We start from the raw sequence: 56,372 nt of genomic DNA, 5'->3' as shown, positions 1-56,372 counted from the left end.
TGGAGGCGCTGCTGCAGGCCGTCCGTCGTCATGCGATAGATCTTCGGACGCTGCCGCTGAGAGAGCTGATCGATCAGTTTTTGATCTGCGTGGAAGAGCGGCTTAAAAACCGTCCCCTCGAACAAACTGCGAACGATCTTGTTCTGGCAGCGACCCTTCTTCAAATGCGCTCGGCTCTTCTGCTTCGGGAAGATACTGAAGAGCACCTTGCCGCCCACTCAGCAGCCGAGCAGATCCAATGCGCCCTGCTTCGAAAGAACACGCTTTTGCAAGCCGTGGAGTGTTTTGAAACTCGGGCGGTGCTGGGCGAAAGTGTTTTTGGACGCGGGAAACTGCCCCCCTCGCCTTCTGCTGCTGAGACAGCGTCTTCAATCCTCACCCGGGATCTGCTGGACGCGCTTTTGTCAGCGTCTCGTCGGAGGGCAAGGCTGCGGCCGCCAGAGAGTATCTTCCAGCCTTCTTTTGTACCGCGTGTTTCTGTTCAGGACGCTTTGGCATGGTGGCAGCGGAAAATTCGGGACCATCCGGAGAGCACGTGGGACCTCGTCGAGGGCGTGAAGCATTTTTCTCTTGGGGCGAGCCCTCAAAACCTAATGCAGCGCAAGGCCACTTGGGCTGCTCATTTTTTAGCAGTTTTGGAGCTGGAAAAACAAGGCGAAATATATGTCCAGAAGCAAGAACCATCGATCGCAATCGTAATATCCACGTTGATATTCCACACCGGAAAAACATCTAAGAGATGATTAAAACTTTTCTATTCGGCCTATTAAGAAACATATTTTTTATTCGCACGCTCACTAGTTCAAGGCCTCGAGTCGACCTGTTGTCGCTAAAGTTCCCATCTTGGATGATCTGTGCGGGAACTCTAGCGGCACATTCGTTCCCGAGAACTTTAGCGATCTTTGGGAACTCTAGAGACGGTATGGGAACTCTAGCGGCCGATATCGGGAACATTAGCGACCTAAGACTCGCAAAAAATGCCTTATCCCGAGAACTTTAGCGGCACATACTAATATCCAATTCCTAATATCTTTTCCTAGTAGCCAAAGTGTCGCTAAAGTTCCCGGAGACAAACTCAATCAACGGTGTAAAACTTGCTTCATGGGAACTATCCATGACCTTATCGAGAACGAAGGCCGCCAAGGCGCTCTCTCCTTCGATTATGACCGTCGCATTATCAAAATCGCGGCGGAATATATGGCAATGGAAGAAAGCTCTATTGGCTTTCTCTACAGCGGCTTCACTCACGTAGGCTTACCACATAAAAGGCTTTCTGATGACGCCGCATGGCAAGTTACGACCGACAGAGTGACGATGGTTGTAGAACCTGGTCGAAAGGCGTCACCCTCAGGCCAGCCAGTTTATGTCGGAGTTCCATACGGATCTAAAGCGCGCCTAATCATGCTCTATTTACAAACTGAGGCGCTAAAAACTAACAATCGAGAGGTTGAATTAGGCCGGAGCCTCCGAGATTGGCTTAAACGAATGGGTATTCCACAAGGCGGAAAATCCATTGCCGACGTACGCGAACAAGCTGAACGCATCTCTAGATGCCGAATTAACTTCGAATTTCATGGTGGGAACTCTAGCGGCCTAATCAATCAAAACATTGTCGACACAGCGATGTTTTTCGATGATAATCCGCAAAATAAGACACAATTTTTAGAACGTGTGAAGTTATCAGAAGTGTTTTTTGAACAACTAATTCGCCACCCCGTTCCAATTGAGGAAGCTGCGATTAGATCTTTAAATGGACACTCTCAAGCCCTCGATATTTATTGCTGGCTAGCTTATCGACTACATGTTTTACACCGCCCTACCCCTATATCTTGGATTGCTATTAAAGCCCAATTTGGGACGGGTGTCGTTCGTATGGGCCACTTTAAAGCGAAATTCATCGATAATTTAAAATTAGCTCAAGCTGTATACCCAGATGCTAAGACTGATGTGACATCAGCTGGACTAACCTTGTACCCCTCAAAGCCGCCAATATCTCCAAAAACGCCTAAGTCTTCTCAAATTCGACAGCAAGAAAGTCGCTAAAGTTCCCACTGAAAATATGGAAGGATCGAATCCTTTACCTGCAGCATGGGCTTTGAGGTTTTTAGCCATGATTTGAAAAGGACTCTAAGCTATTCAGATGGGAGTAAAAAGCAGTCTTGATCCAAAACAGTGGCGGCAGAAGGTATTCCCGATCGGCGCGCACTGAAATGGCGTCAACAAAGTCTATAGAGTCGGGAACGGAGAGGTGGACCCGTCCGTTCGGACAGTTTTGCGGGCTTGATAAGCTATACCCGGTTGTTGTTATGCCGCCCTTCTGACGGCGCTGCTGTTGGCCATCTGGTCCGGGGTTAACCCCGGACCAGATGGCGTCGGCACGTCATAATACGCCTCATCGGGCGTACGTCCAGCCAGCGCCGAGTGCGGACGCTGCCCGTTATAATGGGTGATCCATCCGGCAAGCCCGGCCCGTAGCTCCGATCCGGTCTCGAACGCATGCAAATAGACGCATTCATATTTCAGCGACCGCCACAGACGCTCGATGAACACGTTATCCAGCCAGCGACCGCGCCCGTCCATGCTGATGCGGATCTGACGCTCTTCCAGGAGCCCGGTGAAACGGGGCGTCGTAAACTGCGACCCTTGGTCAGTATTGAAAATTTCCGGAGCGCCATAGCGCGTGAGGGCATCCTGTAGCGCCTCGATGCAGAACTCCGCATCCATCGTGTTCGACAGACGCCAGGACAGCACCTTGCGCGTGAACCAGTCCATGATCGCCACGAGATAGAGAAATCCCCGTTTCATGGGGATATACGTGATATCGGAACACCAGACCTGGTTAGGCCGCTCAATGACCAGATCCCGCAGCAGATACGGATATTTCCGATGCTCCGGATGAGGCACACTCGTGCGCGGCTTCTGGTAGACCGCCCGCAGGCCCATGATCGCCATGAGCCGCCGGACCCGCTTGCGGCCGACTTCATATCCCAGGCGGCGCAGATACCATGTCATCTGCCGTGAGCCATAATATGGCGTTTCCAGGAACTGGGCGTCGATCAGCCGCATCAACGCCAGATTGGCCTCGCTCTGTGGCACTGGCCGATAGTAGACGCCAGACCGGTTCAGATGCAGCAGCAGGCATTGCCGGACAATGGAAAGGCGCGGTCGCTGTGGGTCAATCATCTGCCGCCTCTGATCACGCCCAACCGAGCAGAGGCATCGCGTAAAAAATCCCGTTCCACGAGAAGCTCGCCTATCTTCGCGTGCAGTTTCTCCACATCAGCAGGGCTGACCGGGGGCTCGGCCACCGGCTTCCCGGAGAAGGTCGCCGCCATCCCCTCGATCGCCTGCCGTTTCCACTGGGCGATCATCGTCTGATGCACACCATGTTTCGACGCCAGTTCCGCCAGCGTCAGTTCCCCACGGATCGCTTCCAGGGCAACCCGTGACTTGAACTCTGCCGCATACCTCTTGCGCGTAACCTTGCCCATAAAACCCGTCCTCTCTCAGGTCGGATTATAGCTTATCGTCCTGTCCGAAAAATGGGGACCACCTCTCGGATTCGTACTGGGTATGGACGTCAATCACTGGTTCCACTTCTGGCATTCCGATGTGACGTGCGTTGGTAAAGCTCGCGATACTATCAAGACCTTGCCACGTGAAGCCAACGTCCGGTGCTCGGCTAACTATAGCACCAAGTGCGAGCGATGGTATGACTTGTTGTATTTGCCCGACAACTAACCTTGAGCCGAGAGCAAGCCTGCTGCAGATCCACTAATTGGCGCACATCGGCATAAGAAAAACGCGCATATAGCCGATAAGCCTGTCGAAAAACCCTATTTTCCACGTTCTCGCCGCTTACGCCAACCCGACAGGGTTTGTTGCCACTTCTCCTTAAGATTTTGCTCAGAACACATGGCGGCGCGTCACAGTTGCAGCCTGCCTGTTGGAAAACATCCGTTTTCCTATGGGGATTGGGCCATGCCGTGGCGGCATCGTGAATCTCTACCGCAAATGGCTAGTTTTCAGTCACTGTATAAAGCCATTTGTGGGCAGCTTGGGGGGGGTAAAAAGAAGGTCTGGTTTGGAAGAGTCCAGACACATTTTCTGCCGTTCGTTCGGTTATGTGTAACAACCGCTAGGCATCCATTTTTGTCACTTCAGTTGCACCCATTTTTGTTACTTCAGTTGCACCGACAGTTCCGAAAGCAGCCGTTCAACCTGTTGCAAACTGGTGGCGATGTAAGAGCGCATCACTGACTTTCATTGCCATTTGTGCTTAAACATTTACCATGGAAGCTAATAATACGCGCAATCAACACTTTCTCGCACAAGTGGATCAAAGGCTCAACGCATTGAACCCACATGCCCACAAAGACAATCAACGCATATATTCTTTTAAGATCGCCAAACGTGAAAGCTACCTCCTCAAGTTAGAAAATTCAAAGGGCAACTTCATCGAAAAAAATTTGTCTGTGTTCGATCTGTTCAGCTTTGATGTTCTTGATGACAACAAATTACGATACAATTTTGAGTCACTATTCCAAAGGTATGAAGGGTATATCGAAACCCACACAAAGTCTCTGCTCGCTAAATTAAATGCGGGGGATCATGATGTAAAATCCGAGATTATCGATTTGTTCGCGGCTAAGCTTATCAATTTTGTGCGTAATCCATTTTGTATCCAAAAGGTACTAAACACTTTTCCAGGTGTTTCTAGCTATGATCCTACCGATCGGGTATTGCTCGCTAGCTATCGACGAATAGTAAATGGGAAGAAGCCGCAACAAGAATACTTGTGTCGTACCCTAGGCATTAGCGACCTGCAATATATTGAATGGCTACGTTTACTATTTATGTTGCTGACACCAATGTACACAGGACATACCAATTTCTTTGAAGACATAATCAAGAACCTACTGGAGGATCGGAAGAATTATATCGCAGCTTTTGTTTGCGAATACGAAAATGCGTACTGCCTTCTTTCTGATAGAGGATTTAGTCAACCGTTCGAAAACGGCGCACACATGGCATTCTCGTTTAATCTTTGCTCCACGGCGTTCGTCCATTATTTCGTTTGTGATCCCGTCGTTCTTTTAAAGGATAAAGCACATCCGGAACTTCTTGCATACGCCCTTGCTGCCCGTGAGAAAGTATGGCCACCACAAATAAATGTTACGTTTCGCCGCAACGACCTCAACATGCTTGCGCAGTATAATCGTCGGGTGGTCGAGCAGTGTTACGAGCGGGTATTTTGCGCAGCAAAAAATGGTCTGATTTTATTTGAACCACGATTAGCAACAACGTGAGAGGTCATAGTGTGACTTAGTCTAAATCGCTAGCTACTCATGCAACGGTCATGACCTTTTGAAATGAGGGCGCAATCGTTAATGTCCCCTTCCTCTCATTTTCCGATCCAGAGCGGACCATCGGCTTTCGGCCAAAATGGCAACCGGAGTTTGCACTGATCATGTCAGCCCTGTCGAAAGAGATCTTGGCGACTGCATGTCCGACAGACGGCTACTGCCACCTGTCTGCTCCTACGTCATTGAGCGGACAGACATATCGGGGGACAGCGAAGTGTCCGCCATTGATGGATGGGCTTCGATAAGCGGACGTCTTGAACAGGGAACATTGAGCATCTGTGAACTCGGAGCACAAATTCTGTCTATTTTCTTATCGCAAACACGTTTCCAGTTCCCAAGAACTGGCCATTCTGATCCAAATACCCATCAGAGATCTGGCAGACTTTATCCTCCAAAAATGCATCGAAGATACCTGTAATCTCACATGGCGAGAAATGAAAAAGCTGCTTCTTGCTCTGCGTATCTGATGCGACCAACAAGCCGTCTGGCAAATAGTCGCTCCCAGAAAGAACGCCTATGACCCGTGCGTGCAGCATTTTGTCGGAAATTGTTTTCGGCTTTTCTCTCCCCAACTTCCGCACTGTCATATCATAGTTGTTGTATATCCCGCTTGCAGTGCGACTTACGAACTGTTCACGCCATTCCGCATCCTTCTTACGCATAATCTCGTGAACCTCCAGAGGAGTTGCGCAAAAACGATCCGTTACCAGCCGGCATTCTATCAACCGTCTCATGCATATTGCGGCAACTCCTACCGCCCTTTCTAGCATATGATAGGGGTTGTAGTCGGTTTCCTCCTCAGCAAGTGCTTCGCCAAGGTGCGTAATAATTCTGCGGCGCTGCTCGGCTAGCTCGTTCTTCCATGTGTAAGGCTGCCACTCGGAAGAGCTCACTTGGCCCAACTTACGCGCTTCATTGATTCGCTTTTCTATTTCTTCGTTAGATACCAACTATTATATTCCTTTAATATTCCGAAAATAATCAGAATTTAGAAAATTTCTCGGAAGGAATTACATTAACAATTAAGATATTTAACCATTTCAGTCTTTAGATAAAGCCTATCAGAATAAATAGTCCGCTTTCGGGATTAATACGGCGTGTTCGTATGTTTCATAAGAGGCGACTACAGCCTATCTGCTACCATTCACTGAGCAGACAGGTTGTTTAGCGGGAAAGCCAAACGTCTTTTAACTGCAGATAAGCAGTACGAAGCGCCAAACCGGCTCGCTACACTGTTGGAATAGTGCCGCCATCCAGAACGTAATCCACGCCAACGATATATCCGCTGCGGTCAGATGCCAAAAACGCAACAAGTTCTGCCACCTCATCAGGACGGCCCGGGCGACCAACAGGGATCCCGCCAATCATGTCCATGACGTACTGACGTGCAGCATCCTCGGATATATGCCTGTTTTGCTGGATTTCCGTGATCATCCCATGCGCACCAGACGTCTCGATAAAACCCGGCGACACCATGTTTACCCTTACGCCGCCTGCTGCAACCGTCCTCGAAAGGCCCTTACTGTAAGTTCGTAGTGCGCCTTTTGCAGAAGCATAGGCCAGTGTCGACTGTGATGGCGGCATGATATGGGCGATTGAGCCTATGTGAATGACCACGCCGTGCTTTCTTTCGAGCATCCCCGGAATGAAGGCACGGTCAAGACGGACTGGCGCCATCAGATTGATATCAAGTACCTGCTGCCAGAACGCATCTGTCAGTGTCTCGAAGCCGCCGGGAGGCGTAGCCGTGGCTCCAAGATTATTGATGAGAATATCAAGTCCGCCCCATTTGTTCTCAATTTCCTTCACAACCGCATCAACGCCCGCGGTTGTCCCGAGATCAGCCGCGACAAACATGGAGGGTTCGAAAAACCCTCTGTTTTCGATGCTTTCTATGTGATTCCCTTCCTTCGGTTCTGGTTGAGGGAATGGCGCTATGAAACAGCTTGGTTTCTTTGATGTTGAAGAGAGGCTTGCTCGGTTGAGTGGACTTGGCGATCAACTCGAAGCGTTTTCCCGGACTGTGGATTTTGAGGTCTTCCGCCCTGATCTGGACAAGGCTCTGGCGTATTCGGATGGGAGCAAAGGCGGGCGTCCGCCGTTTGATCCGGTGCTGATGTTCAAAATCCTGGTGATCCAGACGCTGAACAATTTGTCTGATGAGCGGACAGAGTATCTGATCAACGATCGCCTGTCGTTCATGCGTTTCCTTGGCCTGGGGCTGTCGGACCGTGTGCCGGATGCCAAAACGGTCTGGCTGTTCCGTGAACGCCTGATCCAGGCGGGGGCCATTGAAAGACTGTTTGACCGATTTGACGCGACCCTACGGAACGCGGGCTATCTGCCGATGTCGGGTCAGATCCTGGATGCAACATTGGTAGCCGCTCCAAAGCAGCGCAATACCAACACTGAGAAAGCCGACCTCCGGGCAGGGCGTATTCCTGAAGACTGGCAGGACAAGCCATCCAAATTGTCCCACAAGGATCGCCATGCGCGCTGGACACTGAAGTTCACCAAAGCAAAGCGGCAGGATGATGGGACGATCCCGTCAACGGATCTTGCCATTCCGTTCTTTGGCTACAAATCGCATGTTTCCATCGATCGAAAATTCAGGCTGATCCGCAAATGGAAAACGACGGATGCCGCCGCCAGCGATGGGGCACGATTGAGAGAAGGCCTGCTAGATAAAACCAATACGGCCTCAACCGTTTGGGCAGATACAGCCTATCGCTCAAAAGCCAATGAGGACTTCATGGACAAAGAGGGTTTCGTCTCAAAGGTTCACAGGAAAAAGCCGCACCTCAAACCCATGCCCCGCCATATCCAGCGATCCAATGCAGGCAAGTCCGTGATCCGATCCTGCGTTGAGCATGTCTTTGCGGATCAGAAATCACAGACAGGGTTGTTCGTCCGAACCGTCGGCATCACCCGAGCCACCACGAGGATCGGACTGGCCAATATCGTCTACAACATGCGCCGCTTCATCTTCCTGGAACGGATCAGCACTACAGCATAGCAATCCAGAGAAGGAGGCCTTCTCTCTACTCAAAACGCAGAGCGAAAGCGACCCAAAGAACCGTCAATCAAATCGCCAAAAGCCCAAAATCAGAACCAAGACACATCAACCAACGGTTCTTCGATCCCTCCACATGAGATCGGCATCCCGGGAGGCCGAGGGCGCGCGCGCCGTTGTTGCAACCTGTGCACCTGATGCGGCAAACCGATGGGCAATCGCCGCGCCAATTCCCTTCGTGCCGCCTGTGACCAGCACTCGCTTCTTATCGAACTCGTTTTTCATCTTGCGTGATAACTCCGGATTACGTCTGAAGGAGAGAAGAAAGACGATGCGATGTCGCGCTGGTGACAGCGGTTACTGTCTGCAGTAATCAGATCCTGCAGACATTTTCTCAACCGCGTCTCTGCGGAAGCAGGATGGGGAATGATCGTTGACGATGCCAACCGCCTGCATCCAGGCATAGACGATGGTCGGGCCAACGAACTTGAATCCTCGCTTTTTCAATGTTTTCGAGATAGTCTGGGATAACTCAGTTTCCGTATCGGACCCTGTTCCTTCCAATGGTCTGCCGTCTGTGAACGACCAGCAGAAGGCGGAGAGATCGTCCCCGGCCTCCTGCATCTCATTGAAAATCTGTGCGCCAAGGATGGTCGCCTCGATTTTGGCACGTGCGCGGATAATACCGGCATTTCCCATCAGTCGTTCGACATCTTTTGCGGTGAAGGCGGCCACTTTTCGGGGATCGAAGTCCACAAAGGCATCCCGGAACGCCGCACGTTTTCGCAGCACGATCTCCCAGGAGAGTCCTGCCTGAAAGCCTTCGAGCATCAGCATTTCCCAGAGCCTGCGCGGATCACGCTCTGGCACGCCCCATTCGGTATCATGGTAATCCTGCATCAGGGGGCTCGAACTGGCCCAGGCACAACGACATTTATGATCCATTAAGCGTCTCTTGTATGGAATTACAGGTCAACGATGCGGGTATCGGCGATGGTCCCGGCAAAACCGTTCCCGAACAGGCCGGCAGGCGTCTGGAAGCCGGGGCGGACTTCTCCCCCAAGCACGCGGCGCGCGGCTTCGACTGCGGCCAGAGGCGTGAAGGTGTAGCCGTTCACCGTATCAAGAACCGAACGGACTGTGATGCCATTCGCTCCCGTTACCTCGGCCGCTGCCTGATAGCGGTGTGCTTTCCGTTCCTGCGCGTCGGGGCCATCGGGAAGAAGTGCGAGGTCGCCGCCCGGAAAAGCATTGCCCGAGATATGCACGAATGTCTCGATATCCGGAATATGGGTTGCCCGTCCGATCGTGATGAGATCTGGAAGTGTCACCGGAAAACATGACACCGCACCATGGCCGAAATCAAAAGGCCTCTGATCAGGTGCCGGACATGCGACAAGATGGCCCTCTTTGCAGATCAGCGTCTCCGGCGTTACATTTTCCGCAGCAGTGATTGCCGAGCCACGTGACATGGTGCCGGAGACATTCAGCGCAATGGCGATTTTTTGGGGGGCCTGCACGCGTTCCGCCGTATGTCCGGCGAGGCATCCCAGCATGGCAACACTGCCGCCGCTGCCCGGAAGCAGTATGACGCCTGCGGCACCGGCAATCGTATCCAGTTGCGCGGCAAGGCGGTAGCTGTCCAGTTCCGCCGCGATATCAAGGTAATGAACCCCACAGCGAATAGCACTCCGCATCAGTGGCTCAGCCGTGCGTCGATAAGGGCCTGCACAGTTCAGCAGCACCGTCACATCTGACAGGGCCAGATCGATGGCGGTGTTCTGTTCGAGACTGAACACACGATAATCCGCCCCAAGCCGGGTCGCGAGTTCCTCAAGCCCGTCTGCCCTGCGACCGGCGAGAATGATGGAAAGACCGACTGCTTTCGCATGCTCGGCAACCATGCGGCCGGTATAACCATAAGCCCCATAGATCATCAGTATCCGCGAGGGATTTTCAGTGGAAATCATACACAGAACCTCAGCGGCCATGCTGCCAGCTCTTGTAGACGAATTCGAGGCTGTAGCCGTCCGGATCGCGGACCTGGGCGGCATAGTATCGCGGGTCATAATGAAGCTGCGGCCCCGGGGGGTGGAGGCCGGTTGCGCCGGCCGCCAGAGCAGCCTCAAAGGCCGCTTCCACTATGGCGGCAGATTCCGCGACAAAGCCGACATGGACCGCCCCGGCTGCTGCCGCTCCCTGTCGCAGCCAGAAGAACATGCGGCCCCCGGCACCGAAACCCTTGAGATCCGGATAGTCAACTGGCGCATTCTTTCCGTCATAATCGAGGCGGTTTGTGATTCCGAGGTGTGGAAGCACGGCTTGGTAAAAGGCGATCGATCGGTTGATATCGCTCACTGTCAGAAAGATATGATCGAGCATGGGAAATCCTCAAAGATTATAACAGCCAGACACTTCGATGGTCTGGCATTTCGGTTGCCGCCAATACCCATGCCAATACTCGTCGGAGCTTATCGCCCGACCTGGAGAAACAAGAGATAATGTCGACAGCAGATGATCGCTCTCACGATTCTCTCTGAAACCTGCCTGTTTCTGCTTTTCCGTTGCTCGGGGAAAAGGGCTGTGAAACAACGCCGGGTATGGAAACGCAGCTTCAGGAACTCAGGCATCTGGCCGCACGGGCAGAAAACCGTCGGACGGAGACAGGCATTCCGCGGGTTGCCATGGTGCAGGGTGAAATCCCCGAGCATCAACTTACGGCCGTCTATGAACCCATGATCAACGTGATCCTGACGGGTTCGAAAACCATGACAGTGGGCAGCCGAACCCTTCGCTATGATCCGGCAACCTATTTTGTGATGTCGGTCGATCTGCCTGCTGTCGGCGCCTTGCATCCGTCGGAAAAGGGCCAGCCCTACTTGGCGGTGAGCCTGACGCTGACGCCCGCCATTATCGCCAGTCTGCTGGCAGATCTGCCTGAACCTGCCGGGAGCGATCCCTCCAGTCCCGGCTTTTCGGTCGCACCTGTTACCCCGGAGCTACTGGATGCATGGGTTCGTCTGCTACGGCTGATAGAACACCCGGATGAAATTGCCGCCCTTGCGCCAGTCTACGAACGCGAGATCCTGTTCCGCGTCCTTCAGGGACCGCTCGGCTGGATGCTGCGTGACATCACCACACCTGACACCGCCCTTTCGCGGGTTGCCAATACAGTCCACTGGATCCGGGAAAATTTCGCCAGGCCGCTACGTGTCAGCGACCTGGCAGAGATGGCAGCACTCAGCATCTCCACCTTTCATCGCCACTTCAAGGCTGTGACCGCACTGAGCCCGCTTCAGTATCAGAAGCGTGTAAGGCTGCTCCATGCCCGATCGCTCCTGATCGCGGGCGAAGGCAATATAACGTTCGCTGCCTTCCATGTTGGATATGAAAGTCCCACTCAGTTCAGCCGAGACTATGCACGACAGTTTGGCCTCCCTCCCTCCAGAGACGTTGTGCGACTACGGCGGATAACTTCAGGCAGGGATTAATTGCTGTTCACGATGATTATGGAAAGGCAAAAGCAGGCGAGGTCCGCTTTTGGAAAAGCCGTAGTCCTTCCTTAGGGCGTAAATGTAGGCGTAAGCAGTAGGTCCGCTTTTTCTAGCAGCTCCCCCGGGGTTTGGGTGGCTGCGGAACAGAAAACCTACACAAGATTTACAACCAGTAAGTCTATCGAATGAGAACCACTTCAACGCCGATTGCTTCAGCAATTTCAGCCCATGCCCGATCTGCCGTGACCGCAGGGAGATTCATTTTTTTTGCTAATGCCAGACAGGCGCGGTCTCCGTGGCTGAGACCGACCCGCTTGGTCGCATCGCGCATCAATCCGGCCGCGAGAGCTAGGTTATGATCAAGAGGCCGTACGTCGAGGCGCAGAGCTGCGATCAGTTCGGATATTCCTTCGGCCGGAACGCCTTTATCAACGGCTTTGGAAACGATTTCCTGCAGGTTTATGGCGGAGATGGCTGCATCACGTAGCCAGCGCCGAGCTTCTTCAGCTCCGGTTTCTTCGTTCAAGTCCGCAAAGACAGCGGACGTGTCGATGACGCAAATCGGCATCAGCGCTGCACCTTATCGTCATGGTTGTCCAGCGCATTTTCTGCACGTCGTTCAGCGATGACTTCGTCGGTAATCGACATGCCGGCCGGGACATATTTTCGGAACAATGCTCTGGCTCGATCAAGCGAGGCATCGGGCGTTATCAACCGAACCTCCCCGTCCACGATCTCCGCCATGACCTGACCGCCTTTTTCGACGCCGAGTGATTTACGCAGGCCAATCGGCAGGACAAGTCGGCCATTCGGCATAACATTGATACGAATCATATAAATGCTCTCCGGCACCACGAGGTTACGACATTGATCTAGGTCATATTTATAACATAGGTCATTTTATGTGGTAATGCCATAAGTTCTCCCTGTCCGAAAACGATCGTTTACGGACAGGGGAAGAGCGACCTGTCCGTAAATTACCTTGACAGGATTCCGGACATGGCTAACATTTCGGACATCCTATTCGGACGAAATGAACCCCATGCCACGCACCTTTGCCTATGTTCGCGTCTCAACAGTCGGGCAGACGACCGAAAACCAGATTCAGGAAATTGAAGCAGCCGGTTTTCGGGTTGAGCCGCGTCGCGTCGTTACCGAAACAATTTCCGGGAGTACATCCATCGCGCAACGGCGTGGCTTTGCTCGCCTCATGGATAGACTGGAAGCTGGAGATGTTCTGATCGTGACCAAGCTTGATCGTCTTGGTCGCGATGCGATGGATGTCAGCACCACGGTTAAAATGCTGGGAGCCATGGGAGTGAAGGTTTACTGTCTCGCTCTTGGTGGTGCTGATCTGACCAGCTCGTCCGGCACAATGACGATGCAGGTTCTGAATGCTGTTGCACAGTTTGAACGGGATCTGCTGATTGAGCGGACGCAGTCCGGCCTCAGACGAGCAAAGTCAGAAGGAAAAACCCTGGGGCGACCTTCTGTACTGTCAGAAGGTGAGAAGCAAAGCGTGCTCAAAGACCTGGCGGAGGGTATGAGCGTGTCTGCACTAGCCAGAAAATTTTCTACAAGTCGCCAGACTATTATGCGGGTTCGAAGTGACAGCTTTCCCCCCGGCTCCGTCTAGCGGTAGGTCTGCTTACGCCTACAACTCGGACGTAGAGATATGGACCTTTGCACTGTTTTCCGCTTAGCTGACATGATCTGTCCGGCTATCACGAAGACACATCTGGGCTCGTTTCTGACCTTAACGGTAACTGCTTACAGTGCGAAATGGCGAGCTAAATCCCGATCCGTCATCTATATGGACTGTCTCAAGCCGAGGGCTTTGGGTTTGCGGGTAAAGCTGATGTTGGATGCTCCGCAGTTGCAAAGGAGATGTTTCTTGGCTCCGCGCGGAGGGGTGACCTCGAAGAGTGCATTACATGTCGGGCAGTGGAGGAGCGCGACTAGCGCCCGGTAGGCTGCAACAACTGGGCCGAAATCTTTTTGATCAAAATTTGCCCATTCATTGAAGTGAACCGCCGGATTAATCTGCCACTGTTCAATCGAAGCCCCCGTAATGGCGGATTCGAGATTGATCTTCCTGACCTTAATTAAGTCTGTCTTAGCGGCGTCATTCCATGTTTCGGCGACCTTAATTCCATCGCTGTAAAGTTCGCGCAGCCGGTTGAGGGCAGGCTCAAGAAGATCGCCGAGATCGTAACGACCGTCCGCATTGTAAAGGACTTTAGCCCGGAAGGCTTGGCAGGCCTCCGCGGCAACGTATTCAAGGTAGTTGCGCAACTGAGCAGCGGCATTGCGGACATCACCGTTGGCGACGGCGGCCTCGATTTCGCTCCAGACGTCGTTGTCGAGCCAGATAGAGGGGCCGGTTTCCACTGACCATTTTCGAAAACGGACTACATTCCTTGACGGCACCAAGCCTGTAGTCTGCATCAGCTTCATCCAAACGGGGTCATGCGTGGTCAGGACGAACTGGGTGTTGGGGAATTCCGTAATGAGCATACGCGTTACTTCCCGCCGATGGCTGGTGTCCACGGACATCAGCACGTCATCGAGCACGGCGAATGTGAATCGCTTGCCCTGCAAGTGGTCCATCAGTGCAAGGTAAAGGCAGAGCCCCATGCTGTCTTGGTGCCCCTCGCTATGGTACGCTCCGGGCGGAAACTTACCCCGCTTATAGAAGTCGACCTTGAAGTCGAGACTTGCCTTCTCCTGCTTCATCTCAGCGTCGAAGGCATCTTCATCGTCCGCGTTCAGTTTCCGATAGAGCTCCGAGAACCGCGTCTGGACCTTCTGGTAAATAGCTTCGAGTGCAGCCTCTGTTTCTTGGGCATAGAGAGTCGAAACCTTCGCGGCGACCTTAGCCTCCTTGGCGGCGCGGGCCTCCGTTCTAATAGCGGTATGGAGGACATTGAGTCGCTCTTGGGCCGCGCCGAGCATGCTTGCCGCCGCGTTCTGAGCCGAGGGCTCGGGTAGCGCATTAACCGCCTTTTCGAGGTCTGCCAGCAGAGGCGCTAGATCTTCAGGATCAGGCAGAGCCCCCAAGGTCTTGAGGGTCGCGTCGACCGGCAGGAAGTCCTGAAGACTTTCGATGGCCGTGCTCAGAGCCACGCCCCATTTTCCGAAAGCACCCATCAATTCTACTGAGATGAGCGCCTTAGCGTGCGGCCAGACGGATCGGAGCATATCCCGTTCGGTCACAAGTTGAGCGACAATCGGTGCCAGCTTCGCCTCGGCCCTCTCTCGGAGGGCCTTTACCTCGACGAGCTTGGCGCGCTTCGCCCCAACGATGCTGACAAATTCATCGAACTTATATGGCACGCCGCAAGCCGGACAGTGTTCGCCGTCGAAGAGATCAAGAGCGGTCTTCAAGAAGTCGTCGCGGACGACCGCATTCAGAAGACTGGCGTCTTTTTCCAGTTCTTTAAGCTGATCGACTGTGCCGGTTCGTTCTTTATCGAAAGTGGTCTCGCTACGCGTCGCCTGGGCCTCACGAAGTGCCTGCAGATCGTTGCTCGCCACGGCTTTGTTGACGATAGCGGTCACCTGTCCACTCGTTTCCGCAACACCGGCTATGATGACGGTGTCATCCAAGATTTCCGAAAGAGCGGGGAGGCCAAGGATCATCCGTTGCGTGTTGACAACCTGGACGGCCGTCTGGGCTTTGGCCGTCAGATTGAGAGCGCGATCAAACGCGGCCTCCGCCGTTTTCGTGGCTTGTGCCGCGGACCTCTCCGCCGATGTGGCGTCACGGGCGATCTTCGTAAAGCGGAGCCGCAGCGTGTTGATGCGGTCGAGCTTCAAGAGCTCCTGCACATCCTTGGATCGAGCGCCCGGCTCGGCGAGAACGTAGTTGGTGACCTCTCGCCGTGATAGGGCAAACTCTGGATGGTCCTGCAAGTAAGCGAGAACCTTTCGCGTCTCCGTTGTGTCGGGGGTCAACGTCGGCGTGTTCGGCGCTTTCACTGTTCGGCGGATAGTCATCGTCTTATCGGACTGACTGAGGCGCACCACTGCTTCTGCCCAAGCGTCCTCTGGCGTTACACAGTCGATGTGCGGCGCGTGCAGTTTAATCGATAGATCGCCGCGTCCACGCCCGGTCAGCCGTGACACCGTTCCGGACAACACAAATTCCAGTGCGTCGACGATTCCACTCTTACCAGTTCCGTTGGGGCCGCAGATCGCAAAGTTCTTGCCATTCAGGTTTAGGGTGAGATCACGAACACCGCGGAACTCGTGGACCCTTAAAGTCTCGACGTGGATCACACTTCCTCTCCAATGAAGAGGGCATGCTTCAGTTGAGTCTCACTATCTTCCCGATCCACAAGGAGGGTATTCCGAAGCTGCTTAGCCACCTCCAACATCAAAGGCTCGGCTTCGACTTTAGTCAGGAAGGCTTCGAGGATCTGATCGACTACAGATCCTTCGGAACTCGTTTGCGATTGGCTGCCTTCATGATCGGACATTGCGTTGCCTCCTAACGGCTATGCTATCATGATGTGCTGCATCCGGCCATTTTGGATCGCTGTAATCGAATGCGCGTAAGTTGTTAGCGGCTTCCACTATGAAAGGTTATTCGCGCGCTCATTCCCGAAAGTCGCCTTCCTGGAACAGAGCGGGTCTCCGTTTCTGGATCGCCCATGATCTCGCGCTCCCTTACCTGAAGGTCCACTCGTCGCCACATAGCGGCAGAACTGGCTCGGCAGTTCTATGGCCTGATTGAAGTAGCCTGCTGCGTTGGACGGACGACTGTAATGGACGGAGATCCGTCGCGAAGCTCGACTATAAAATGGCTGCTTTTTCTGTGATTACTATCGTCCGATAGCAGACCTACTGTGTTCCCCCCTTAGCTGCCTGAGAGACACCACGCAGGCGGCCAGATACCGTGATGAGAAATTGGGGTATTTAACGTGAAGATTTATACAACGCACACGAAAGTGCATTTTACGTACGCGTGGGGTGAGCACCGTTAGAATTCGTGTCATCGCTCCACGCCTCAGTTCGGTACGATTTTCTGCGTCGCAACATCGTAGTGGAAGAGATGGAGCTGTCCGTCTTCGATCAGTTTAACGGCCTGTCCAACATGCTCGGGCAGCACATAGAACCACTCTTTTGGCGAGATTTTCTTTCCAAGACGATCCACGACAAATAATTCGGCAGGGCGTGCGGATACAAAAAAGCGGTGCAGGAGATCCTCAACCCTATGGCGGGAGAGGTTCTTGAGGCTGTACGTGGCCACGATATCCACTGGAGCCAGTAGAAATGTTGGATCGTTACGGGCATCAGCCACACGGCGGGCAACGTCCTGACTGGTCACACCGATTTTGTGTAAGATCATCCGCTGCTCTCGAATGGCAGGATCTTCTGAGCGCGACCGGGCGACATATATGGTGCCAGATAGTTCAAGCTGATCACTCTCCCATTCTGGATCAACCGGGCCAAGCCCCACCTTCTGCACGGTGCGCGCAGTCTTGTCTTCCGAGAGGGACTTGCGGAAGGAAGACATTAAAGGGTCGCTCTCTGTCCCGTTAGAGAAGATGACCCGTAACCGGTGATCCCGAGAGCCGCCGCGAGAGGTCATCTCGGACTTCTCAGCAATCAGGGCGAGCAAACCATTTCGGATGAAAAAATCGCCTTCTATGGGCTCAATAATGGCCCATTTCTTCACCGCTCTTACTTTTCGCTCTCCCGTCTCAAGAGCACGCTGTACGGCTTCAAAGCGCTCACGAAATTTCTCAAAATCCCGGCAGGGTACAAACTCAGCGCGATGATCGGGTGTCACCCGTTCGCTTGAGGGGGTTGTGTGTTGGAAGGTGACGAGTGAGGGATCAACCTCCAGTTCGTCATCATCAAAGATGTCATCGAGACTTTCCGGGATGGCATCCTCAGGGACTTCGTCCTTCCACGAACGAGGCGGGGCGATTGGCTTTTGGTCGAGAAGAGCTAGGCGGTCGGCTGCTCTCATTTTCTCGGTTGGTGAAGTTTTTACAGCGCCCCAAGTCATCGCCAGCTTCATCTCGTCATGGGCACGTGCCTCTGGGTCTGGCAAGCGGGCGTTCTGCTCGACAAAACGGGTAACGTCCAGCAACACCGCGACGCCACGATCTGTGGTGTTTCCACTTCGGGTACCACGTTGTTTGAGATCCAGAAGACCAAACTCGTCGTGTTCGCTGTAGATGTCATCCAGAGAGGGGCGCACCATTATTGTGCCGCCTCGCGCAGACGCTTGGCTTTTTCGGCTTTCAGCCAGGCAAGCGCTTCGGCCATGCGTTTCTCCAGTGTGTTAGCGGAGTTCACGTTGGGCTCACGCCCTTCTGCCGCGCGAAAAGCCTTAATGCGTGGCCATAAAGTCCGTGCTTCGTCTCCACTCATCTTCACCCGCAAGGCGACCATGGCGGATTGCACATGCGCGAGGATCTCAGCATTCAAGGATTTAGACGCGACTTCGAAGCGTTCCTGAAAGACGTTGATGCTATCAATCAACTCAATATCGATGTCCCGAACATTGATAAATTTCTTCACCATCGCCAGCAGAGTGTTCGGAGCACTGTCAGGTGTCTCCTCACCACCATCGTTCGCTTCGCCTGTTGTGGGGGCAGCTTCGGTTGGTGGAGCACCAAGCACGGATTGCGCGCCCGTAATATCCTGTTCGGCTTGCTTGCGAGCCAATGTCAGGACGTTCATATGCGCAGCCAGATGCTGGCGAACGGATTCAGCCTCTTCTGTGTCCAACGTCTCGTAACGTCTTTCGATGATATCCGTTAGAACCATTTGCGTTGCGACTTCAGGAGCAGTTTCCGGTGACAGCACACGGCGATCCATTTCCTGATAGGCCGTCGCCATCAGGTCGTTCATGTCCTTTTCGCAAATCGCCCGCGCACGGTCTGTGGGTGGCTCCATGAGGCCTTTAATTCCGATGGTGACATTACCTTCATCATCCGTGCCAATCGGTGCACGAACATCGCCATCTTCCCGACGGTAGAATTTCAGGTTCGGAGCGAGGACCTGCTCCATCAGCAGTGAACCCGAGATCGCTTTCAGCATATCATTCACAGCATCAGTGACCACGCCCGTTTCAACACCTGGCTCCGCGACAAGGTTTGTGAACAAGGCGCGAGGTTTCCCGGGCGCATCACGGGTTGCACGGCCGATGATTTGCACGATCTCAGTCAGGGAGGAGCGGTAGCCGATGGTCAGAGCGTGTTCACACCACACCCAGTCAAAGCCCTCCTTAGCCATGCCAAGCGCGATGATGATATCGACTTTGGCTCTGTCAGCGTCGTCATCACGCTTACCATCCGCTCCTCTAATCTCATGGGATAGAGCGGTCTTTACGTTGTTGCGGCCGGGACCATCATCCACCAAATCAGCAATCTTCAGAAGCCGTCCTTCTGCTGTGCGGACCAAATCAAAGCCGGTCTCAGGGTCTCGACCTTCATGCTTTCCCAAGAAATCAAGGATCCAACCCACCTCGTTGTATTTGTCATCAAATGCTTCAGATGAGCCGCGATGCGGGATATGGATAATCGTCTTTTGGTTGGGGTTCAGAACCCCTTCAAGGCCGTTGATGTAGTTTCCTTTATAGAACTCGTAATTGATGCCGAGTGCCTTGAGGAACGTGTAGCTCTCTAACTGCTCGTAATAGCTGTAGGTAATCTTGGTGAAGCGGTCTTCGTCTTCTTCTCGTAGAACCGGATCTGAATCGCCACGGAAGTAGCTGCCCGTCATTGCCATTATATGGCATGCATCACGGGTAATCAGGTTCCGCAGAATAACGCCGAGGCGATTGTTGTCTGATGCTGAGACGTGATGGAACTCGTCTATCGCAATGAAACACCGGTCAAACGCTTCGATACCACTGGCTTCGATGACAGCATCAACGCCGAAGCGGAATGTCGCATGGGTGCAGACCAGAACCTTTGCGTCGCTTTGCAGAAAGGCTTGGAACGCTTTGACCTTTTCTTTGCTCGCGTCATCGCCCGTCAGACAGAGGTTCCAGCGTGGCTCGACGTCCCAATTTGCCTCAAAGCCGTAGCTCATCAGATCGGTAGAGCGAAAAGAACCACCGATTGAGGTTTCAGGGACGCAAACGATCACCTTGTCCAGTCCCTGATGCAGCAGCTTATCCAGTGCCACAAACATGAGTGCGCGGCTTTTACCCGCAGCCGGGGGCGCTTTGAGGAGAAGGAACTGTGCGGCCCGGGCGTCATAGGTACGGGCCTGCATGGGACGTTGGCCTAATGCGTTCGTTTTGGCTGTTGACGTGCCATACGTGACGTTGAGCATCTCGACCATGGGTCAGGCCTTTTTCTTCTTGCTGGCAGTTTCTAGTGTTTTGATCTTGGCCGCATAGAGTTTGAAGAGTGTTTCCAGGCGTTCCGTGTCATTGCGGAAGGGGCGGCCGATATACATGCTCTCCAGCAAGTCATCGTTTTCTTTGTGCACAGCGCGAAGGTCGTCCGGCATTTTGTCCGGATCGTATAAGTCCGCGATCGTTTTCGGGTAGTGGGAATAGCGGCATTTCAGGATGCGGCGTGCTGAAGCCGACAGGGCTTCCAGCTGCTCGTCCGTGAATTTCGGGACTGGGAAGGTGTTCCAGCCGAGCGTGTTGGAATAACGGAAATCGGACTTTAGTTTGCCGCAGACAGTGGCGATCCAGACGAGATGGAGACGGGACGCAATGAGCGCGATGCACCATTCAGGGGCGTCGTAGAGAACTTGATTGAGGTCCGATGAAATCACGTCGGCTCCCACCCTCTCCACAGGAAGGTACGGGCGGCGCTCGGAGGTTACGCGGGGTACGAGGATGGCGTGGTTTTGGGGAGCGATATGTTCACGGAACTGATGAGGGCGTTCAGCTAGTTCAATGCCGCCTTTATCTTTCATGTTTAAACGAGCGTCTCTAGTTGCAGAGACACGCTGTGCTATCTCTGTAATTTGCAGAGATTCAGGTAAATCCTCATCGGATATCCAAAGACAATACCTTTCAACACCCTTCACCACTTCTTGAGAACCCATAAACTTACGAATAAATTTTTTTGATTGGGGTGTATTATGAAGAATTTTCTGTCGCTCCTCGGGAAGTAATATTAGATTCCCTGCATCATAAGGCATGCAACCAAATCTCATTTCCGGCAAAGAAAACAAATTATAATTTGACGGGGAGACAAATATATTATGTTCATCAATTAAATAGCTATTGATGTTTGACGGCGCCTGAGAAACATCATCTTCGAAAATACACTTTTCCGCCTTCGATGTATTGCGCAATCCAACAATAACGCAAACCACGGCAGCGTTTTTAGCAGCATTATTTCGCCATTTAAATGATCGATGCGCAAATCCAATTTCGACGCCTTCGGTAAGGATTTCTGGCCAGAGATTTGCCGCTGATGCACCTTGGCAAATCGAGTTGGTTGCAACCAACGCTGCCTTTATGTTGCGTCCCCGCAGATAATTAGCTGCCTTAAAGAACCACGCCGTAACAAAATCAAATGCGCGAAAGGATTTCACCTTTCCTAAGAAAACATGGTCCATGCTCGCCTTTTGCTGGAAATCCTGCTGCGCTTTTCCCAGAAATGGGGGATTTCCAGCAATAAAAACTTCTTCGTCCTTATTGGGAGGTGGGCATACAGCTTCCCAATCAAGCTCTAGGGCGTTGTCTCTGTGAATGCGGGCAGCGTCCCGCAAAGGCAGGGCCGCAGGACAACGTCCGAAAACCGCCTTAAAATTCGCATTGGCCTGATATTCGGCTATGAACAGTGCAAGCTTCGCCGTCTCAGCGGCGAAATCCGAAATCTCAATTCCGTAGAAATGGTCTATCTTGATGCGTGAGAACATCTCGCTAGTACCCATAGCATTGCGCCCATCAAGCTCCTCCAGACGCTGCATAATGCGCGTCTCGCGTGCCCGGAGTTCTCGATAAGAGACAACAAGAAAATTTCCCGATCCGCAGGCGGGGTCAAACACACGGATGTGCGACATATGGCTCAGCGTTTGCTGAAGTGCGCGAGCACGATCCCAGCCTTTATGAATCTCCACGTCCAGATCATCGAGAAAAAGCGGCCCGATGACCTTCATGATATTCGGCACTGACGTGTAATGCATTCCCAGTTCAGAGCGTTGCTTTGGATCCGCAACAGACTGGATCATCGAACCGAAAATATCCGGATTGATCTCACGCCAATCTAGCCCACACGCCTCACGCAGATAGCGGAAGGCAATAGTATCGAATTTCGGTGCATCAATGGCGCCAGCGAACAGACCGCCATTCACGTAGTCCAGCTCACCTGTCCATGCGGGCAGACCTGTTCGCTCATTCTTGGGAAGGTTCATCGCCCGGAAGGCTGCCATAATGGCCTTATGCGCTTCCTCACCTTTATCACCTGCATATGTGAAAATCAGGCGGGAGAATTGATGCTCTGGAAAGATGCCGACGTCTTCGGCAAACATACAGAAGATCAGCCGCATCATGAGTTGGTTCATCTCATGACGACGTGCATCTGTTCCCCAGTCGGGGTTCGCCCTGATTAATGCGTCATAAAGCTTGGCGAGTTTCCCAGTCGCCTTCACATCGACCGGGTTTTCCTCAACGGCGCGATATCGCTCCTTACCCGCAGCGGGGAGGAAGAAGCCGAACTGATCTCCTAAGTCCTTAAAGGCGCAATGGAGTGTTTCGCCCGAAGCAGTATGTTCCGCCGCAATCATCTCACCATCTGTTGCGAGCAAAATAGCGGGCTTGGAGGATTTGGTTTTCTTCGAAGCTCTCAGTTGCTCAAGAGTAGCCTCACTCTTCCCGGCTGGGGCCGGTGCATAATGAAATCGCTTGCCAAACAAGACCCCGCCCGGAAGGTCAGATTTATTGGTCGACCCGTTACGAAGCTTTGAAATTGCCGCCTGTGAGGCATCTGTCGCTTCAGCAAACGAGAAGGGAAATTCCTCTGCATCAAAGGACACCTCTGCGATCTTGGAGAGGGCATCGTAGATTTCAGTCGGGTTCATGTCGGGCCTTGGTGTGCAGCAGAGTTCAGCAGGATCAAACAACTGGCGATATTACTGCAACCGTGTGTCACATATGACAAGGTAAGGCCGGGACGTCGGGAGAAGGACGCCTATGTTTGTGTATCACTGCTGTTGGCTATACCGGCATGAGCCGCCCATGGACTTATGGACAGCCGTTTCACGGCCGCTCGCGTCCTGATGGACAGCCCTGCAGGCTGACTACTGGGTGCGGCTCTGCCCACAATTCCACAGGTTCAACATCAACAAGAATTTTTCTTCTTAGAAGAAAGTTGCCCGTGCCGATGTGCTTCCCTAACGGAAGTCCCGTGCCTTCAGCAGCTCCGATCCCTGAAGCGATGGCGTGCGGTCTTCCAGACTGAGCACAACGACATGAATCACCTCGCCTTCCTTCTGAAGCCGGCCTTTACAGGCCAGAAGACGGGACGCGAGAAGAGGACAGCGGCATTTTTCCTGCACGTCCTTCCAGACGATCAGATTGGCCGTGCCGGTTTCGTCCTCGATTGTGACGAACATGGTGCCGTTGGCCGTCCCTGGCTTCTGCCGCATCAACACCAGTCCGGTGAGCTGGATCCGGCGCCCATCCCTGAGATAAGGCAGATCCCCGCAACGAACGACCCCCTCCTTTCGCAGGCCCTCCCGTAGAAACGCGACCGGATGCCCGTTCAGACTGAGTCCCGTCGCCCGGTAATCCTCATGTACTGATGCCCGCTCTGACATCATCGGCAAGGTAATCTCCGGCTCGATCACTTCCGGTAGCGGAAAGTTGCGGCCCCGGTCCGCCACCTCAAACAACGGCAGGGCCGTATCGGCGAGACCCTTGATTGACCACAGGGCAGCACGGCGCATTTGTCCGAACACCCGGAAAGCGTCCGCTTCCGCGAGACATTCCAGGGCCGAGACCGGCACGTCTGCACGCCGCCAGACGTCGTCAATGCTCTCATAATCCGGCATCCGGGCGGCGATCAGGGCTGCGCCGTGTCCGTTCGCCAGCCTCTTCACCATTCGAAAGCCCAGCCTGACGGCCGCGTGCCGTCCGTTCCGGCCGCGCTCCAGTGTGCAATCCCATCGTGAGGCGTTGATGCAGATCGGCCGGACCTCGACCCCATGCCGTTGTGCGTCCTGAACAATCTGCGAGGGCGCATAAAATCCCATCGGCTGAGAGTTCAGCAGGGCGGCACAGAACACATCCGGGTAATGGCATTTCATCCAGGCGGACGCATAGGCGATCAGGGCAAAGGAGGAGGCATGGCTTTCGGGGAAACCATAGCTGCCAAATCCTTCGAGCTGCGCGAAGGTCTGTTCAGCGAAGCCCTGCTCATAGCCGTTGGCCAGCATCCCGTTCACCAGCTTGTCCCGGAACGGCGACACGCCCCCGGTCATTTTGAACGTCGCCATCGCACGGCGGAGCTGGTCCGCTTCGCCTGGCGTGAAGCCCGCGCAATGGATCGCGACCTGCATGGCCTGCTCCTGGAACAGCGGCACACCCAGTGTTTTCCCCAGAATGCCGCGCAGGGTCTCGGACGGATAGGTGACAGGCTCCAGTTTCTCACGCCTGCGGAGATAGGGATGGACCATGTCGCCCTGGATCGGTCCCGGCCGCACGATCGCCACCTGAATCACCAGATCATAAAAGGTCCTGGGCTTCATGCGCGGCAGCATCGACATCTGCGCCCGGCTTTCGATCTGGAATGTGCCGAGCGTGTCGGCCTTCTGGATCATGCGATAGGTCTGCGGATCCTCGGCCGGGATCGCGGCGAGATCCATGCGGGTCTGATACACGGTGTGAAGTAGCTCAAATCCGCGACGCAGACAGCCGAGCATCCCGAGCCCCAGAACGTCCACCTTCATGAAGCGCAGGACGTCGATATCGTCCTTGTCCCAGACGATGATCTGCCGCCCGTCCATGGCGGTTGGCATCAGGGGGACGAGTTCATCCAGGCGATCCTCGGTTAGCACAAACCCGCCCGGATGGGTGCCGAGCTGGCGGGGAAAGCCCAGAAGCAGACGTGCGAGATGGAACGTCAGACTGAGTCGGCGATCCTTCAGGTTCAGGCCAAGATCGGCCGCACGCGCCTTGCACAGATCGGGATCGGCTAACGATGAAGCGATGTGTTTTGAAAGCTGGCCGGTCAGATCTTCCGGGAGCCCCAGAACCTTACCCACTTCCCGCAACGCGCCTTTGGGCTGATAGCGCTGCACGGTCGCGCACAGGGCCGCGCGGTGGCGGCCATAATGCCGGTAGATCCACTGGATGACCTCTTCTCGGCGGTCGCTCTCGAAATCGACGTCGATGTCGGGCGGTTCCTGCCGTTCGGCTGAGATGAACCGTTCGAACAGCAGGCCCGAGCGAACCGGATCAATACTCGTGATGCCCAAAACATAGCAGACCGCTGAGTTCGCAGCAGATCCGCGCCCCTGACAGACAATCCCGAGTGAGCGGGCATGACGCACGATCGTATTCACGGTCAGGAAATACGGCGCGTAGGACAGAGAGCCGATCAGCCTCAGCTCGTGGGCAATCTGCGTTTCGACTTCAGGCGGCGCCCCGGCCGGGTAGCGACGCGGCAGTGCGGTCTGGACCAGGCGTGTCAGGGTCTCCTGTGCGCTTTCGCCTGTGCGCTCGGTTTCGGTCGGATACTGGTACGTCAGGTCATCGAGACTGAAAGCGCAGGCCCCGGCAATCCGCCGTGTGTTGGCCAGCGCGTCCGGAAAGGCGGCGAACAGGCGCGCCTGTTCTTCAGGGGCTTTCAGATGGCGATCGGCGTGAACGTGACGGCGGTTGCCGAGATCATCGACGGTACAGCCTTCCCGGATCGCCGTGACCACGTCCTGAAGAACGTGCCGGCGCGCATCATGGTAGAGAACATCTCCTGTCACAACGCAGGCCAGGTCTTGTGCCGCACTGAACGCCGCGAGCGCGTGGAGCCGCGCCAGATCTCCAGGCTGCCGGAGCATCGTCAGCGCGAGAAACCGGATCTCTTCTTCGCCTGTCCTTTGTCGTGGCAGATCCAGCAGGCTCTGAACGTGACCCGGAAGCGCTGCCAGGTCCTCGGTCGGCAACAGGATCAGGATGAGGTCGGTTGCCGCTGCGACGAGATCCTCCCATCCCAGAAGGAACACGTCGCGCTCGCCCCGATGATGGCCAAGAGTCAGGAGCTGGCAGAGACCTGCCCAGCCCGCACGGTTGCGGGGATAGGCCAGGAGCGCACTGCCGTCGCGCAGATCCAGACGGCATCCGGGCAGGAGACGCAGACCGGCCTCGCGCGCTGCCAAATGGGCGCGGATCACCCCGGCCACGGTGTTCCAGTCTGCCAGACCGATGGTGTCATAACCCAAGGCTTTCGCCTGGAAGATCAGTTCATCCGGCTGGCTGCCCGAACGCAGGAACGAAAACGAGGACGTCACCTGCAATTCGACGTAAGGCGCGCTCATGGCTTAGCGCCTGTGCGGATGGGGGTGTCGGCTGCTGTCAGGCGCGTTGCTGGTCGGCGCGCGCATGACCACAAAGCCGGAGCGTTCGAGATAAGCGACCAGACGCTCGGCCACCAGACGGGCCATCAGCTCGGCAGCGTCATGCGTCCGCCTGCGTCCGTCATAGCACAACGCGTGCATCAGGACTTCGGCCACGTCCGAGGTGCTGGCCGGGATCAGATCGTCACGGGGCTCCATTAGAACATCCCCTGAAGAAACCACGCGCCCGAGCCGGACCAGTCGTGCGCTCCGTCCCCTTTGCGAAACAGCCACAGGCGCAGGCCGGTCGTGGTCTCGACCTGCCAGTAGTCGCGGATCGCGCCGTAGCTTTCGGCCGCCTGCCACCACTCACCCAGCAGACGTTCGGGGCCATCGGCCGCCGCGATGCGATGCGTCTGCCGCTTCAGGACGAACTGGCGTGGCGCACCGTCCGGGAGCAGGGCAGTGACCTGCACCCGGACGGGCAGATCGAACAGGATGTTCGGTCGCACCCAGAGCATCTGGCGCGCGTCCGCGGGTTCTGCCACGTCGCCTGGAGAAATGCGAGACTGTGCGTCTTCCGGCCAGGCGGAAAACCGGGGCGCGAGCTGGTGGACAGAAACAACCCCCGGACGGTTCAACAGCCGGTCGATCAGAGTGGCTGGGAGAGCGCGCTCCGAGGATGCCCCGACGTCCGGCAGGACAGACCGCTCAGGTCCGGCTTCGAGCGGTTCGTTCGCGCTGACGGTCAGGATGACGGTTTCAATTCCAAACTCGGGCGCGATCTGCGGGATCTGGTCTCCCAGCAGGCGCATCAGACGTGTCACGTCAGCCGTCGGATCGGATGTCCCCACGCGGATGGCCTGAATGGATCCGTCCACGCGCACGCAGAGAAAGTCGAGCTGCCGCGCCCCCTCCCCGCGCGCCGTCAGCTTTTCGCAGACAACCGGCACGAGTGCGGCAATCACCGTGGCAATGGCGTCCGGTGTGCTGATGGGCTCGACCAGAGACCGGGTCAGGGAAATCCGGTCCGCAGGTTGAAACACGCTGAGCGGGCTGGCCTGCCGTCCGAGAGCCTCATCGAGACAGGTGAGAAGCTGCGCCCCAAAGCGCTTGGCCAGAGGCGCACGAGGGAGGTCTGCAAGGGCGCCAATGGTGGTCAGGCCGAGCCGTGTCAAACTGGCCAGTGTTTTTTCCGGCAGAGGAAGTGCTGAACAGGGCAACGGATGCAGAGCCTGTTTCTGCTGACCGGGAGGCACGAGACAGATCTGGTCGATCCCCGAGCGGGCCAGGGCGCGTGAGGCAGCGGCCGTATCGCTCAGTGACACGGAGCAGGAATGTCCCCTCGCCTGCAGGCGTTCCCTGACGAGATCCAGCATCGCCGCCTCACCGCCGTAAAGATGGGCGCATCCGGTGGTATCGCTGTAGAGCCCGTCCGGAGCGTCGAATGCGGGCAGCGGCGACAGCCAGATCAGCCAGGAGCAGAGATCGGTCAGCGCTGCCCTCTGTGCTTCGGCGTCCTCTTCGGCGGTCAGAAGATCCGGAACGAGGGAGCGAGCCTGCGCGAGCGGCAGTCCCGGTGTCAGTCCGGCCGCGAGCGCAGCCGGACTGACACCGGTGACGGTGTGACGGTTATGTGCCAGCGCGTGCACAACGAGCGACCTGTCGGTCGGAAAGTCTCCCGGGCGGGAGAGCTGGAGGCGCTCGGTGCGCCAGAAGGGCATCCAGAGAGCGAGAAAGCGGCGCATGATCGGTGCAGTCGAGGATCCAGTGAGCAGGGCGGCCTCCCCTTACCCGCAACAGCGTGGCAGAAAGGCGTCGGGAACCGGGACGCGGCATGGTCAGTCCCGGAAGCGTTTGAGGCGATGAAGGATGGGAGAGGACCCGCCACCGCGTGGCGCACGCACAGGGGTCTTTTCCAGGAGCTTGTGCGAGAGGCGCAGAGCGCAGGAAAAAGCCTGTGTTCCCGCTCGCCTCCACAGCCAGATTGAGGCGGCGGATTTCCTTGAGCGTTGGGACGTGACGTCCTGCGATCACGGCCAGTGCGCGTTCTGGCCCGCGCAAGATGTCCTCGGCGACCGACAGCAGGTTAGCCGGGTCCGTTTCAATGCAGACCAGATGGTCCGGTGAAACACCGGACTGATGCAGCCCGCAGGCGTTCAGTTCGGCAGATGTGTCGCTGATCCAGAAGACCGGCCCCCTGCCCTCTTTCAGGATGGGCAGCAGCATGGCGAGACTGGCCCCCGTCTCCAGAGGATCGGAGATCAGAAAGTCATGCAGGCTACCCGTTTTGAGGCCACCGCCGAGATGGTCATCGACGGCAGAATGCCCGGTAGGCAGGGTGTCAGCATGGGAATGAGGAAGGCTTCGACGCTCCAGGCGTCGGACCTGCTCGCGCAGTCGCGCCACGGCGTCCGTTGTCATCTTTGTTCTCCTTAACGAGAACATAAAGAGAACAAACCTGACGCGATTGCAAGTTTTTTTGAAGTTACCCGGTAACTATAATTACCGGGTTTATTATAAAACCCGATAAACTATCAAACCGGATTATTTTCTTTATACAGCTTCCAAGCTTCTTCTATGACAACGCCTTGGGTAACGCCTCGCCTGGTTGCCTCCTTAGCGATTTCGTCGGAGACGTTGGGAAATACCTTAGCGTGCAGTTGTCCTGTTCGAGGGCTGGGTAGGCGTCCTCTACGTTTCGCAGGTTCTCTAGCTATGAAACCATGATCCGCAGCGACACGATCAACTCGTTCAACAGCGGAGGCAGATGCGACTTTTTCTCGCGACCTGAGCTTTCCAACATCAATCGCAAAAGGCTTTTTCTCTGTCATTCTGCTGCTCCTGTAAGGCGTCGGTACACAGCTTGTGCAAAGCCATCGGCGTTTTCGATCGCTGCCACCATGTTACCTTGTGGTGGGATCGAGTGAAGATCTCCACCAAACTCGAAAAGAGCGGAAAACGCAGCACGCTCCATTAGAGGGGGCGTTATCACGTCCACGCCTGATTCCCTGAGTGAAGCTTCAATGCCTGAATGCTGTTTGGAGCGAATTGCCCGCGTCATTGTGAAAACAACTGAGTGAGGAATTTTGCGCCCTAAAGACTCTTCTTCCTCTGCTACTAGAGCAAGGGCTCTCGCTCCGATTGTCGCGTCCAACGTGGTTCCTCGCATGGGCGTCAAGACCAAATCTGCTTGAGAAATCGCGCGCGAAACCAATCTCGATGCGACGCCTTCCAAATCAACAATGACGATTTTCCCATCAGCATCGTGCCTTTTGATCGTCTTTATGATGTCGCTTTCAGAGACCTTCGTTATCAGGCTGATTCTAGGCGGCTTCGGCGCGCGGTCAGCCCATAAAGTCAGCGCTTCGTTCGGGTCGCAGTCTAACAGAGTTACCTCTGCTCCATAGTGTGCAAGCTGGGTTCCCAAGATGACAGCAGTAGTCGATTTTCCAGCGCCTCCTTTGGGGGACGCGATAGCGATGACAGGCATTGTGTTCTCCGCTCAAAGAAGCCGTGCTGACCTACGTTCGTAGTGCCGCCTCCTGTTTTAGTAAACCGGATAAATGTTAAAACCAGATAAAAAAATATATCCGGTAATAAAAATAACCAGGTAATATCTTCCCAGGACTTCAACAGGAGTGTTCCAACTCACCCTTCCACTGGCGGCTTCTGAAGCGGGATCAAGGCAAAAAACCGGATAAGAGCAATAACCCGGTAAGAACAAAAACCAGATAAAAAGAAAAACCGGGTAAAAAGAAAAACCCGATAAAAAGAGGGAAGGGCTGGCTGGGAGTTGCCCAGCCAGCAACAGGTGGGTCAACGCGTGTCCTCGCCATGCTCGCCGGCTGCGCCGCCTGCGCGTGACTGCGGGCCGCGTTGATCCTGCCGCTACGCGGCACTGTTGCAGTCTGAACAGCCCCCAGCCGGACGCGACGATGTTCAAAAACCAGACATGGATCGAGCATCATGCGCCGTCATTACCTTCCTTATGTTCCAACTCCACGCGGTCGGCCGCCCATGCGCTGGACCGACACCCAGGAGCCTGTGTCCTGCCGCAAGTGCAACGAGCACTGGGAAGGTGGCGATCCGGCGCTGACAATCGCCTGCACGGGCTGCAACGCGCCAGCCCATGAGCCCTGCCGTCGCAGTGTGGGCGGTAATGAACGGGTGTGTGCGTGCCGGGATGAGGCAGCGACCCAGCTTGGACTCCTCTCACGCTGCGAAGGCCTGAGCTGGGACAACCGGCATGTAAAGCCACTCATGCTCCGGGCCGCTCCTGTCCCCACCGCCCTGATGTGCCGCTCTGTCCGGACAGGTGCTCCTGTCAGCAGGTTTGTGCCATGACGCCGGATCTGACCTCCTATGACAGCATCATCGTGGCCGTGTCGGGCGGGAAAGACGGCACCGCCTGCCTCCTTGCCCTCCTTGAAGCCGGGGCTCCGAAGGACCGCCTGGAACTGTGGCACCACGAGGTGGACGGGCAGGGGCCATCCTTCATGGACTGGCCCTCCACCTTGCCCTATGTGAGCGCGCTGGCGTAGGATTTCGGGCTGCCGCTCTATCGCTCCTGGCGAGAGGGCGGCTTCGAGCGGGAGATGCTCCGCAACGCTGCCCCGACGGCGCCTGTCCTTTTCGAAAGCCCTGACGGGCTGATCCGTACAGGAGGGCAGGGGCCAAACGGCACACGTCTGCGGTTTCCTCAGGTCTCCGCCAGCCTGACGACCCGATGGTGCTCCAGCGTCACCAAGATTGACGTGGCCGATCGCTCCTTGCGCGGGCAGGAGCGCTTTCTGAACCGGCGCACGCTGTTCGTAACGGGCGAGCGGGCCGAAGAAAGCCCCAACCGAGCCCGCTATGCGGCCTTTGAGCCGCACCGCACGGACACGCGACATGGCACCCGCCGTCGCCGGCATGTCGATCACTGGCGGCCGGTTTACCAGTGGAGCGAGGCGCAGGTCTGGGACAGTCTGAAGCGCTGGAACGTGATGCCGGCGCTGCCATACCGCATCGGCTTCTCCAGGCTGTCCTGTGCCACCTGTATTTTTGGCGATGCGCGGCAGTTTGCAACGATCCGCTGGCTCGATCCTGCCCGCTTTGAACGCCTCGTGCAGTACGAGCAGCAGTTCGGCTGCACGATCAAGCGGACCGTCTCCCTGGAGCAGCTCGCGGAGCAGGGCAGGCCGTATGACGCTGCACTGTCAGCGCCCGATCTGGCCCGCGCGTGCCTGTCGTCGCGGCCGATCCCGACCGTCCTCACACCAGCCTGGGAGCTACCGGCCGGAGCGTTCGGGCTGGGGGCAGGGCCGAATTAGAAAAAAGTAGAAAAAACAGAAGGTTAAAAAAGGAAAAGGAGGGGAGGGGGCAGCACAGGCCAGCCCGCCCCGCAAGAGGTGGGTCCGTCCGTGTCCTCGCTACGCTGCGGGCCGGGCGGTCCCGACGCTGCGCGTCGCTCTGGCAGGTCGCGCTGTCCTGCGCTCGCCGGAGAGGGTCAGGAAAGGAAATAAAGACGATGTCAGAGACCCTCGAACGCCCCGCACAGGCCACGGCCTTTGAACCCAGACAGGCTCACAAGGAAGGCTGGACGCTCCTCGAAGGATGCGGACCCGAGAACGACGAAACGCATCTGGTGGGTCTGCATTGCAGCGATCCGCAAGCCTGGTGGCGCGTGGCGACGAAGGCACGGGAAGGGTCGGCCTACCACTGTGACGCGCTGGCCCGCCTGTCCGAAGGCGAGCGTGAGCAGATCCGCCTGCGCTTTGGTCCCTTCTGACCCCGAACTGATCCGGGAGGCCTGACGCCTCTCTCCCCGCACTGATCCTGTTTTCCGGCCCCCCGGTCTGCCTCCGCGCAGCACCGGGCGCTGCCGCTTGTCCGGAGTTTTTCCATGTCCACGTCTCAACTGAGCTTCTTCGACACCTCAGCACTCGGCGGCAGCCAGTCCAATCTGTACTGGGGCGAGCTTCCGGGAGACCGCGCCCTTGAGGAAGCCGCGGCTGCGGCCCAACAGGTGGCAAAAGCCCCGGCCCCGATCCCCGCTGTCCTGCCGAAGGTGGACTTCTCCCTGATCGGAACGCGTGGCCTCGCCCAGGGCTGGAAAGAGCGTGCGCGGGACAATCTTGCGGCGATCCGCCTTCTGGCCACGCTTGAAGCAGAAGACCGCAACGCCAGCCCCGACGAGCAGGCTGTCCTCGCCCGCTTCACCGGGTTCGGGGCAGGGGATCTGGCCAACAGCCTGTTCCCGCGTGCTGGCGAAACCTTCCGGGCAGGCTGGGAAGAGATCGGCAGCCAGCTTGAGGAACTGACCAGCCAGCAGGAGCGGGCGGGTCTGGCACGGGCGACACAGTACGCTCATTACACGCCCGAGCTGATCGTCCATGCGATGTGGGATCTAGCCGCACAGATGGGCTTCCGGGGCGGACGCGCGCTGGAACCGGGCTGCGGAACCGGCCTGTTCATGGCGAGCGTGCCGTCGAAACTGGCCCCGAAAACCGCCTGGACCGCAATCGAGAACGATCCGCTGACGGCCCGGATCACGCGCAAGCTGTTTCCGAACCAGTGGGTCCGGTCCGAGGACTTCACGACGGCCAAGCTGGCGGAACGCTACGATCTGGTCATCGGCAACCCGCCGTTCAGCAATCGCACGGTGCGGGGCACGGACGAGCTGGGCCGCCTTGGCCTGTCCCTGCATGACTACTTCATCGCCCGGTCCATCTCCCGTCTGCGTCCCGGAGCGCTGGCGATGTTCGTCACGTCGCGGTGGACGATGGACAAGTCCGATGCCGGCGCACGGCGCACGATCTTCGAGACGGCCGATTTCGTCGGCGGCGCACGCCTGCCAGCGGGTGCCATGCGCGACGATGCCGGAACCGATGTCGTGGTGGACGTTCTGGTGTTCCGCCGCCGCGCACCGGGCGAGGATGCAGGCGATGCCACCTGGCTGGACGTGGCCGCGCTGGCTGACACCGATCAGGGCGAAGGCCCGCTGCGGATCAACCGCTATTTCGCCGAAAACGGCCAGCAGGTTCTCGGCCGGCACGACTGGACGAGCGGTCAGTTCGGACCCGAATACACCTGCAAGGCCAATCCGCTCCAGATGCTGGACGAGGCCCTGCCACTGGCCCTTGGCCGTCTCTCTTCGCTGGCCCGCTTCCCCGTCCCGCAGACACTCGATGTCGCGGCGGTGCAGGATAACCACGCCGCCGAGATCGGAACGGCCGCAGACGGTGCCCTGCTGAAAGAGGGGAGCTACCTGCTGCATAAAGGCGTGCTGCACCAGATCATCGACGGCGAAACCGTGCTGGTGAAGGTGAAGAAAGGCGAGCAGAAAGAAGGGATCTTCCAGAAGCACGCCGCGATCATCAAGGGCCTGATTCCTGTCAGGGATGCGGCCCGGCTCGTGCTTCGAGCACAGGTGGAAAACCTGCCCTACAGCGCCCATCAGGCAGATCTCAAACGCGCGTATCAGGCCTTTGCCCGTCAGTTCGGGCCGATCAACCTCACCAACACCACGACCCGCGTGGATGAAGAGACGGGTGAGGAGAAGTCCACACAGCGGCGTCCGAACCTTCAGCCCTTCTACGACGATCCGGATGTGTGGCTGGTCAGCTCGATCGAAGAGTATGACGAGAAGAGCCAGACCGGCCGTCCAGGTCCGATCTTCAGCGAGCGCGTGATTCAGGCGCCGTCCGAGCCCGAGGTTCACGGCGCTCATGATGCGCTGGCGGTCTCCCTGCACGAGACAGGCGGCGTGGACGTCGAGCGCATGGCGGAGCTTCTGGGCCGCCCGGGTGAGGAGGTGCTCGCCGAACTCGGATCCTCGGTCTATCTCGATCCGATCCGCAGCACAGGTGGCCGTGAGGTCTGGGTGACGGCCGACGAGGCCCTGTCAGGGGCGGTCCGCACCAAGCTGGCGCAGGCCCGGGAGGCTGCCGAGCGCGACCGACGCTATCTGCGCAACGTCGCAGCCCTTGAAGAGGTCCAGCCCGAAGACCTGCGCCCGTCTGACATTACGGCCCGCCTGGGAGCCCCGTGGATCCCTGTGCCGGATGTCGAGGCTTTCGTCGCAGAGGTCATGGGGGTCCGCACGACCATTCACCACACGATGGAGGTGGCGACCTGGAGCGTGGACAAGAGTGGGTTTTCCGGCAAGGCGGAGGCCACCTCGGTCTGGGGAACACAGCGCCGCCATGCCGGGGATCTGCTGGACGATGCACTCAATCAGGCCAGCCCGAAAATCTGGGACACCTGGCGCGATGTGAATGGCGAACACCGTGAACTGAATACGAAGGAGACCGAGGCCGCCAAGGAAAAGCTGGCCGCGATCAAGACCGCGTTCGAGACGTGGGTGTGGCAGGACACTGACCGCGCCGAGCGTCTGGTGCGGCTGTATAACGATGCGTTCAACAACCTTGTCCCGCGCACGTTCGACGGCTCCCACCTGAAACTGCCGGGAGCGAGCACGGCCATAAGCCTGCGCGACCATCAGAAGCGGGTGATCTGGCGGATCATCGCCAAGGGCAGCACCTACATGGCCCATGCGGTGGGGTCCGGGAAGACGTTCTCGATGTGCGCGGCCGTGATGGAGCAAAAGCGCCTCGGTCTGATTTCCAAGGGCATGATCGTGGTGCCGGGACACTGCCTTGCGCAGATGGCGCGTGAGTTCATGATGCTCTACCCGAACGCCCAGATCCTCGTGGCGGACGAGACCAACTTCGTGAAGGACAAGCGCCAGCGGTTCCTGGCCCGGGCGGCCACGGGGAACTGGGACGCCATTGTCATCACGCATGACGCCTTCAAGTTCGTGCCGGTCGAGAGCGCCTTTGAGCAGGAGATGGTCGAGGACCAGATCGCGTCCTACGAAAGCCTTCTGGAGAACGTGAACCGGGACGACCGCCTGTCGCGCAAGCGCATCGAGCGCCTGAAGGAGGGGATGGAAGCCAAGCTGAAGGCCCTGTCCAGCCGCAAGGACGATCTCGTGCATCTCGGCGAGATCGGGGTGGACCAGATCCTCGTGGACGAGGCGCAGCAGTTCCGCAAACTGTCTTTCGGCACGAACCAGTCCGATCTGAAGGGGATCGACCCGAACGGCAGCCAGCGCGCCTGGGATCTGTTCGTGAAAACGCGCTACCTCGCAAAGCGTAATCCCGAGCGCGTGCTGGTGATGGCGTCAGGCTCGCCGATTACCAACACCCTGGGCGAGATGTTCTCGATCCAGCGGTTCATGGATCTGCCAGCCCTTGTCGAGCGTGGTCTGCACGAGTTCGACGCCTGGGCCGCAAGTTTTGGCGAGACCCGCACGGAACTGGAGCTTCAGCCGAGCGGTCTTTACAAGCCTGTCACGCGGTTCTCCGAGTTCGTGAATGTTGCCGACCTGATGGCGATGTATCGCGACTTTGCCGACGTGGTGCAGCAGGACGACCTGCGACGCTACGTCAAACTGCCAGAGGTGGCGGGCGGCAGACGTGAGATTGTCGTGGCCGATAGCGGGGACGCCTTCCGCGAGTATCAGAAGACGCTTGCCGAGCGGATCAAGACGATTGAAGAGCGCACGGGCAAGCCCCAGAAGGGTGACGACATTCTGCTGTCCGTCATCACTGACGCCCGGCACGCTGCCATCGACCTGCGTTTCGTGAGGAACTGGGCGGATAATGACAACAGCAACAAGCTGAACGTCATGATCCGCAAGGTCTTCCAGATCTGGCAGGACACGTCCGCCAATCGCTACACCGACCCTGAGACGGGACGGGAGTACGAGCTGCCGGGTGCCACGCAGATGATCTTCTCGGATCTGGGCACGGAATCCGCCCTGGAGACACGCGGTTTCTCGGCCTATCGCTGGATCCGCGACGAGCTGATCCGCATGGGCGTGCCGCGCGACGAGATCGCGTTCATGCAGCACTACAAGAAGAGCACCGCCAAGCAGGCGCTCTTCCGCGACATGAACTCCGGGCGCAAGCGGATCCTGATCGGGTCTTCCGCGACCATGGGGACTGGGGTGAATGCGCAGCAGCGGCTGATTGCCCTGCATCACCTCGATGTGCCCTGGCTGGTCTCGGACATCATCCAGCGTGAAGGCCGCATCGAGCGGCAGGGCAACCAGAACCCGGTGATCCAGCTCTACGCCTATGCCCTGAAAGGCTCGGTGGACGCGACCAACTGGCAGATGCTGGAGCGCAAGCAGAAGTTCATCTGCCTTGCCATGTCCGGAGACCGGACCATCCGCCGTCTGGAGGATGTGGGGGCGGAAGCCAACCAGTTCGCCATGGCAAAAGCTTTGGCGTCGGGTGACGAACGCCTGATGCAGAAGGCTGGACTGGAGGCCGAGCTGGCCCGTCTGGAGCGGTTGCAGGCCGCCCATCACGACGATCAGTATAACGTCCGTCGTGCCATCAACCGTGCCGAGCGTGACCGTGACACAGCGCAGGCCGTGATCCCGCGTCTTCAGAACGACATCGCAAAGCGTGAGCCGACACGCGGTGAAGCGTTCCGTCTGGTGCGCAAGGACCGGGAGATGACCGAACGTGAGAAGGCCGGTCAGTGGCTTCTCTCGCAGGCCCGTCTCGCCGCGAAGGCCGGGGAGAAAGGCAAGTGGACGCTCGGCACGATCGGCGGTTTCGAGATCCTGTGCGAGACTTGGCGCACCCGCTTTGACGGCGAGGAGACATGGGACGCGACCCTCGGTCTTGTGCTGGACGGGCGGATCCTCGGCATGGACTTCGACCGCGAGACAAGCCCGGTCGGGCTGGTCAGCCGCATCGAGAACGCATTGTTGCGGTTCGAGGCGGAACTGGCGGACGCGCGCCGTCAGGTGGAGGAAGCCGAGCGCAAGCTGCCCGGCTACCGCGCCCGTGTGGGTCTGGCGTTCCCGGAGGCGGCTTTGTTGCAGGAGAAGCGCGAGGCCATGGCGGCCCTTGAGGCGGATCTGGCAGCCGATACGCAACGCCGTAAGGAAGCGGAAGAGGCTGAAGCAGCCGAGGCAAAGGCAGCGCTGGAAGATCAGGCCGTGGCCGTAGAGGCCGCCTGATGCTGCCCTTACTGTGTCCGGAATGGACACAGTAAGGGGGAGGAAAAGCAGTAAGGAGTAGGAGGAAAGGCGGGGCTGTCACGAACCAGCCAGCCGCGCAAGGCTCAGGCCGGGCGCGCTTCGCGCGGCCTTGCGCGGCTGGCTGGCCCGTGACGCGGGAGGGACATCTGAAAAATCATAGAAAGAGCGTTCCATGGCCGAGCTTCGCCGCGTTGATCCGAAAACCCTTGTGCCCAACCCGAACAATCCGCGCTCTTCCATCGGAAGCCTTGAAGAACTGCGCAAACTCGCGCTCAACATCAAGGCGATTGGTATCCTTCATCCCCCGGCCGTCCGGGAACTGGAAGACGGACGCCTGATGATCGTAGCCGGGCACCGTCGGACGGAAGGCGCCATCTATGCGGGTGTTCCTGAAATCGACGTGTATGTCGGGGATCAGAGTGAAGACCTCGATGCACTGGCCGCCGTCAGCGAGAACTTCGTCCGTCTCGACATGACGGAGCCGGAGCAGTGGAACAGCGTCACCCGCCTGCGCGAGCAGCTTGGCTATACAGATCCGCAGGTCTGTGCCGCCCTGATGGTCACGCCGAGCTATCTCAAGCGTCTCAGCCTTCTGGCGAAGCTGCACCCGCCCATTCTGGATGCCATCGCCCTTGGCCGAGGCCCTGATGAGCGGCAGCGCAAGATCATCGCGCAGGCCTCTCTGGACGAGCAGCGTAACGCATGGGCGGAAATGTTTTCCGAAAGCGTGGAAGACGACGAGGATCCGGCCGAGTATCGCGTGAAGGCCGAAGATCCGGAGGACACCGTGGCCTGGGGCGCACTTGCCCGGAATCTCAAACAGAAGGAATGGTACGCCCGCAACGCCCGGTTTGGCGACGAGCTTGCCCGCAGGCACAATATCGTCTGGATGGAGGATCTGTTTGCCGAAGCCGATACGGACAGCCGCTATACGCTCGATGCCACGGCTTACGCGGCCGCACAGCAGGACTGGCTGGACAATGAGCGGCCCGAAAACTCCATCGTCCTGACCTCGGACGAGTACGGATACGTCCGCGCGCCCGAAGGTTTCATCATCATGGGCACCTGGATGGCGACACAGGAGGGTGAGGTGATGGGTTACGGCCTCAATCCCCGAAACCTGAAGATCGTGGAAGAACGCTGCCGTCCTTCTGTTGCCTTCACACAGAGTCACGCGACCGGATCCGGCGAGCCCAAGGCCCCGAAGGAGCGCCCGGACGTGTCCGGAACCGGCCACAAGATGATTGGCGAGATCCGCACCGTCGCCTTGCGCGAAGCCCTCGGCGAGGTGTCCGAGACAGCCGATCCGTGGGATCTGATTGCAGCCCTTCTGCTGGCGCTGGAAGCTGACAATGTCCGGGTGCAGGGCGACGCCAGCGGGAACAACTGGTCAGAGCCAACCGCGCGCACGCTTGCGATGGCTGACCTGTTCCCCGAGGGCAGCCTTGTCCGTGACAAAAAGCTGATCCGCCGCCATGCCGTAAGCGTCCTGCAAAGCATCCTGAACTGCGACGTGTCGATGCACAGCGGCAGTGGCCTGCCCGCGCAGCTCGTGGGCGTTCTGTTCGGAGCCGACCAGAAGATGCCGAGCATGGCCTTTGAGCCGTTCCTCAAATGCTTCAGCAAGCCCGGCATCACCAAGGCCGTGCAGGCAGAAGGGCTTGCGCCGCAGAATACGGGCAAGGAGATGCGTGCGGCCCTCATGAATCATGTCGGGGAGGGCCACTGGCTGCCTGAGGTGGCGTCCTTTGCGCAGGCGCAGGACGTCTGGGCGCAAAAGCAGAAGAAAAAGCAGCAGAAGATCCGCGAGCTGGAAAGCGTGGTGGACGACGAGGACCTGGACGAGATGCCTGAAGATGATTTCGATGGAGCAGCCGATGATGAGGCCGACCTGTCGAACGGCCCTGTCGTGCCAGTGACGGAGCCGGACTCCGAAGAGAGTTTCTCTCTGCAAGCGCCCGAGCCCGAGCCGTCGGAGCACAACGAGGCCATGCAGTTCATGCGTGACCACCTCGAAATCGTGGTCGTGGCCTGAAGCAGGGAGCGGGAAAAGAAAAGGAAAGGAGGGGAGGGGCGCTGCCATCGCGCTCCGGCCGGGTCAAAAGGTGGCTCCTTACCGGCTTCGCCGCCTCCGGTGCCGGCGCACGCGCCGCTTTTGACCCGGCCGTCCCGCGCTGACGCTGGAGAAGACATCACGAAAATCCAAAGGAAAAGGATCAGACGATGTTCGTCCCCTCTCTCGTTCCCGTTCAGGTCGGCACCCGCGTTTACACGCATCTCTACAGCCGGGGAGCCGGGATCGTCATGGCCGTTTACGGCAAGGCCAGCCCGACCACCGTCCGGTCCCTGTCGCGTGGCGGGGCCATCGTGTCGGGCGGGAGCGCCTCCTACGATATCGTCTTTGCCTGTGGCTCGATCTCCCGTCGTCTGCCCGAGGCCATTCTGCGCGGTGTCCAGTGGCGGATCGAAGCCGACAAGAAACTGGCAAGCGCTGAGGAGATCGCCTTCCTCCGCACCCATGCCGAAGAGGTTGAGGCTGAGCAGGTGGCAGCCGAAGCCCGCGCGAAAGCCGAACATGCCGCCGAGGTCGCAGCACTCCGCGTCAATCCGGACTATGCCCATCTGGAGCAGGGCGACGACAGCAGCGGCACGCTGGCGGCCAAAAACATCCGCCGGATGCTGAAGAAGGCTTTCCCGAAGGTGAAGTTTTCCGTCCGCAAAAGCCACTACGGCAGTGTGACCGTGCGGACCGAGGAGGATCTGGACGAGGCGGCGACCGAAACCCTCCAGGCCATCACTTCGCGGTTCAAGTCCGGATATTACGACTGGCAGTCCGACTGCCACCTGACCAGCAACAGCCCCTGGCAGGACGTGTTCGGCAGCTCCGAATTTGTGAGCGACTGAGCCTCTCTTTTTTCGTCCGCCCTTCAAGGCCGCCCGCTCCGGGGCGGCCTTTTTCAGTTCAGGAGCCCTGACATGCCCGTTTTTACTGTGACGCTCAGCGAGCGCCAGCTTCTCTCCGATCGCGTCACCTTTCAGGTTGAGGCCCAGACGGCCGAGGCAGCCGGTCAGCTCGTGCTGGACGCGACGGCTGACGAGCCGAACATGAGCGGCCTGCGCTCTGTTCGCCTGCCAGACGGTCAGAACGCCGTTCTCGAACCCGAAAACGTGGACGGCAATGAGGTCTCGGTGTCCGTCCGCTCGGTCGATCAGCCGGATGCGGTGGCCACGCAGATCGGCGCGTGCTGGCATCTGGATCTCTCGGCACCTGAAGCGCGCCGCCTTCTTCCTGTCCTGACCGGTGCGGTTGTGGACGAGGACGACCCCGTCACGCGCGCGCTCTGTGCCCGCCTGGCGCGGCAGGTCGCCAATCTCGCGCAGTAGGAGACGGGAAAAGAAAAAGGGGGAAGGGGGAAAAGGAGAGGGCAGGCACCACACCGGAGCCTGTCTGGCAAAGGGTGGGTCGGCCGTGTCCTCGCTACGCTGCGGGTCGTCCGATCCCGCTGCGTTGCAGCGCCTTTGCCAGCCAGTCTCCGCTGCGGTCGCCGGAAGAGGTCATGAAAGAAAACAGGAGAATGACATGGCCGACATTTCCGATCTTCGCCCCCGCAACCGCACGGAATGGCTCGAACTCGCAGGGTTCGTAGCGGGCGTCGCGCTGTTCGCAGCCTTCATCGTTCTGGTGGTGGTGCTTCCCGCCTTTCTCTGACCGATCCGAGATCAGCCGCCCTCACGGGCGGCCCTGTCCTGTGTGGAGATCACCATGCCGACATACACTCTGGCTGCCATTCCTGCGGCCTCTCACGGGAGCCTCATCTCCTGTTCGTCCCCTGACCGCTACCGACAGACACGGATCAAAGCGGCTGACCTTGCGGAAATCCGGGCGGCAGTAGCCGAATACGGTGCACGCCTGCACGACGACTACCCGGAAGCCTCCTTTCTCGTGTCTGTGACACCCGAGCGTGGGAGCGATCATCCCGAGGGCTTCTGCGAGGCCCGGTGGAAGGGATCCCTCGGTACCGAGCAGTGGATCAGGATGATCCCTGAGGAGACGCCGTTCAAAGCCTACCTCGCCAAGGTCGAGGCGATGCTTAACCGCGAGGTGCGGTCATGAGTAGCATAGAGCCAGCATCCATTGCGTGCCCGTCCCTGCGGCGGCCGCCGATCGAGCCTCAGGGCCTCACCGCAACGCAGTTCAGTGACACGGCCGAGAAAGCGAAAATCGGTAACGCGCTCCTGTCTTTCATCGCGCGCGGGTTTCCGCAGAGCGCGTGGAACCGCACACTTTACAACCGCCTGAGCCAGATGTTCGGGCATATCGCCCATTTCGACATCCACGGCTTCTGGGGCGCGCAGTTCTCCACGACACAGGCGCGTCTGGGCTTCCTGCGCGGCATCGTCCTGCACGGCTGTTATGGCGATCCGGCCTGGACCTGGTCGGACATCGAACGCGACATCCGCAACCGCATCATCGGCAGCGGGCTGATCGACGCTTACGCGCGCGCCCTTGCCGCCGAGCAGGAGGCACGCGACCGGGCCGATCTGGCCCGTCTGGCACAGCGCTTCAGGATCTCCCTGCCATCCGAACACCAGCCTCTCCCTGCCGCGCCCGTGCAGGCCGAGCTTTTCTGACACGGGCCAGAGAAAAGGACAGAGCAATGGCTCAGACCCTCAGCCTTGCCATCGTCATTGGCAACCTTGGCGCGGATCCTGAGATCCGCACAGGACAGGACGGACACCGCGTGGCCCTTTTCCGTCTGGCGACAGACAGCCACCGCACCGACACACACACCGGCCGCCGCGTCCCGCAGACCGTGTGGCACAGGATCGTCTGCCACAACGATTTTCTGACAGATCTTCTGGAGCGACGCGTCCGCAAGGGCCAGCTCGTGTTCGTGCGCGGCGCTTACGAAGTCCGCCCGGGCACCGATCAGGGGCCGCCTGAACCCGAGATCGTCGTGAGCGCCCAGGACGGGGATGTGATGATCCTTACCGACCCGGGACGCTGACCTTCTCTTTCTTCGAAACACGCACGCAAACCGGCCCTGGAGCCGGGCTTTTTTTACCCGCTTCCTGAAAGAGGCGGGTCTCAGGAGGTTTTATGTTCTATTCGACGCCCGCTCCCCTCACAGTCCCTCGCAGTCAGGCGCGCGCCCTGAGTGTCCGCCTCATGGCTGAGGCCGTGCTCCTGGAAGACACGGATCAGTCCCTCATGCTGCCATCGCGGCTGACGGCCGGTTTCCGCCGCAAGGCCGCGACGCTGCGCCGCCGCTCGCAGGAGAAGCTCCTGGACAGCCTCGATCGTCCGGAAGGTGTGGCATGAGGACGGCGACGGTGGACCGCCGCGCGTATTCACGCCGTTTCTGGGACGGAAAAACGCGGTTCTCACAGGCCGTGAGACGCACATTGGAGGAACTGGAACGACAGAAAGGGCAGACGAAGAAGGACGATGAGGAAAGGAATGATGCGCGATCCCTGAAAAAAAGCTGAGGCCGAGGGCTTCAGTCGCAGATGGCACGGGCAGACTGATGACACTTCTTGAAGGATCCGTTCATGCCGAACCATCAGACGTTGCCGCTTCAACCACCCCTTGCGGGGTGGCACGGAGCTGTGTTCCGACCTCGCCGTCATGCGATCAGTGTGACAGTCACGGTCCGAGGGTCTCAAGACAACCCTTCGGGCTCCAGACCGCGTCTTTCGTCAAAAGAGGGCCGCGTTCATCGCAGGACGGTGTCCCGCGCTGCCCGCAACCCGCTTTTGCCGATCCGCAGTCTTCCGGTCCTGACACCCTCGGCCCGCAACTGTCGTGTTCCTGGCAGGACGGGACGAGAAAAACGTCTCCACACAGCTCCTTTCAGCGGCAACACCGGGGGCTGCGCTGCCCCCGAAACCCCCGCAGGACGAACAAGAAAAACTGGTTTTTGGCGCGCTGGACGCAAGAACTATTTTATTCAATCAAGTAAATATATTGCACGGTATTCCGTTGTATTCAGTGGATATTGTGACGGTAATTTACTATACTTTCCAAAGATCGAAAGTAACGGACGTTCGGGAGGATTTTCCGTCATGGCTTACCAGAACTCGCCTCAGCAGATGAACGACGAACTCCAGAAGTTTCGTGACGAGATCAGTTGCATCGTTGTTCTGGAACATGCCGGTTACAGGTTCGCCCGGTCCGAAAGTTCCGCCCGTCACATGCGCTTTCGTCGCCAGAAAGGCGAGAGCATCATCGTGACCCACGGCGGCAAGGGCTGGTGGGATCCGCACAATTCCTCTTCGATCGTCAAAGGCTCGGTCATCGACCTGGTCCGCTTTCTCAATCCGGGCATGTCCCTTGGCAACGCGCGCGTTGAACTCCGTGGAATGCTGGGCCTGACGCCGAGCGGGGCCGAGTACGTGGCGGAACCGAAGGAGCGCAAGCCCGCGCGTGATCCGAAATATATGTGGAAGAACCGTCAGGCTCCCCATCCGGGGTCGGCCGCCTGGACCTATCTGACCCGCGACCGCGCCTTGCCGGAGAGCATCCTTCGTCTCGCAATCCAGCAGGGCCTCCTGCGGGAAGGCATGAAGGGCACGGCCTGGTTCGCCCATAGCAACAACGCAGGCGAGCTGACCGGCATGGAGATGCGCGGGCCGGAATATCGCGGCTTTTCCTCGGGCGGCGGTGGCAAGATGCTCTTTCGGATGAGGACTGGCGAAAAAGGGGAAACGCCCGTTCGTCTGGTCATCGGTGAGTCTGCCATCGACGTGCTGTCCTATGCCGCCATGGACCCGTTCAATTTTGAACCCAGCCTGTATGTCTCATCAGGCGGCGGCATGAGTCCCGAGGCCCTGGAGGAGTTTCGTGTTCTTCTCGGCACCATTGAGGCTGGCGGCCGTGTCATGATTGCCGTGGACTGCGATGCCCAGGGTGATCGTTACGAAGAAATCTATGCGCCCATGATCCGTGAGGCCGGGCTGAAACCCCTGCGCTACTCGCCGAGTGCCAGGGACAAGGACTGGAACGCGGTCCTGCAGCGCCGCGCCCGTCAGGACGTGGCCGCATGAAACAGAGCAAATCCCGTCTGAGCTGGCAGGCCGTCACGCTGATCCTGTGGCGGCAGGACGCAGAGGCCATGAAGGTCTGGAAGCGTGCCGGGGTGGGATCCTCTGCTCCTGAGGTCTTCTGCGAGGCGCAGACGCCCGAGGGGCTGGTGCAGGGCGTCGTGATCGGCGGTGATCGCCTGAATGATGCCTGGGACCGCGACGGCGAGCTGATCGTCTTCACCCGCAAGTCCACGATCGTCCGTCTGAACGGACCTGAACTCCCCACGCTCACTTTGTCAGCCTGCCCCAAGGCTTTTGAGGACGTCATGATGTATAACGACACACGATCAACGGCCTGCCAGCATATCGACCAGATGGTTCTCAAGAGCGGCCTGACCTTCAACATGCTGGGCCACGAAAAGGCCTCTGCGATCTGGATGGATCATGCGCGCCGCCTCGGCTGTACGGATCCTGAAGCGCCGGAGATGCCGGTCCCGCATCAGCTTGTGTGGCTGGGCAGCGGCCTGAACCGCGCACTGGCCCTCGTCATTGCCGGGCGTTGGGACGGCCCTCATGAGGGCTTCAATCTCTATCATCCGCTGACCCTTTTTACTGACAGCAGCAATGTCGTGGCCGTCGAGGATCCGGTGGCGTCTGAAGTCTATCCGGTTGAGCAGGTGCCCGCATGAGCGCCTATCCCCAAACCCTCGCACCCGTACTGGATCCGCTGACCCCAGTGCAGCGTGAGGCCGCCATGGCGCTTGGGCGCGTGCTGGTCCTGGCCGGGGCCGGAACGGGAAAAACGAAGACGCTTACGGCTGGTGTGGCGTGCCGGATCCAGATGTATGGGATGCGCCCGTCACAGATCCTGTGCGTGACCTTTACCAACAAGGCTGCTCAGGAAATGCGCGAGCGCATCACAAGCGTCTTAGGCGAGGGACAGGCTCCGTTCTGGCTTGGCACCTTTCACGGCCTCGGCGCGCGGCAGCTCCGGGCGGAGCCTGAGGTGGCGCAGTTGCATCCTGGCTTTGACATCCGCGACGCAGACGATGCGACGGCGCTGATCCGCCGTCTCATGAAGGCCATGGACCCGGATACTGTGCCCGAACCGGACACAGGCAAGAAGTGTGACGTCCGGCAGGTCAAGAAGATGGGCGAGCGGATCGGGCATATGAAGGAGAACCTCGTGACCCCCGAGGCCGCACCCGCCTGGGTACGCGGGCTGATCGAGCGCCGCCGTGCGGCCCATCAGATGGTCGATGTCGAAGGCTGGGAGTTTGCGGTCCGGCTCTACCAGATCTATCAGGCCACCCTGCGCGAGCAGAATGCCGCCGATTTCTCAGACCTGCTGATGTGGCCAACGCTTGCGCTGATGAACGACCGATCCTATCGTGACAGGTGGTCGCAGCGCTTCACGTCCGTGATGGCCGATGAGTTTCAGGACGTGAACCGTGCGCAGATGCTGTGGCTCACCTATATGTCTGAATACTCACGGGAACTCTTCGCTGTGGGCGATGATTCGCAGTCGATATATTCTTGGCGTGGGGCCAAAATTGGCTTCATCCGGAACTTCGTTCGGGAGTTTGACGGGGCGAAGCTGTTCAAGCTCGAAGAGAACTTCCGCTCCACGCATCATATCCTCCAGGCCGCCAACGCCATCATCGCGCGAGACCCGGGCCGGATCCCGAAGACGCTGTTTACCCAGAAAGGCGACGGTCAGAAGATTGAGGTGCTCTCCTACGATTATGCGTCAGATGAGGCCGACGCGATTGCAGCCGAGATGGGACGTCGTGCGGCAGAAGGTGTGGCCTGGCATGACATGGCGATGATCTACCGGATCAACCGCCTGTCCCGCTCTCTGGAAGAAGCGCTGCTCAAGGCGCGTATCCCTTACGAGATTATTGGCGACGTCGGGTTTTACCACCGGGCCGTGGTGAAAGACGCGCTCGCTTTCCTGATGCTGGCGGCCTGTCCGGACAGTCGCCAGTCCGATGAGGCTTTCCGGCGCGTGGCCAATGTGCCCAGGCGAGGCCTTGGCGCCAAGGCGCTTGGCCAGATCGAGCAGGAAGCGCAGGATCGCGGCCTCAGCCTGTGTGCGGCCGTCACCACGGCAACGCTTCCCGCTAAGGTGCGTGACAGCCTGCTTGCCTTCCGTGAGACGGTCTCCCGGATCGGCCAGATCCCGGACATGCGGCTTTGCGATCGCCTCGATACGCTCCTGAAAGAGACGGGCTATTATACGATGTGGCGGGAGGCCGCATCCGAAGAGGGGGAGACGGCCTTGCAGAACCTGTCCGAGCTGGTCGGGCTGGCCGAGGGCTTTACCCGGCTTCAGGATCTTCTGGAGCACGCGGCCCTGGCCACGGCCTCACCGAATGAGCGCGGACGCGACCGGGTGCAGCTCATGACCATGCACCGCGCCAAGGGTCTGGAGTTTCCCCACGTCTTCCTGCCAGCCTGGGAGGAGACAGTCTTTCCGGGGATGGGCGAGCGCAATTATGAGGAAGAGCGCCGTCTGGCCTATGTGTCGCTGACCCGTGCCATGCAACAGGCCACGATCAGCAGTGTCGGCTATCGTCAGGGTGTTTCAGCGAGGCCGTCAGGCTTCATTGAGGAAATCCCTGCCGAGCATCGCGTGACAGGCTGGCTGCGCCAGCAGGGGCAATCGAAGAAGAGAGAGACAGGGGGCCGGTTCCGGCACACCATGGCTGCTCTCGATGCCATGGGGTTTTAAGGGATGTCTGATCATCATGCTCCTGACGACAGGCCTTACACCTCTCAGCGGCCCAGGACGAAGTCCGGCTGGCTTTATGACTGCGAGGTTTGCGGGAAGGGCGCAGCTTTCGGGTTCACCGGACCGAAAGGCGATACACACTATTGCTCCGAGCACCGTCATCTGGGACGAGGTGTTGCGCCTGCTCCCATGGCGAGAACAACGCGGCCTCAGTGACTTGTCAGGCTATCTTTTGTATAGAGTGCCATCTTGCACAGTCGAAATTTGAAAACGGAATTTGCAATGACCTCAAATAGTGAGACAGATTTTCGGCGTCTGACAGCCAATATTGTGGAAAGCTATGTGAGTGCCCGTGAACTTCCCGCAGAGCAGATTTCTGATTTGATCCGCAGTGTTCATACAGCCCTTGCGTCGGCCGGCCAGCCGCCCGAGCCAGAGCCAGTTGAGCTGCTCCCGGCCGTCCATCCGAAGCGGTCCGTGTTCGAGGACTACATCATCTGTCTCGAAGACGGAAAGAAGCTGAAGCTCCTCAAACGCCATCTCAAGAGCGCTTATAATCTGACCCCGGATGAGTACCGCTCAAAATGGGGACTGCCGTCCAACTATCCCATGACGGCGCCAGGATATTCACGGCATCGGACCGAGCTGGCGCATCAGATCGGTCTTGGGACCGCGAAGGGTGGTCGGAGCCAGCCTGCACCTGAGCCCGAAGAGACCGAGCCTGAGGTGCCCGTGCGGAAAATCCCGGAGAAGCGGCGCGGACGTCCGGCAAAGGTCTGAGTCTCTTTAGGAAGTCGCAGAAGCGGTCTTTACCTTTGTCCGGTAAAGCGATCTTTTCAGATCCCATGAACCGCAAGGACAGACCGTGACCCGCCTTCTTTCTTCTCTTGCCCTGGCAGCAGGCCTTACGGCCGCTGCCCTTTCGCCTGCCATGGCCCTCGATCCGGCTCTTGGGAGTATGGGGTTTGCATCCCCGACACCGACGTCCAAAGGCCATGCGGCCTCCGTGCCTACGCCCTTCGCAGCCATTCCCGAAAGCCTTCAGGCACTGCTTGATGCCGGCTATTCCATTCGCACGTCGGCTGGTGAAGAAGGCAACATCCTGACCCTTGAAAAATTCGTGGACCGGACCTCCCCGTCAAAATGGGTACGGTGCGAGCTGATCGGTGATCACAATGGCAACACACGCCTGACCTTCAGTCAGCATGTGACCTCCACCTGCTGGAAGCTGAACTGATGTGTGATGTCATGCCGGTCTCAAAGACTGGACCTTTTCGTCCGCAGACCCAGCAGGTTGTGGATGCGCTGAACACGGCCTTTCCTGGCCTGTATGCCGGCGTCTGCAAGGCCTCCGATCTGCCGTCAGACGCCGACGAGGCTGAGGATGACGACGATCTTGAGGATGACGGCCTGCTCAGCGATTTCGTCTTTCTGTCGGATGGCTGGGCCGTCAGGGTCGATTACGATCCTGAAGATCCGGATCTCTGCCTGGGCCTGTCGGCTGGCAGCACGGAGGCACCGGCTGAAGGTTTGGAAGTCGATCTTGATGACGGTGAGGAAATTCCGGATGGCGTCCTGAAAGACGTCACGGACTTTATTGACGAGCAACGCCAGACCTCGGCAAAACACTGACCTGTCCCGATAAGGGAGGCCCCTCTGGGGCTTTCCTTATCCATCTCAGCAAGGAAGGACTGGCCGCGTGACTGGTGAACCGATCTATCCCGCCCCCTGCACATATGAGAGCCTGACCGAGCAGCAGAAAGAGGCTGTTGGTCAGTTCATGTCAGAGCGCCTGAAGCAGAAAGCCCGAGGGATTCTCCCGGGAACGCTGCATACGGTGGTCGAAAAAGGGCGGATTCATGCGTTCGTCTCCTGGGACGAGCATCACGTTTATGAAGTCAGCCCGATCACCAGCCTGCGTCTGGTGCTTGATCCTGATGGGCGCCCTTTGGGCTGCCCGAAAGACGGGCTTCTGTATCTCTCGGATGTCGGGGGCGAGGCCGTTGTTCGTGTCCTGCCAACAACCCGGTATACAGCGGCCGCCATCGGTATTGCCGTGGAATAAGGCGCTGCGCGCCTATTCCTTTGTGTGATGGGCGACGCGCACGATCCTCTGCCACAAGCCCATCATCAGTCCTGACGCCTCTCCGCAGTTGTGTTGCAGTTCGTCGGCGAGAGCGTCCGGGGTTCTGACACTGGCCTGAAGGGCGGCCGTGACACTGGCGCGTCCTGTCAGGACCACGCGACTCAGGATCTCCACATCCAGACAGGCCTGTGACGTCACAGCGCGGACGGCTGCGCAATGGCCTGCATTCTGGCGAAGAGGGCTGTAGATCAGGCGGCCAGCCTCCTCTTTCCCTAGACGTTGGCGCCAGTATTCGTCATTCGGATGCCCGCTCAGATGGCCTGCATAGTGCTTGGTCTCGATGACCATGAGGGCACGGGGCAAAAGGACGAGATGGTCGATCTGGGTTGTGCCATCACCAGAGGCCTTGGGAAGACGAACGTCATGGAGGCTTGGCCGTCCCAGATCGTTCAGGAGGGTGCGGATCCTGTCTTCGCCTTTCGCGCCTTTGAGTTCGGCCTGAAGGCTCTTCCAGGCTGCGTGCGCGCTGTCGCTCCGCTCGATGCGAGAGGGGCCGCCACGCGGCCGAAGTCTCAGGCGCACCATACGAAGGCGCGCCTCCAGGCGAAAGTATGGGGCTTGATAAAGCGCATGGCATGTCTCTGGTCTGGCAAACGATATCCTGACTCTAGCGACGTGCTTTGCGACTTTGCGGTCTCTCTATTTGGCACCGCATCGCGAGAACATCTGTCACACTCTGCCGATGCCAACGCCTAATTAGGGGGGGAAAGCAGAAAGTCGGCTTTGTGGTACGAGAGCTAAGGGTCAGACGTTTCAGATGCCTTAAAGCCTACTTTGAAGCTTGAGTTAGCGGTGATTCACGGCCTGTTTTCTGTCCGGCGGGGTACACGGTTTCGAGGTGGCGCCGGTGCTAGAAAGCGTGCTGTGAGCGCGGCGCCAAGGCGTCGCACTCACTCATTGGGCCAAGTTTCCAAACCAGCCCATAGGGCGGTTTACTTCAATTTAATTAATCGCATTCGGAAACGGATGAATAGCCTTCAAAGTGTAAAACGTCTTGGCTTCTCCGGAGGCGCGATCAAGCACCTCTGTTTCGTCCAATATTGCCGTTATTCGCTTTCCAAAGGTCTCCTGAACGGAACCGGCCAAGCCGCTAACGAAATTACCCTCAAGGACGTTATCCGAGTCTAACAGTACCTCGAACCGATTGCGAAGCAAACTTGCCCCGACAAGCCGCCCATCGAAGCTCTTTGTCTCGGAGCGAGTTTCTGTGATATTGTCTATGCTCGCAATGATATTATCAGCACTCTCTCGTGTTACTTGCCACTCATACCGAGTTCCTGCAAAATCCTTCCAGTCGAGATTCATCGTCGCTTCGGTAGCTCTTAAGTGATTCACTAAGTGCCGCAAGTGAACGAGTGACCGTCGCCCCACTTCTCCTGACACACGCATCAAGCGAGTATCGTTTTGTGTTGCAGACAGTAATTGAAATAGCTGACTCAACGTATCAGATGGCAGACTTTCGCCCAATACGTCATAGTTCGACGCAACGGCAACGTTCATGCCAAAAGACGATGCGTAGGTTGCCTGCAGCCGCATGGCAGTATGAGCCATGATGTCCGAACGGATCGGGCCACGATTGGTCGGTCCTGTCGTAATTGCCTGCGCAATACTGGAGAACAGCTTCTGCATTCGCGTGAAGATCGGGCCGAGGTCAGAGAATTTTGCCGAATGCTCAACGAAGTTTGGCCCATCAAGCACGATAGAGACATGCTCAGCCTGCCGGTGCCGCAGCACTTCAATAAGCTCTCGGCGGAGTTCAGCTTCCATTGAACGAAGACCCTCTCCGCTCAGAGCAATGCCAAAGCTGTCTGGGTTAGTCCGAGCAAGCGCTTGCTGACCTGCGAGTGCAGAATCTAGTTCCGACAAACGCCGGCGAAGCCCCCGCAGTCGCGCTTCTGCCGCGCCCGGGTCCACGCCATGCCAAATCTCAAGCATTTTTCTCTCCCGCAGCGGAGGAAACGGGATGAGGCGCGGCAGGAGCAACTTGAGTACGGATTATTCCTTTCGGGCGATCCTCGCGATCGTATCCAAATTCACCCATCCAGTATTTACGTTGCGCGCGCAATTGATCGTAAGCTGGATGGTCTTCAGGCACGGTTGGCACAAAATAGGCATCACACAGGTGCGTACCGCGCGTGACCTTACCCGAGAATAACGCCGTTAGTTTTGCCTTGGCCACAGCGTCCAGCGCGTCCACTGCTGCCAGATCCATGAAGCCGACCATGTCGATGTCCCCTGGATCGGCCTTGTTCGATGCAAAGCTCCCATCCAATAATTCGGTGCAGGAAAGGCCCAATGCCGCGATCTCAGCGGAGTGCTTCTTATATCCATCGATTATGCTCAAGCGGGTATTTGACGTCGGGAATGCTGTAACGAAGTGCTCAACTATTTCGTCAATCTCCATATCATGAAGGCCCGCTTCAAGATAACCATCTGAATTAAAGTTCACGCATTCCTCCTGAGCCGCGCCTTCGTCTAAGTATCTGACAATTTACTAGCGGGTTATGACCTCGTGTCCAATGGTTCCACGATAAAGGAGCGAACAAACCCGAGCTTAGCGACGTTGGTCGCCGCGTAAATCTCCATTCTTATGCGCTCGCACGTAAGCATATAGATTCGGCGGCAGCATGCTGCTGACGGGTCCATCACTGAACGCGATGCCTAGGTCACTGCCAGTCGGCGACGGAAGCATCCGGTCCACTGGAGGTCCAACTTTCGCGCGAGAGATTGTGGTGGTCATATCCGCTATAGGGGGCTCATCTAAGCCACATATGACCGACATGAAGGCGTAACCAGCCGTCAATCGTGCACTCCTCGGACGCGTACTTTGTAAATAAGAAAAAGAAAAAACAGGGAAGACGCGCCACAGGCCGTCTGGCCGCCACAATGGTTCGGCCGCACGCGGCCCGCGCCCTGGAGGGCGCGCCATTGTCCCGTCCAGCCGTCTGCGCCTCGCGGGGAAGCATCTGAAAGGAGAAAAAGGAAGCTTCCCGTGGCTACTCCCGTCACAACAGTCTTTACGCTCACCGGCCCGCAGGACCGTCTGCGCCAGATCGCCGAAGAGCGCGCCTACCGGACCTATGCACCAGACCAGATGGCGTGGGAGAACGACACAACGCTGGTGATGACCCTCGAAAACGGGGTCGGAACGTCGTTCCTTGACCACGGCCATGGGCTGTCCGACGACTTCCCGGACGTCAGTATCCGCGGCATGGAGTATTTCGACTGCTTCGATGATCCGGGCTTTGCCAAATGGCAGGGCGGTCAGCTTGTCTATGAAGCGGATCTCATCACAGTCTTCGGAATCCTGTTTCCGACCGACGCCACAAAAGACTGGCCGGGCTGTAGCGCCAGCTTCTGGCACAGGTCTCCGCCTCTCTCGGCGGCCATAGCTGAGAACTGTCCGGACTTTGACCTGCTGCCATTGAGGCAACTGGCAGGGCCAGCGCCCGGATGGGTCGAGACCTCGGATGGCTTCGCCACCCTTTTCCTCCGGCTGCCCTCAACACCCGATGCGCAGGATGGTCTCGGCGTGATCTTCTATCCGGGGATCGGCAGGAGCACCCTGCTGACAGGTATCGACCGCTTCGGCGGCGTGGCCCGGTTCCGGCGTCAGGCCTATGGACAGGTCAGCGCACAGTGTCCCGAACTGCGTGCTGTCCTGCGGGACTGCTGGAAGGCTGACGAGAAGAAAAGGCGCAAGGCTCGGCAGGAGCGGAAGATTCTGAAAAGGAAGATGAGGAAAGAGATCCGGGAGGGAAAGGACATCCTTTTCGATCTCTTCGATCCTGACCCGTGGGTGATGTAATGGGCAGAAGAAAAGCAGGATCGGGGCGGCCCTGAAGGGTTCGTTCACTCTTGTGTGAACGGCCTCTACGGCGCAAGGAAAATCTCGTTTTGAAACGTACGGAACTGGTGCTCTCATGTGTCCGGCCTTTTTGTGCAGCCACAAAGACTGCTGGCCATGATGAAGTCCGCGGACAGAAGACCAGACAATTTCACGCGCTCGGAAGGCGCAAGAGTGAACACGGTTTTATTCTGTCCCCGAAGCAGCCCGGTCTGTCATCAAAACTCAACACTCCCGCACATCTACCAGATCATCGAACGATGGCTGGATTTTATCTCTCGTCCTAGCAAACAGCAGATAGGGCTGCCGCAGTGCCATTATATGTCTCGCCGCGGCTCATAAGGGCCCATGCAATTCGTGCTGTCTTGTTCGCCAATGCGACAGCGACAACGCGTCCGGGCTTTTTCTCCCGGAGCATCTGACCCCAGAGATGAGTGGGCGTTTTCTTGCGGTCTATGCGCAGCAGGGAAGTAACGCCGACGACAAGTAATCTGCGAATATAGCCGTTACCGGCCTTGGTGATGCGCCCGAGCGTATCTTTGCCACCCGAGCCATGAACACGCGGTGTCAAACCAAGCCATGCAGCGAAATGTCTTCCCGACCGAAAAAGCTTTGGGTCAGGAACAGACGCTGCAATCGCACTCGCGACAACCGGACCGATCCCTGGGACAGTGGCAAGCCGCATACTGCTTTCGCTGTTACGATGCCATTGCAGAATTTTGTCATCCAGCTTCTCAATCTGGGTCTGTATCATGCGAAGCTGATCCAGAAAGGCATGTGCAACGGTTCGCATTTCATCTGGCCATGCATCCTGATTTTCATGGACGAGGCCTCCGAGAGACTTGGCGCCGACAACACCTTTAGGAGCAATGATACCGATTTCACTCAAATGTCCTCGCAGAGCATTGATGAGCATGGTTTTCTGCTTCACCAGTAAATCGCGACTGCTGTGCAGCATCAGGACAGACTGTTGCTCTACAGATTTGACAGGAACGAACTGCATGGTCGGTCGTGTGACGGCTTCACAGATGGCTTCGGCATCGCGAGCATCGGTTTTACCGCGTTTGAGATAAGGTTTGACGTAGCTGGGTGGCATCAGTCGGACGGTATGTCCTAGAGCTTCAAACTCGCGTGCCCAGTAATGGGCTGAGCCGCACGCTTCCATGCCAATGAGGCATGGCGAAAGTTTCTGGAAAAACTTCAGGAGCTCGCCGCGTCGGAGTTGGCGCTTGAGGACAGGCAATCCCTGCTGATTGACAGCATGGATTTGGAAAACAGATTTGGCGAGATCAAGACCGATAACTGCAATGTCTGTCATTGTTCTTCTCCGGATGCCCTGACTGGCAACGACACCCTAGCACTGAAGTGAGGCATAGAGGCCGTTCACCGCATCAATCTCACTAGGCTCCTGCGTCGCCAAGTTCGACCGAGCCACAGGGTCCAGCCGCCCTCAACCGGGCGTCTGGCCCCTGCGTCTCGGCCCGTCCGGGTAACGGTTCACCCGCGTTCTTTGAATTGCCCCGGGTTTTGTGGAGACGGACGGTCCTGGTCTGGGTGATCTGTTCGTGAGACGGCTCCTCAACCTCCCCGGCCAGTCCTGCGGACCGTCCGGGGAGGCACGTTCCACGGCAGCGTCCTCGCATCCAGCGTTCAGTCTGACAGTCGTCGTGCCAGTCCGTAAAGCCACTGCACATCCCTCGGCGGCGGGTGTCAGGCCCGCATCTGCTGCAGGGCCGCACGCGACCCCGCATCAGCCGCAGGCCAGCCACCCTTGCTCAGGACGCTCCGGGCCTGACGGCCTGTCCCGTCGCCCGTCTTGGCCGGTGGCAGGATGGGCTCAGGAAAACGACGCAGCCCTTCCACTCTCGTCGCCGTCAATGTGCTCGCCGCACGGGCAGGATGGGTCTAGGAAAACATCAAATATTCATTGAGTAATCAACAAGTAAAACAGCTTTTTCTTGGGCTTTATTTCCTCGGAAATGGCGGTTTTCTGCCGTTTTTCGTTGACTGGCACCAAGTAAAAACCTATTATCTATTCATGGACAGAGGCAATAACGCCGAACAAGTCCAGTCGATACGTTCCCTAATTCTTGGAGGCTCTCATGGCTGGTTCCGTTAACAAAGTCATTCTCGTTGGCAACCTTGGTAAAGACCCGGAAGTCCGCAATATGCAGTCCGGGTCCAAGGTCGTGAGCTTTACACTCGCCACGTCTGAGACTTGGAATGACCGCCAGAGCGGCGAACGCCGTGAGCGCACACGAATGGCACCGTGTCGTCATTTTCAATGAGCGTCTGGGGGACGTCGCAGAACGCTTCCTCCGCAAAGGCCGCAAGGTCTATCTCGAAGGCGAACTTCGCACCCGTAAATGGACCGGTCAGGACGGTCAGGAGCACTACACCACAGAGGTTGTTATTGACCGTTTCCGGGGTGAGCTGGTGCTGATCGACAGCAACCGGGGCAACAGCGATGAAGGCGAGGGCGGCTTTGCTGGTGGAAGCAGTGGCGGCCGGTCAGGTGGATCGTCTGGCAACGGAAACCGCAATGGCGGCTGGGATGCGCCCGCAGGGAACGATCTTGACGATGACGTGCCGTTTTGACGCTGGGAAAAAGGAGCCTAGCGCCAGATGAACAAAGACCGCCTCATGGCGCTGCTGCCCCCGCCGCAGCGCTCCAAACACAAGGAAGACCGCTATAAGGCGATTGCCAGCGTCCTTCAGACATTCGCCCTCAGCGCGTGGGGGCTCGGCATCGTGACCCCACTCATCTCCGGGACAGGACCGTTGACCTCCATGCGTGCCGTCACCTGCTTTTTTCTGGGAGCCGTCCTTGAGGCAATTTCTTTGACTTTTCTGGCGTATATCCCCTATCCTGAGGACAAGACGGAGGCGAAAACCAATGGATAACGTAACCCAGAGTATCCTGTTTATTCTTCTTCCTGCCGCTGCTTTCACCATCGGTCTGGGGCTTGCGATCGGACCCATCGCGTCCCGGCTGGCAAAGCTGCGAACGTCCCACCATTGACACCGACAGGCGGCCTCCGGGCCGCTTTTTTTGTCCGCTCGCCCGGTTCAGTCAGGCGGGCGCGCCTCGTCGGCGCGAAGTGTCTTGCCCCCAATGCTCGCCCCCCACAGGGGGGGCTGCGCCAGGACAGAGAAAAAGACTAGACTGGCCCCATGTCACGACAAACAGTCATCCGCATCGGTGCGCTGAG

The 56,372-nt window shown here is 57.8% G+C and carries 56 protein-coding genes and 1 pseudogene (2 of these 57 cut by a window edge); 31 read left to right on the top strand and 26 right to left on the bottom strand.

The genetic code is table 11. The annotated features are described in order from the left end of the window. Both ABDK75_RS16620 and ABDK75_RS16615 read left to right on the top strand, forming a co-directional pair. Positions 1–743 carry the 3' portion of a segregation/condensation protein A gene (locus ABDK75_RS16620; RefSeq protein ID WP_346006476.1) on the top strand. Its footprint begins 46 nt before the window's first position, so the window shows 743 of its 789 coding nt (coding positions 47–789); its start codon lies off the left edge, out of view; the stop codon is at positions 741–743. Between the two features lie 358 nt (positions 744–1,101). Further along, complete coding sequence (locus ABDK75_RS16615; RefSeq protein WP_346006475.1) at positions 1,102–2,043, top strand: replication protein RepA; 942 nt, start codon at positions 1,102–1,104, stop codon at positions 2,041–2,043. A gap of 261 nt (positions 2,044–2,304) precedes the next feature. Here ABDK75_RS16615 and ABDK75_RS16610 read toward each other — a convergent pair. Continuing rightward, positions 2,305–3,491 (bottom strand): IS3 family transposase gene (locus ABDK75_RS16610; RefSeq protein WP_346006474.1). Its coding sequence is split into 2 segments (ribosomal slippage): positions 2,305–3,233 and positions 3,233–3,491, totalling 1,188 coding nucleotides; the frame shifts between segments, so codons are not numbered across the junction. Between the two features lie 801 nt (positions 3,492–4,292). Between ABDK75_RS16610 and ABDK75_RS16600 the strand changes: the two genes are divergently transcribed. Further along, positions 4,293–5,309, top strand: a complete 1,017-nt coding sequence (locus ABDK75_RS16600) for a hypothetical protein (RefSeq protein WP_346006473.1) — start codon at positions 4,293–4,295, stop codon at positions 5,307–5,309. 359 nt (positions 5,310–5,668) lie between these two features. On the opposite strand, the gene ABDK75_RS16595 is transcribed toward ABDK75_RS16600, so the two are convergent. Together ABDK75_RS16595 and ABDK75_RS16590 are read right to left on the bottom strand one after the other, a co-directional pair. Beyond that, positions 5,669–6,316: a hypothetical protein gene (locus ABDK75_RS16595; protein WP_346006472.1), complete on the bottom strand. Its 648-nt coding sequence runs from the start codon at positions 6,314–6,316 to the stop codon at positions 5,669–5,671. A gap of 277 nt (positions 6,317–6,593) precedes the next feature. Further along, the gene (locus ABDK75_RS16590) at positions 6,594–7,223 is read right to left on the bottom strand and encodes an SDR family oxidoreductase (protein WP_346006471.1); all 630 of its coding nucleotides are present in this window, start codon (positions 7,221–7,223) and stop codon (positions 6,594–6,596) included. A 79-nt stretch (positions 7,224–7,302) separates the two neighbouring features. On the opposite strand from ABDK75_RS16590, the gene ABDK75_RS16585 reads away from it, so the two are divergent. Beyond that, positions 7,303–8,382, top strand: coding sequence for an IS5 family transposase (locus ABDK75_RS16585; RefSeq protein ID WP_346006470.1), 1,080 nt, complete (start codon positions 7,303–7,305; stop codon positions 8,380–8,382). A gap of 105 nt (positions 8,383–8,487) precedes the next feature. Here the strand turns inward: ABDK75_RS16585 and ABDK75_RS16580 are convergent, their stop codons facing one another. From ABDK75_RS16580 to ABDK75_RS16565, 4 genes are all read right to left on the bottom strand, one after another. Next, the gene (locus tag ABDK75_RS16580) at positions 8,488–8,664 is read right to left on the bottom strand and encodes an SDR family NAD(P)-dependent oxidoreductase (protein ID WP_346006469.1); all 177 of its coding nucleotides are present in this window, start codon (positions 8,662–8,664) and stop codon (positions 8,488–8,490) included. A 72-nt stretch (positions 8,665–8,736) separates the two neighbouring features. Continuing rightward, positions 8,737–9,324, bottom strand: a complete 588-nt coding sequence (locus ABDK75_RS16575) for a DNA-3-methyladenine glycosylase I (protein WP_087636567.1) — start codon at positions 9,322–9,324, stop codon at positions 8,737–8,739. Between the two features lie 20 nt (positions 9,325–9,344). Next, positions 9,345–10,370, bottom strand: coding sequence for a saccharopine dehydrogenase NADP-binding domain-containing protein (locus ABDK75_RS16570; protein ID WP_019092360.1), 1,026 nt, complete (start codon positions 10,368–10,370; stop codon positions 9,345–9,347). Continuing rightward, the gene (locus ABDK75_RS16565) at positions 10,360–10,761 is read right to left on the bottom strand and encodes a VOC family protein (protein ID WP_019092361.1); all 402 of its coding nucleotides are present in this window, start codon (positions 10,759–10,761) and stop codon (positions 10,360–10,362) included. Before ABDK75_RS16565 ends, ABDK75_RS16570 begins: the two co-directional genes overlap by 11 nt. A 218-nt stretch (positions 10,762–10,979) precedes the next feature. Between ABDK75_RS16565 and ABDK75_RS16560 the strand changes: the two genes are divergently transcribed. Further along, positions 10,980–11,870, top strand: a complete 891-nt coding sequence (locus ABDK75_RS16560; RefSeq protein WP_019092362.1) for an AraC family transcriptional regulator — start codon at positions 10,980–10,982, stop codon at positions 11,868–11,870. A 181-nt stretch (positions 11,871–12,051) separates the two neighbouring features. Here ABDK75_RS16560 and ABDK75_RS16555 read toward each other — a convergent pair whose 3' ends face one another. Continuing rightward, positions 12,052–12,441: a type II toxin-antitoxin system VapC family toxin gene (locus ABDK75_RS16555; RefSeq protein ID WP_346006468.1), complete on the bottom strand. Its 390-nt coding sequence runs from the start codon at positions 12,439–12,441 to the stop codon at positions 12,052–12,054. Beyond that, on the bottom strand, positions 12,441–12,707 hold the full coding sequence (locus tag ABDK75_RS16550; RefSeq protein WP_346006467.1) for a hypothetical protein: 267 nt from the start codon (positions 12,705–12,707) through the stop codon (positions 12,441–12,443). The genes ABDK75_RS16555 and ABDK75_RS16550 overlap by 1 nt, the downstream gene beginning before the upstream one ends. A 208-nt stretch (positions 12,708–12,915) precedes the next feature. On the opposite strand from ABDK75_RS16550, the gene ABDK75_RS16545 reads away from it, so the two are divergent. Continuing rightward, positions 12,916–13,509 (top strand): recombinase family protein, encoded by a 594-nt coding sequence (locus ABDK75_RS16545; protein WP_346006466.1) that lies wholly within the window; start codon positions 12,916–12,918, stop codon positions 13,507–13,509. A 173-nt stretch (positions 13,510–13,682) separates the two neighbouring features. Here the strand turns inward: ABDK75_RS16545 and ABDK75_RS16540 are convergent, their stop codons facing one another. The 12 genes from ABDK75_RS16540 to ABDK75_RS16485 all read right to left on the bottom strand — a co-directional run bounded on the left by ABDK75_RS16540 (position 13,683) and on the right by ABDK75_RS16485 (position 30,331). After that, the gene (locus tag ABDK75_RS16540; RefSeq protein WP_346006465.1) at positions 13,683–16,154 is read right to left on the bottom strand and encodes an AAA family ATPase; all 2,472 of its coding nucleotides are present in this window, start codon (positions 16,152–16,154) and stop codon (positions 13,683–13,685) included. Further along, the gene (locus tag ABDK75_RS16535) at positions 16,151–16,354 is read right to left on the bottom strand and encodes a hypothetical protein (protein WP_346006464.1); all 204 of its coding nucleotides are present in this window, start codon (positions 16,352–16,354) and stop codon (positions 16,151–16,153) included. Before ABDK75_RS16535 ends, ABDK75_RS16540 begins: the two co-directional genes overlap by 4 nt. A 530-nt stretch (positions 16,355–16,884) precedes the next feature. Next, a complete protein-coding gene (locus ABDK75_RS16530; RefSeq protein ID WP_346006463.1) occupies positions 16,885–18,090 on the bottom strand; it encodes a GIY-YIG nuclease family protein in 1,206 nt (401 codons plus the stop codon). Then, positions 18,090–20,183, bottom strand: a complete 2,094-nt coding sequence (locus tag ABDK75_RS16525) for a DEAD/DEAH box helicase (RefSeq protein ID WP_346006462.1) — start codon at positions 20,181–20,183, stop codon at positions 18,090–18,092. The genes ABDK75_RS16530 and ABDK75_RS16525 overlap by 1 nt, the downstream gene beginning before the upstream one ends. 3 nt (positions 20,184–20,186) lie before the next feature. Beyond that, complete coding sequence (locus ABDK75_RS16520) at positions 20,187–22,889, bottom strand: DNA methyltransferase (RefSeq protein WP_346006461.1); 2,703 nt, start codon at positions 22,887–22,889, stop codon at positions 20,187–20,189. 312 nt (positions 22,890–23,201) lie between these two features. Then, positions 23,202–26,342: an error-prone DNA polymerase gene (locus ABDK75_RS16515; protein ID WP_346006460.1), complete on the bottom strand. Its 3,141-nt coding sequence runs from the start codon at positions 26,340–26,342 to the stop codon at positions 23,202–23,204. Positions 26,343–26,345: 3 nt separating this feature from the next. Beyond that, complete coding sequence (locus ABDK75_RS16510) at positions 26,346–26,579, bottom strand: hypothetical protein (protein WP_041240859.1); 234 nt, start codon at positions 26,577–26,579, stop codon at positions 26,346–26,348. Further along, the gene (locus ABDK75_RS16505) at positions 26,579–28,108 is read right to left on the bottom strand and encodes a DNA polymerase Y family protein (protein WP_346006459.1); all 1,530 of its coding nucleotides are present in this window, start codon (positions 28,106–28,108) and stop codon (positions 26,579–26,581) included. The genes ABDK75_RS16510 and ABDK75_RS16505 overlap by 1 nt, the downstream gene beginning before the upstream one ends. Then, positions 27,993–28,784, bottom strand: a complete 792-nt coding sequence (locus ABDK75_RS16500) for a hypothetical protein (protein WP_346006458.1) — start codon at positions 28,782–28,784, stop codon at positions 27,993–27,995. The genes ABDK75_RS16505 and ABDK75_RS16500 overlap by 116 nt, the downstream gene beginning before the upstream one ends. A gap of 113 nt (positions 28,785–28,897) precedes the next feature. Then, complete coding sequence (locus tag ABDK75_RS16495; protein WP_061490698.1) at positions 28,898–29,194, bottom strand: hypothetical protein; 297 nt, start codon at positions 29,192–29,194, stop codon at positions 28,898–28,900. Next, on the bottom strand, positions 29,191–29,853 hold the full coding sequence (locus tag ABDK75_RS16490; protein ID WP_061507245.1) for a ParA family protein: 663 nt from the start codon (positions 29,851–29,853) through the stop codon (positions 29,191–29,193). The genes ABDK75_RS16495 and ABDK75_RS16490 overlap by 4 nt, the downstream gene beginning before the upstream one ends. Before the next feature lie 190 nt (positions 29,854–30,043). Beyond that, the gene (locus tag ABDK75_RS16485; protein ID WP_346006457.1) at positions 30,044–30,331 is read right to left on the bottom strand and encodes a hypothetical protein; all 288 of its coding nucleotides are present in this window, start codon (positions 30,329–30,331) and stop codon (positions 30,044–30,046) included. Between ABDK75_RS16485 and ABDK75_RS16480 the strand changes: the two genes are divergently transcribed. From ABDK75_RS16480 to ABDK75_RS16385, 20 genes are all read left to right on the top strand, one after another. Continuing rightward, on the top strand, positions 30,330–30,707 hold the full coding sequence (locus ABDK75_RS16480; RefSeq protein ID WP_346006456.1) for a hypothetical protein: 378 nt from the start codon (positions 30,330–30,332) through the stop codon (positions 30,705–30,707). The genes ABDK75_RS16485 and ABDK75_RS16480 overlap by 2 nt on opposite strands. Continuing rightward, positions 30,704–30,904 carry a hypothetical protein gene (locus ABDK75_RS16475; RefSeq protein ID WP_346006455.1) on the top strand — a complete coding sequence of 67 codons (201 nt, stop codon included), beginning with the start codon at positions 30,704–30,706 and terminating at the stop codon, positions 30,902–30,904. Before ABDK75_RS16480 ends, ABDK75_RS16475 begins: the two co-directional genes overlap by 4 nt. Positions 30,905–30,958: 54 nt before the next feature. Beyond that, positions 30,959–31,675 carry a phosphoadenosine phosphosulfate reductase family protein gene (locus ABDK75_RS16470; RefSeq protein ID WP_346006454.1) on the top strand — a complete coding sequence of 239 codons (717 nt, stop codon included), beginning with the start codon at positions 30,959–30,961 and terminating at the stop codon, positions 31,673–31,675. Between the two features lie 197 nt (positions 31,676–31,872). Beyond that, positions 31,873–32,133: a hypothetical protein gene (locus tag ABDK75_RS16465; protein ID WP_061498686.1), complete on the top strand. Its 261-nt coding sequence runs from the start codon at positions 31,873–31,875 to the stop codon at positions 32,131–32,133. A gap of 114 nt (positions 32,134–32,247) precedes the next feature. Beyond that, on the top strand, positions 32,248–37,386 hold the full coding sequence (locus ABDK75_RS16460; protein ID WP_346006453.1) for a DEAD/DEAH box helicase family protein: 5,139 nt from the start codon (positions 32,248–32,250) through the stop codon (positions 37,384–37,386). Between the two features lie 193 nt (positions 37,387–37,579). After that, positions 37,580–39,442, top strand: a complete 1,863-nt coding sequence (locus ABDK75_RS16455; protein ID WP_346006452.1) for a ParB/RepB/Spo0J family partition protein — start codon at positions 37,580–37,582, stop codon at positions 39,440–39,442. Positions 39,443–39,630: 188 nt separating this feature from the next. Then, a complete protein-coding gene (locus ABDK75_RS16450; RefSeq protein WP_346006451.1) occupies positions 39,631–40,311 on the top strand; it encodes an LPD29 domain-containing protein in 681 nt (226 codons plus the stop codon). 72 nt (positions 40,312–40,383) lie between these two features. Next, positions 40,384–40,791 (top strand): hypothetical protein, encoded by a 408-nt coding sequence (locus ABDK75_RS16445; protein ID WP_346006450.1) that lies wholly within the window; start codon positions 40,384–40,386, stop codon positions 40,789–40,791. 196 nt (positions 40,792–40,987) lie between these two features. Then, a complete protein-coding gene (locus ABDK75_RS16440; RefSeq protein WP_256445653.1) occupies positions 40,988–41,116 on the top strand; it encodes a hypothetical protein in 129 nt (42 codons plus the stop codon). A 54-nt stretch (positions 41,117–41,170) separates the two neighbouring features. Next, positions 41,171–41,521 carry a hypothetical protein gene (locus ABDK75_RS16435; protein WP_346006449.1) on the top strand — a complete coding sequence of 117 codons (351 nt, stop codon included), beginning with the start codon at positions 41,171–41,173 and terminating at the stop codon, positions 41,519–41,521. Further along, complete coding sequence (locus tag ABDK75_RS16430) at positions 41,518–42,039, top strand: hypothetical protein (RefSeq protein ID WP_346006448.1); 522 nt, start codon at positions 41,518–41,520, stop codon at positions 42,037–42,039. Before ABDK75_RS16435 ends, ABDK75_RS16430 begins: the two co-directional genes overlap by 4 nt. A gap of 26 nt (positions 42,040–42,065) precedes the next feature. Further along, entirely contained in the window at positions 42,066–42,416 is a 351-nt protein-coding gene (gene ssb / locus ABDK75_RS16425) for a single-stranded DNA-binding protein (protein WP_062273635.1), read from the top strand. Between the two features lie 92 nt (positions 42,417–42,508). Then, positions 42,509–42,730, top strand: coding sequence for a hypothetical protein (locus tag ABDK75_RS16420; protein WP_061500341.1), 222 nt, complete (start codon positions 42,509–42,511; stop codon positions 42,728–42,730). A gap of 743 nt (positions 42,731–43,473) precedes the next feature. Then, positions 43,474–44,454: a DUF3991 and TOPRIM domain-containing protein gene (locus ABDK75_RS16415; RefSeq protein WP_346006447.1), complete on the top strand. Its 981-nt coding sequence runs from the start codon at positions 43,474–43,476 to the stop codon at positions 44,452–44,454. Next, a complete protein-coding gene (locus ABDK75_RS16410) occupies positions 44,451–45,122 on the top strand; it encodes a hypothetical protein (protein WP_346006446.1) in 672 nt (223 codons plus the stop codon). Before ABDK75_RS16415 ends, ABDK75_RS16410 begins: the two co-directional genes overlap by 4 nt. Then, positions 45,119–47,167, top strand: coding sequence for a UvrD-helicase domain-containing protein (locus ABDK75_RS16405; protein ID WP_346006445.1), 2,049 nt, complete (start codon positions 45,119–45,121; stop codon positions 47,165–47,167). Before ABDK75_RS16410 ends, ABDK75_RS16405 begins: the two co-directional genes overlap by 4 nt. Before the next feature lie 282 nt (positions 47,168–47,449). After that, on the top strand, positions 47,450–47,947 hold the full coding sequence (locus ABDK75_RS16400) for a MucR family transcriptional regulator (protein WP_346006444.1): 498 nt from the start codon (positions 47,450–47,452) through the stop codon (positions 47,945–47,947). Between the two features lie 85 nt (positions 47,948–48,032). Then, on the top strand, positions 48,033–48,404 hold the full coding sequence (locus ABDK75_RS16395) for an ABC transporter substrate-binding protein (RefSeq protein ID WP_099213630.1): 372 nt from the start codon (positions 48,033–48,035) through the stop codon (positions 48,402–48,404). Continuing rightward, positions 48,404–48,799, top strand: coding sequence for a hypothetical protein (locus ABDK75_RS16390; protein ID WP_346006443.1), 396 nt, complete (start codon positions 48,404–48,406; stop codon positions 48,797–48,799). The genes ABDK75_RS16395 and ABDK75_RS16390 overlap by 1 nt, the downstream gene beginning before the upstream one ends. 67 nt (positions 48,800–48,866) lie before the next feature. Beyond that, positions 48,867–49,232 (top strand): hypothetical protein, encoded by a 366-nt coding sequence (locus ABDK75_RS16385; RefSeq protein ID WP_346006442.1) that lies wholly within the window; start codon positions 48,867–48,869, stop codon positions 49,230–49,232. Between the two features lie 12 nt (positions 49,233–49,244). Here the strand turns inward: ABDK75_RS16385 and ABDK75_RS16380 are convergent, their stop codons facing one another. The 3 genes from ABDK75_RS16380 to ABDK75_RS16370 form a co-directional block, all read right to left on the bottom strand. Further along, a complete protein-coding gene (locus ABDK75_RS16380) occupies positions 49,245–49,838 on the bottom strand; it encodes a nuclease-related domain-containing protein (protein ID WP_346006441.1) in 594 nt (197 codons plus the stop codon). Positions 49,839–50,255: 417 nt separating this feature from the next. After that, positions 50,256–51,248 carry a hypothetical protein gene (locus tag ABDK75_RS16375; protein ID WP_346006440.1) on the bottom strand — a complete coding sequence of 331 codons (993 nt, stop codon included), beginning with the start codon at positions 51,246–51,248 and terminating at the stop codon, positions 50,256–50,258. Next, positions 51,241–51,762, bottom strand: coding sequence for a DUF6932 family protein (locus ABDK75_RS16370; protein WP_346006439.1), 522 nt, complete (start codon positions 51,760–51,762; stop codon positions 51,241–51,243). The genes ABDK75_RS16375 and ABDK75_RS16370 overlap by 8 nt, the downstream gene beginning before the upstream one ends. 543 nt (positions 51,763–52,305) lie before the next feature. On the opposite strand from ABDK75_RS16370, the gene ABDK75_RS16365 reads away from it, so the two are divergent. Continuing rightward, a complete protein-coding gene (locus ABDK75_RS16365) occupies positions 52,306–53,121 on the top strand; it encodes a hypothetical protein (RefSeq protein WP_346006438.1) in 816 nt (271 codons plus the stop codon). Between the two features lie 322 nt (positions 53,122–53,443). Here ABDK75_RS16365 and ABDK75_RS16360 read toward each other — a convergent pair whose 3' ends face one another. Both ABDK75_RS16360 and ABDK75_RS16355 read right to left on the bottom strand, forming a co-directional pair. After that, positions 53,444–54,478 carry an IS110 family transposase gene (locus tag ABDK75_RS16360; protein WP_081109610.1) on the bottom strand — a complete coding sequence of 345 codons (1,035 nt, stop codon included), beginning with the start codon at positions 54,476–54,478 and terminating at the stop codon, positions 53,444–53,446. Positions 54,479–54,870: 392 nt separating this feature from the next. Next, positions 54,871–55,038, bottom strand: a complete 168-nt coding sequence (locus tag ABDK75_RS16355; protein WP_155723042.1) for a hypothetical protein — start codon at positions 55,036–55,038, stop codon at positions 54,871–54,873. Between the two features lie 224 nt (positions 55,039–55,262). Here ABDK75_RS16355 and ssb (ABDK75_RS16350) point away from each other — a divergent pair. From ssb (ABDK75_RS16350) to ABDK75_RS16335, 4 genes and pseudogenes are all read left to right on the top strand, one after another. Next, positions 55,263–55,758 (top strand): annotated as a pseudogene (gene ssb, locus ABDK75_RS16350) (single-stranded DNA-binding protein). A 27-nt stretch (positions 55,759–55,785) separates the two neighbouring features. Further along, entirely contained in the window at positions 55,786–56,064 is a 279-nt protein-coding gene (locus tag ABDK75_RS16345; protein ID WP_194255953.1) for a hypothetical protein, read from the top strand. Next, a complete protein-coding gene (locus tag ABDK75_RS16340) occupies positions 56,057–56,182 on the top strand; it encodes a hypothetical protein (RefSeq protein ID WP_255494207.1) in 126 nt (41 codons plus the stop codon). Before ABDK75_RS16345 ends, ABDK75_RS16340 begins: the two co-directional genes overlap by 8 nt. Positions 56,183–56,334: 152 nt before the next feature. Then, on the top strand, positions 56,335–56,372 hold the beginning of the coding sequence (locus ABDK75_RS16335) for a hypothetical protein (protein WP_194255952.1). Its footprint extends 196 nt past the window's final position; the window shows 38 of its 234 coding nt (coding positions 1–38); its start codon is at positions 56,335–56,337; its stop codon lies beyond the right edge, outside the window.

Source organism: Gluconobacter sp. OJA, from assembly GCF_039638325.1.
Taxonomy (GTDB): Bacteria; Pseudomonadota; Alphaproteobacteria; order Acetobacterales; family Acetobacteraceae; genus Gluconobacter; species Gluconobacter cerinus.
This window is presented reverse-complemented; position numbering and strand designations above follow the sequence as displayed.

Excerpts from the sequence above, each read along its gene's own strand:
- ABDK75_RS16615 (WP_346006475.1), top strand. The coding sequence starts at position 1,102 with ATGGGAACTATCCATGACCTTATCGAGAACGAAGGCCGCCAAGGCGCT.
- ABDK75_RS16600 (WP_346006473.1), top strand. The coding sequence starts at position 4,293 with ATGGAAGCTAATAATACGCGCAATCAACACTTTCTCGCACAAGTGGAT.
- ABDK75_RS16590 (WP_346006471.1), bottom strand. The coding sequence starts at position 7,223 with ATGTTTGTCGCGGCTGATCTCGGGACAACCGCGGGCGTTGATGCGGTT.
- ABDK75_RS16585 (WP_346006470.1), top strand. The coding sequence starts at position 7,303 with ATGAAACAGCTTGGTTTCTTTGATGTTGAAGAGAGGCTTGCTCGGTTG.
- ABDK75_RS16580 (WP_346006469.1), bottom strand. The coding sequence starts at position 8,664 with ATGAAAAACGAGTTCGATAAGAAGCGAGTGCTGGTCACAGGCGGCACG.
- ABDK75_RS16575 (WP_087636567.1), bottom strand. The coding sequence starts at position 9,324 with ATGGATCATAAATGTCGTTGTGCCTGGGCCAGTTCGAGCCCCCTGATG.
- ABDK75_RS16570 (WP_019092360.1), bottom strand. The coding sequence starts at position 10,370 with ATGGCCGCTGAGGTTCTGTGTATGATTTCCACTGAAAATCCCTCGCGG.
- ABDK75_RS16565 (WP_019092361.1), bottom strand. The coding sequence starts at position 10,761 with ATGCTCGATCATATCTTTCTGACAGTGAGCGATATCAACCGATCGATC.
- ABDK75_RS16560 (WP_019092362.1), top strand. The coding sequence starts at position 10,980 with ATGGAAACGCAGCTTCAGGAACTCAGGCATCTGGCCGCACGGGCAGAA.
- ABDK75_RS16555 (WP_346006468.1), bottom strand. The coding sequence starts at position 12,441 with ATGCCGATTTGCGTCATCGACACGTCCGCTGTCTTTGCGGACTTGAAC.
- ABDK75_RS16550 (WP_346006467.1), bottom strand. The coding sequence starts at position 12,707 with ATGATTCGTATCAATGTTATGCCGAATGGCCGACTTGTCCTGCCGATT.
- ABDK75_RS16545 (WP_346006466.1), top strand. The coding sequence starts at position 12,916 with ATGCCACGCACCTTTGCCTATGTTCGCGTCTCAACAGTCGGGCAGACG.
- ABDK75_RS16535 (WP_346006464.1), bottom strand. The coding sequence starts at position 16,354 with ATGTCCGATCATGAAGGCAGCCAATCGCAAACGAGTTCCGAAGGATCT.
- ABDK75_RS16530 (WP_346006463.1), bottom strand. The coding sequence starts at position 18,090 with ATGGTGCGCCCCTCTCTGGATGACATCTACAGCGAACACGACGAGTTT.
- ABDK75_RS16525 (WP_346006462.1), bottom strand. The coding sequence starts at position 20,183 with ATGGTCGAGATGCTCAACGTCACGTATGGCACGTCAACAGCCAAAACG.
- ABDK75_RS16520 (WP_346006461.1), bottom strand. The coding sequence starts at position 22,889 with ATGAACCCGACTGAAATCTACGATGCCCTCTCCAAGATCGCAGAGGTG.
- ABDK75_RS16515 (WP_346006460.1), bottom strand. The coding sequence starts at position 26,342 with ATGAGCGCGCCTTACGTCGAATTGCAGGTGACGTCCTCGTTTTCGTTC.
- ABDK75_RS16510 (WP_041240859.1), bottom strand. The coding sequence starts at position 26,579 with ATGGAGCCCCGTGACGATCTGATCCCGGCCAGCACCTCGGACGTGGCC.
- ABDK75_RS16505 (WP_346006459.1), bottom strand. The coding sequence starts at position 28,108 with ATGCGCCGCTTTCTCGCTCTCTGGATGCCCTTCTGGCGCACCGAGCGC.
- ABDK75_RS16500 (WP_346006458.1), bottom strand. The coding sequence starts at position 28,784 with ATGACAACGGACGCCGTGGCGCGACTGCGCGAGCAGGTCCGACGCCTG.
- ABDK75_RS16495 (WP_061490698.1), bottom strand. The coding sequence starts at position 29,194 with ATGACAGAGAAAAAGCCTTTTGCGATTGATGTTGGAAAGCTCAGGTCG.
- ABDK75_RS16490 (WP_061507245.1), bottom strand. The coding sequence starts at position 29,853 with ATGCCTGTCATCGCTATCGCGTCCCCCAAAGGAGGCGCTGGAAAATCG.
- ABDK75_RS16480 (WP_346006456.1), top strand. The coding sequence starts at position 30,330 with ATGCGCCGTCATTACCTTCCTTATGTTCCAACTCCACGCGGTCGGCCG.
- ABDK75_RS16485 (WP_346006457.1), bottom strand. The coding sequence starts at position 30,331 with ATGATGCTCGATCCATGTCTGGTTTTTGAACATCGTCGCGTCCGGCTG.
- ABDK75_RS16475 (WP_346006455.1), top strand. The coding sequence starts at position 30,704 with ATGACGCCGGATCTGACCTCCTATGACAGCATCATCGTGGCCGTGTCG.
- ABDK75_RS16470 (WP_346006454.1), top strand. The coding sequence starts at position 30,959 with ATGCTCCGCAACGCTGCCCCGACGGCGCCTGTCCTTTTCGAAAGCCCT.
- ABDK75_RS16465 (WP_061498686.1), top strand. The coding sequence starts at position 31,873 with ATGTCAGAGACCCTCGAACGCCCCGCACAGGCCACGGCCTTTGAACCC.
- ABDK75_RS16460 (WP_346006453.1), top strand. The coding sequence starts at position 32,248 with ATGTCCACGTCTCAACTGAGCTTCTTCGACACCTCAGCACTCGGCGGC.
- ABDK75_RS16455 (WP_346006452.1), top strand. The coding sequence starts at position 37,580 with ATGGCCGAGCTTCGCCGCGTTGATCCGAAAACCCTTGTGCCCAACCCG.
- ABDK75_RS16450 (WP_346006451.1), top strand. The coding sequence starts at position 39,631 with ATGTTCGTCCCCTCTCTCGTTCCCGTTCAGGTCGGCACCCGCGTTTAC.
- ABDK75_RS16445 (WP_346006450.1), top strand. The coding sequence starts at position 40,384 with ATGCCCGTTTTTACTGTGACGCTCAGCGAGCGCCAGCTTCTCTCCGAT.
- ABDK75_RS16440 (WP_256445653.1), top strand. The coding sequence starts at position 40,988 with ATGGCCGACATTTCCGATCTTCGCCCCCGCAACCGCACGGAATGGCTC.
- ABDK75_RS16435 (WP_346006449.1), top strand. The coding sequence starts at position 41,171 with ATGCCGACATACACTCTGGCTGCCATTCCTGCGGCCTCTCACGGGAGC.
- ABDK75_RS16430 (WP_346006448.1), top strand. The coding sequence starts at position 41,518 with ATGAGTAGCATAGAGCCAGCATCCATTGCGTGCCCGTCCCTGCGGCGG.
- ssb (WP_062273635.1), top strand. The coding sequence starts at position 42,066 with ATGGCTCAGACCCTCAGCCTTGCCATCGTCATTGGCAACCTTGGCGCG.
- ABDK75_RS16420 (WP_061500341.1), top strand. The coding sequence starts at position 42,509 with ATGTTCTATTCGACGCCCGCTCCCCTCACAGTCCCTCGCAGTCAGGCG.
- ABDK75_RS16415 (WP_346006447.1), top strand. The coding sequence starts at position 43,474 with ATGGCTTACCAGAACTCGCCTCAGCAGATGAACGACGAACTCCAGAAG.
- ABDK75_RS16410 (WP_346006446.1), top strand. The coding sequence starts at position 44,451 with ATGAAACAGAGCAAATCCCGTCTGAGCTGGCAGGCCGTCACGCTGATC.
- ABDK75_RS16405 (WP_346006445.1), top strand. The coding sequence starts at position 45,119 with ATGAGCGCCTATCCCCAAACCCTCGCACCCGTACTGGATCCGCTGACC.
- ABDK75_RS16400 (WP_346006444.1), top strand. The coding sequence starts at position 47,450 with ATGACCTCAAATAGTGAGACAGATTTTCGGCGTCTGACAGCCAATATT.
- ABDK75_RS16390 (WP_346006443.1), top strand. The coding sequence starts at position 48,404 with ATGTGTGATGTCATGCCGGTCTCAAAGACTGGACCTTTTCGTCCGCAG.
- ABDK75_RS16380 (WP_346006441.1), bottom strand. The coding sequence starts at position 49,838 with ATGGTGCGCCTGAGACTTCGGCCGCGTGGCGGCCCCTCTCGCATCGAG.
- ABDK75_RS16375 (WP_346006440.1), bottom strand. The coding sequence starts at position 51,248 with ATGCTTGAGATTTGGCATGGCGTGGACCCGGGCGCGGCAGAAGCGCGA.
- ABDK75_RS16360 (WP_081109610.1), bottom strand. The coding sequence starts at position 54,478 with ATGACAGACATTGCAGTTATCGGTCTTGATCTCGCCAAATCTGTTTTC.
- ABDK75_RS16345 (WP_194255953.1), top strand. The coding sequence starts at position 55,786 with ATGAACAAAGACCGCCTCATGGCGCTGCTGCCCCCGCCGCAGCGCTCC.
- ABDK75_RS16340 (WP_255494207.1), top strand. The coding sequence starts at position 56,057 with ATGGATAACGTAACCCAGAGTATCCTGTTTATTCTTCTTCCTGCCGCT.